Here is a 57,671-nt window from a genome sequence, read left to right as displayed (position 1 = left end):
TTCGTTTTCCAAAGATTGAGCCGTCTCAAGTCGCAAACTAACCCCCTCAGAGCGATTTTCTGCACTCACCGTAATGATAAAAGATTTTCCTGGTTCTAGCATATCTTCATAAGCCGCAAGCATTTCAGAAAATAAAATTGTCTCATACTGTCCGCTCGTATCAGAAAAATGAACAATCCCCATTTTTTTACCAGATTTTGTTTTGCGCACTTGTTTTGCTACGACAGTTCCAGCAAGCCTAGCAACAGTTGCTCCTCCTTTGACGGCATTAGCAAAATTAACCCAAGTCTGAATACGTTTTTTAGCAAGAATAGCTTGATATTCATCCAGAGGATGAGCAGAAAAGTAAAAACCTATTGCTTGAAATTCTCGATAAAGTTTCTCAGCCGGTGACCAAGGAGATGCTTGCGATAGAATCAAAGGCTCTTTCAAGCCACCAGCTATTCCAAACATATCAACTTGTCCACTAAAATTATTATCAAAAATACGAAGTGCACGCGCATGAAGAGTTCCAACACTCGCCAATAAAACCTCACGCGCAATATTAAAGCAATCAAAAGCGCCAGCACAAACCAAACTTTCCATGGCACGCTTATTAACAATACGCGGATCAATGCGCTCACAAAAATCCTTTAAATCTTTAAAAACCTTATTTCCACGGCAAGCTACGATATGATCAACGACTGCTTCCCCCACACCTTTAATAGCAGCAAGAGAATAGTAAATACAATTTTTACCGACCTCAAAAAGACGATGTGATGTTTGCACACAAGGCGCAATTACTTCAATACCCAACCTTAATGCCTCGCGCCGGAAATCATTTAATTTCTCGGTATTTGTCATATCATATGACATCGAAGCAGCTAAAAACTCAACTGAATGGTGTGCCTTCATATAAGCTGTTTGATAAGATATAATGGCGTAAGCAGCAGCATGTGATTTATTAAAACCGTAATCTGCGAATTTTGCTAAAAGGTCAAAGATAATATTAGCTTGCTCTTTATCAACACCACCAGCAACAGCTCCATTCACAAAGCGCGTCCGCTGTTTTTGCATTTCTTCGTGAATCTTTTTACCCATAGCACGACGCAATAAATCCGCTTCTCCAAGCGAATACCCAGCAAGCACCTGAGCGATCTGCATCACCTGTTCTTGATACACAATAACACCTTGTGTTTCTTTAACGAGATGATCTATTTTAGGATGAATAGAAGCAATTTCCTCTTCCCCATGTTTGCGTGCGTTATAGATTGGAATATTCTCCATCGGACCAGGACGATAAAGCGCAACAAGTGCAATAATATCTTCAATACGGTCTGGCCTCATCCCAATAAGCGCCTTACGCATCCCAGAACTTTCGACTTGAAACACACCAACCGTTTCACCCCGTGCCATCATAGCGTAAGTTGCTTCATCATTCAGAGGGATATGTGACAAATCTATTTTGATACCCTTTCGTGCAACAAAATCTACCGCCATTTTCAAAACAGTAAGCGTTTTCAGCCCAAGAAAATCAAACTTTACCAAGCCAGTCTGTTCAACATATTTCATGTTAAATTGTGTAACAGGCATATTGGAACGAGGATCACGATACAATGGGACAAGCTCTGATAGCGGCCGATCACCGATAACAATCCCTGCAGCATGGGTCGATGCATGACGATAAAGTCCCTCCAACTGAAGCGCTATATCTAATGTGCGTCCAATGGCAGGATCCTTTTTCTTTTCTTCTTCAAATTTCGGTTCATCCTTAATAGCATCAGCCAATTCAACTTGGTTTCCAGGTGCAGCTGGAACTAACTTTGTAAGATAATCTACCTGACGATAAGGCACTTCTAAAACACGCCCAACATCACGTAACACTGCACGGGCCTGCAACTTACCGAATGTAATAATTTGAGCAACTTGATCACGTCCATATCTTTTTTGAACATAATGAATAACTTCTTCGCGCCGTTCCTGACAAAAGTCGATATCAAAATCCGGCATAGAAATACGATCTGGATTAAGAAACCGCTCAAAGAGAAGAGAAAAACGCAATGGATCAACATCGGTAATCATCAATGCATAAGCAACAAGTGAACCAGCACCAGAACCACGGCCTGGACCAACAGGAATATCATGGACTTTCGCCCATTTTATAAAATCCGAAACGATAAGAAAGTAGCCAGAAAATTGCATACGCGTAATAACCGAAATTTCATAATCAAGTCGTTTCTGGTAATCTGCAATGGTGTATCCTTCGGCTAATCCAATTGTCTCAAGTCGCCTTTTTAAACCATCTTTAGCCTGATTTAACAATTCACTGTCTTCTTCCTCTAAAGCAAAATTTGAATCTACAGATTGTTCTATAAAACGAGGCAAAATTGGTTTTCGAATTGGCGTAGCAGTATGGCAACGCAGTGCAATTTCTACGCTGTTTTCCAAAGCTTCTGGAAGATCAGAAAACAGTGCAACCATTTCATCTTGTGGCTTCAAATAATGATCTGGTGTCACACGTTTACGATCTGGATTAGAGACAATTTGTCCTTCAGCAACCGCCATCAAAGCATCGTGAGCCTCATACCCTTTCCTATTCAGAAAAAAAGCCTCATTCGTTGCAACAAGAGGAATTTCATGTGCATAAGCCAACTCAATAAGCGCAGTTTCTACTTTCCGATCAAAAGAGCCATGTCTTTGTAATTCCACATAAAGACGATCATTAAAAACTTTTTTCAAATAAATTAAGCGTTCAACAGCGCGTGCTTTTTTATCTTCTGCCAAACAAAAATTGATAGGTCCTCCTCTCCCACCAGTCAAAGCGATTATTCCTTCACTCTGCGACAACAACCAATCGGCTTTGATATGAGGAGGATCAGTATCGCACTTATCAAGATAAGCACGACTAACAAGACGAACTAAATGAGCATAACCAATCTTGCTCGCAGCCAATAAAACAATAGAGCAAAAATCAAAAGGATGACGCCACTTAACAAAACGTGGATTATCATTTCCATCGCCAAAATCAATTGTGAGCTGACAGCCTATTATAGGTTGAATACCATGAGAAAAACAATGCTGCGAAAATTCTAAAGCACCAAATAAATTATTCGTATCCGTAATAGCAACTGCTGGCATAGCATCAGAAATTGCATGTTGAATAATTTGTGGAACTTTCAAAGCCCCCTCAAGGAGGGAATAAGCTGAGTGTACCCTCAAATGAATAAAACGAGGAAGAGAATTCTTATCATCTCGTATTTTACTTCTATCCTCTGACACTCTCACAATTTCCCGCTACAAAATAAATATCAAATCGCAGCTCTCATTCGTTTCTTAACCGAGAGCATTTTTATGCATCATGCTAATACACCCCTTCAGCCCCCACATATCGGCAAGATACTTCATTTTTATCTATATTGCGTATTAGAATTCTATCAAGAAAATACCTAATAATTATAACAAAGAAATGCACAAAAATAAAAAAGAGCAAATTGTACAGAATATTATTGATATTGGCACTCTTTGCTTATTGTATCCTTATTTTACACTCCTTTAAAATTTCATTTTTATGCTTAAAACTCAAAGTATCAATTAAGCAACTTCTCCTGAGATATTCAGTGAGTTATCCCCAAAAAGCTCCTTTAAAGCACTAGAAAAAACAAAAAGAGCAGGCTAAATTTCCTTATGCTTCCAGACCTTATTCGTCCTCTTTTTACCTCTGTCCGTGCTCTGCCAGGCACGAGCCCTAAAATATGTGCCTTACTGGCCAAAGTCTTAAACATTAATCCTGCCCAACGTGAACCAACCGTTATTGACCTTCTTCAATTAATGCCTCAATCTGTTATAGATCGCAGAATGCGACCCAGCATTGCTTTTGCACAAGAAGGGATCACCGTTACCCTTGAAATTATTGTCGATCAGCACCATCCGCCACCCATTGAACGCAATCGATTACCCTATCGTGTTAGTGCTCATGATCAAACAGGGAAAATAAATTTGGTCTTTTTTCATGCCCAATGTCCTTGGCTAAAAAAACAACTCCCTGAAGGAAAGAAAGTCATTGTATCGGGTAAAGTTGAGCGATTTAACGGACAGCTTTCCATGATCCATCCTGATCATATTGCCCCAAGTGAACAATCAAATCAGATGCCACTGATCGAACCCGTCTATCCCTCTACTGCCGGACTATCAGCAAAGACGCTAAGGCGGACGATACAAAACGCCCTTGAATATATTCCTCTCTTGCCAGAATGGATAGAGGAAAGCGTCAAAAAACAACAAAACTTTTCTTCTTTTTCGGTTGCTTTACACCGTATTCACACTCCCATCAATCCTGACGATCTCTCCTTAAAAAGTGCAGCACGTAAACGTCTTGCCTACGATGAATTACTCGCTTGTCAATTGGCTCTTGGGCTAGTACGTTTAAAAACCAAATCTCTTTCAGGGGCTTCTCGCCCCCCAAAAGGAACTTACACTAAAAAATTGCTGAAAGCCTTACCTTTTCAACTTACAAATGGACAAAAAAAAGCGATACAAGATATTGCCAATGATCTTGCTTCACCAGAACCCATGTTAAGGCTTCTGCAAGGTGATGTAGGAGCAGGAAAAACCGTAGTTGCACTCATGGCAAGCGCACAAATTGCTGAAAATTCAGGACAGTCAGCTTTAATGGCACCAACGGAAGTTCTTGCCCGACAACATTTTGCTACGATTGCTCCTCTTGCCGAAAAGATCGGATTACAAACAGTTCTTTTAACTGGACGAGAAAAAGGAAAATTGCGCGCAAATATTCTGAAGGATACATTATCAGGTCAAGCCTCTATTATCATCGGAACCCATGCCCTCATACAAAACAACGTTGCCTACAAGAATCTTGCCTTAACCATTATTGATGAACAACATCGTTTTGGCGTTCATCAACGTCTTGCCCTTACAGCAAAAGGCAATAAACCTGATATGCTCGTAATGACCGCCACCCCTATTCCACGCACATTGGTGTTGACAGCTTTTGGTGATATGGATATTTCTCAAATTACAGAAAAACCAACTGGACGACAACCCATTACAACAGCAATACTTCCTTTGCAACGTATTCATGAACTCCTAGAACGAATTGCCATTGCATTAGAAAAAGGAGAAAAACTCTACTGGATTTGTCCTTTAGTGGAAGAATCTACAACTCTTGAACTCACTTCAATTGAAAATCGTTTTGCTATTCTCCGTGAACGATTTGGAGAGCGAGTTGGAGTTATACATGGAAAAATGTCTACAGATGAAAAAGAAGCAGCTATGACATCTTTTAAATGTGGAAACATATGCATTTTAGTTGCAACCACAGTCATTGAAGTAGGAGTGGATATTCCAGATGCCTCGATCATCGTCATCGAACATGCAGAACATTTTGGCCTTTCACAACTGCACCAATTGCGTGGACGTGTAGGACGAGGAGAAAAAAAATCCTCCTGTATTTTGCTATACAAAAATCCATTGACAAAAACGGCAGCAAAACGCCTTAATATTATACGCAATACAGAAGATGGTTTTAAAATTGCTGAAGAAGACTGGCGTCTACGAGGAGAAGGAGAACTTTTAGGAACCCGACAATCCGGTATGCCTGAATTTCACATAGCAAATCTTGCAGTCCATAGTGATCTTTTGTTAATAGCAAGAAGAGATGCGCGTTTATTTTTGCAACATGATGCCAATTTTTCTTCAAAACGAGGAAAAGCTTTGCGCTTACTGCTTGATCTTTTCAGGCGTGACGACGCCACTAGGCTCTTACAAGCAGGATAACAGTAACAAAGCACGCCTGATAAAATGTAAAAGCTTTCCATATTTTTCAAAAATTCTCTTATGGCTTTTACTCCCACCACCCGTGAATGATATAATATAAGCCAACACTATTGTTACATCTCCTCACCTTAAATGTTGTGCGGCTCTTGCACGTAAGACAGCTCATAAAAAGCATATTAAACTCTTTCTAAAACGATTTTCTATCCTTTTATGACATATAAGCAAACGTTTTTTGATTCTGAATTAGAGGATTTGAAGTGAGAAAATATTTCTCTATTCTGTGTTCTCATTCAATACGGAAAACGATAAATTATTCTTAATAAATTCATTTGTTGTATTCTTAATTATTTTCCCAAAATTTTAAAAACACAACATCCATTTTTACTCAACAGTGACTGATTTTGCCAAATTACGGGGTTGATCAACATCCGTTCCCAATAAAACAGCTGTATGGTAAGCGATTAACTGAATAGGTAAAGCATAAATAATGGGCGCAATAAATTCTGGAATATTTGGCAAAACGATTGTTGACAAAGTATCAAGACCAGCTACTTCTGCTCCTCTTTTATCAGTTATCAAAATAATACGACCATTGCGCGCTGCTACTTCTTGCATGTTAGAAAAAGTCTTTTCAAACCACCTATCATAAGGGGCTACAACAATAACTGGTATTGCCTCATCCACCAATGCAATCGGCCCATGTTTTAACTCACCCGCCGCATAGCCTTCGGCATGAATATAAGAAAGCTCCTTCAGTTTAAGTGCCCCCTCCAAAGCAATCGGATAAGAGGTACCACGGCCTAAATAAAGGACACCTCTTACGTTTACTAAATCACGACAAATCTGTTCAATTTTCTCATCGAGCTTTAACGCCTCGTTTAAAATCCTGGGAACTTCTGCCAATTGTTGAACAAACTGGTGCTCTGCCTTCTCTGAAAGAGATCCACGTTGTTTAGCAGCATCAAGCGCCATTGCAGCAAGCGTTGCCAATTGACAAGTAAAAGCTTTTGTTGAGGCTACACCAATTTCTGGACCGGCTCGCGTTGGTAAAATAAAATCAGCTTCTCTTGCCATTGTTGATTGCTCAACATTCACAATTGTTGCTGTCTTTACTCCATGTTCTCGACAATAACGTAAACATGCCAACGTATCAGCTGTTTCACCAGATTGAGAAACGAACACCGACAATACATCGGAAGCTATGGGTGGTTCACGATAACGAAATTCTGAAGCAATATCATTATCAACACTTAAAGCAGCAAAATTCTCAAACCAGTAGCGCGCAACTAAGGTTGAATAATAAGCAGTTCCACAGCTCGCGAAAAGTATTCTATTAATTTTCTTCCAATCAATCAAATTTTTAAGTGAGCGGACCGTATAATTTCCAAGATCAAGGTAATGCGCCAAATTATGAGAAATAACTTCAGGCTGTTCAAACATTTCCTTGTGCATAAAATGACGATGATTCCCCTTAGAAACCAGTAAAGTCCCCTCAAACAATGTGGTAATAGGGCGTTTTACCGGTTGATTGTCCGCACCATAAATTGTCACACCTTCCCGTGTGAGAACAGCCCAATCACCATCTTCCATATAGCTGATGCGATCTACAAATGAAGCCAAAGCGACTGCATCCGATCCGACAAAAAATTCATCTTGTCCATAGCCAATTGCGAGCGGTGGACCAGAGCGAGCAGCAATCATAAGATTGTCTTGACCTTCAAAAATAACAACAATAGCAAAAGCTCCTTGCAACCTTTTCCAACTTGTACGTATAGCTTCTTGCTGAGAAAGACCACTTTTTAACGCGCGTGTAATTAAATGAGCAATAACTTCCGTATCCGTCTCTGTTTCAAAAGTATAACCCTCCTCAATAAGTTCCTTTTGCAATTCTACAAAATTTTCAATAATACCATTATGAACAATCGCAAGCCGTTCAGTCACATGAGGATGAGCATTCCGTTCCACAGCAACTCCATGAGTAGCCCAACGTGTGTGGCCAATCCCTAAACTTCCTTTTAAAGGTGTTTTTTTTAATTTTTCCTCTAAATGAACAAGCTTACCTTCAGCGCGCACACGATAAAGACGTCCATTATGCACTGTTGCTATACCAGATGAATCATACCCTCTGTACTCAAGACGCTTCAAACCAGCAATTAAAGAGGATGCAACACATCTCTTTCCAAGAATTCCGATAATTCCACACATTAAAAAGCTCCGACTGACATCCCAAATTTATAGAATCCCATAAAACAATCAGAGATTCCTCATTACAAAACTGTAAGTAATCACATAAATCAAATATGGAGTATGGCAATATCCAAGATAAACCCCTCTACAGAATTGTTAAATTGCTATAATGCAAAAAAACAGCCTAAAAACGATTACTTTTTCTGTTGATTCTCTGATAAACGCACGCGCAATTTCGCTGCATAATCCTTTTTCGTCACTTGTCGTGCACGTCCAAAAGCCATACTGTTTATAGGAACATCTTCAGTGATAACACTGCCTGAAGCAATATAAGAACCATTCCCTATCATCAATGGAGAAACAAGCGCTGAATTAGATCCGATGAAAGCATGATCACCAATTACAATTTTATATTTGTGAAATCCATCATAATTGCAAGTAATCGTACCAGCTCCAATGTTTGTCTGTGTTCCAATTTCTGCATCGCCAATATAACTTAAATGATTAATCTTGGAAGCTTCTCCTATTTTAGCTTTTTTGACTTCACAAAAGTTTCCAATCTTTACCGATCGCGCCAACTCTGTTCCAGGACGCAAATGTGCATAGGGCCCAATCTGAGCATCAATACCAACCACAGCGCCTTCTAGATAACTAAATGCATGAATAACCGCACCAGATTGCACTTTTACTCCCAACCCAAAATAAACATTTGGCTCAATCACCACCCCTTGTTCAATCTCTGTATCATAAGAAAAATAAACAGTTTCTGGTTTAAGTATTGTAACACCAGACAACATTAAATCGCGGGCTTTCCGCTTTTGCCATAAAGAATCAGCTTCAAAAAGCTCAAAACAGTTATTAATTCCTACAATATTGTCAAAAGGCACTTCAACAACTCGAACCTCTAATCCTTCACGTGATGCAATTGAAACGATATCTGTTAGATAATATTCTTGCTTCGAATTGTAGTTATTAACTTTCTCTAAAAGGGAAAGCGCTCGCTTTCCGTTAAGAGCCAATATCCCGCCATTACAAAAAGAGATCTTTTTTTCTTCATCGCTGGCATCTTTTTCTTCTACAATCGCAATAAGTTTACCATTTTTCTCAAGAAGACGCCCATAACCTGTTGGATCTGAAGCATAAAAACCAGCAACGACAACATCCGCTCCAACGGCAAGTTGCTCCCGAACTTTTAGCAATGAATCTTGCTTAATCAAAGGAGTATCACCAAAAACAATGAGAACATCATCTACCTCTTTTTGCAAAGCCAAGCGAGCAGATAAAACAGCATGAGCAGTCCCTAAACGTTCTTTTTGTTCAAAAATCATCACACTTTTTATAAATGATTGCACAACATGTGTGACATCTTGAGCGCCCGCCCCCACAACAACTGCTAACTGTGAAGCGCCAGCTAATTCTATTTGTTTTATGACGTGGCATACAAGTGGTAATCCAGCAATTTTATGAAGTACTTTAGGAAGAGACGACTTCATGCGCGTCCCTTCACCCGCTGCAAGGACAATAGAAAGACAACTTCTCATCGTAAAACTCATAAGACTAACGAGAAAACCCCAAAAAAATCATAATATCATGCCAATGAATACCTTCAACCTGACTTAACGAAGGATAATGTTCCAAAAACCAAAATGAAAGACTCTGCATAGAGCCTGTTAAAAATGAAATACCTGTAATAATCAAAAAAATACCAATAATTTTTTCAACTTTTCCTAAATGAATACAAAAAGCTCCTAAAAATCTCATAAAACTGCTTGAAAATAAAGCTGCTATCACAAAAGGCACACCAAGACCTAACGCATAAACCCCTAAAAGGATAGCTCCCTCGCCCACAGTTTCTTTTGTTCCAGCAAGGGTTATGACAGGTCCTAAAATTGGACTAATACACGGTGTCCAACCAAATGCAAAAGCTAATCCAATAACATAAGCTCCTAAAGGACCAGCAGGCGTTTTGTGCGTTTGAAAACGTGCTTCACAAAATAAAAAAGCAACCTTGAAAAGACCCAAAAAATTCAAACCAAAAATAATAATGATAATTCCAGCAGTAAGTACAAACCACTCACGATAATAAGCAATGAACTTGCCAATTGTGCTTGCACTAGCACCTAAAGCAACAAAAACGGTTGTAAAACCAAGCACAAAAGCAATAACAGAAGATAAAAGTGCTAAGCGTATAAATACTTTTTCGTTATGCTTTTCTGAACGAAAATCATCAATACCAATACCTGCCATATAGCATAAATAAGGAGGAACTAACGGCAAAACACACGGTGATAAAAAAGATAATGCACCGGCAAAAAACACACCAACTGTTGAAATTTCTACAATCAAAACCCTCTATCCAATTCCTATTATGGCTTACGCCTATGCACAACCATTAATCCATTTCCTCATCAATTTGTTGCATATTTTGTACTTTTGCCACCAAACTAATATCTTCATCATGGCCAGACACAACCGAAAAAGCCTTTTGATAAATTTGATCCTTATTCTTAGCAATCGCAATATACTTCCCCTCAGCTAACACGAGTGAAACATAAGCACCAACCGTTTCGTAAATGATATCACCAGAATCATTGGTGATAGACCAGCTTGTATCTGCAAGTGCTTCCCCTCCTTCCTGCCGTACCAATTTAAAAACAATTTGAGCTGCCTGATGTTCAAGAGTGACTTCTGTAATTTTACCCGCATCCACTTGGATATCTGAATGAACAATAACATTAATGGAACCATAATGGGAAGCAACATGATAGCGGCCAGCTTTCAAACGTACAATTGACAGAGGTTTAACATTTGATAAAATCACACCAGTATCATCATTTTCTTTCTCATCCTCATAGATAGTGAAACGTAACTCCTTTTCATTGATTGTGCCGTTCAGCAATGTAGCATTTAAAAGCACGCCACCAGCATCAAGATTAAAATTTTTAACAAGACTCTGTCCGCTTTGTAAACTTATATGGTGCACTGCACTTGCATGACCAAAGGAAACATGAACAAGATAGCTTCCTGGTTCTAGGTTAAAATGCGCGCTACCACCCTCATAACTTGCAATCAATGGTAATTTATTATCGATTCCTAGGATAGGAGCATAAACCCGCCATATGAGCCCTTTCACAACATTTTCACTGCTGTTTGTTAATCGAGCATGCAAGATGAGTTGGGACTGAAAAACTAAATTTTCTTTTTCATGATCTTGAGATTTTGAAATAAAATTTGTTGATTGTTCTTTTTGAAGCTCTTGCTCTCCCCCTTCTTCAGAAAAAGCACAATGGCTCCAGATCAATAAGGTAAGTGCCACGCCTAACCATAAACATTGGCGCAATGTTTTTGTAAGAAAATTCATTTTTGCATTGTTGATCAAAGTGATAATCTTTTCAAGAAGCAATACTACAAAGCTACCATTCTAAATTGAAAAACTCACACCGCAACCGCACGATGAGACAGCATTAGGATTATGAATTTGAAAAGACTGTCCCATAAGATCATCAACAAAATCAATTTCAGCCCCTTCCATAAAAGGAAGTGATAGCGAATCAATGAACACAACTGCCCCATCTTTTTTAAGAACGAGATCATCTTCACTCGTTTCAGAAACCAAATTATATTTATAAGAAAAACCTGAACACCCACCCCCTTCAACGGAAATACGTAATCCTATTTTATCGGTTTCACTCAAAAGTATCTGTGCAATACGCTTGGCAGCAACATCTGAAATATTCACATTCATTTTCTATATATCCTTGTATTAAACTGTCAAGAAAGAGTATCCCAAACAACAATCTAAATTTACGATGAGAATGGACAACTTGCAATGCATATAAGCAAGATCAATTTTAATTCCCAAGCTCGAGCGATCTATAGTGCCAACCCGCAAACAAGCCGCGGCAGATTATTCTATGAAACTATGAGTACCATACGATCACCTTTTCAACGAGATAGAGATCGTATTATTCATTCTAATGCATTTCGACGTCTTAAACATAAAACCCAAGTGTTTATTGCTGATGAAAGTGATCATTATCGTACACGACTGACGCATTCGATAGAGGTTTCTCAAATTGCACGAACCTTAGCCCGCGCGCTCTGTCTTGACGAGGATCTTGCCGAAGCTATTGCCCTTGCTCATGACTTTGGACATACGCCTTTCGGCCACGCAGGAGAAGATGCCCTCAATGAAGCAATGGCACATTATGGCGGCTTTGATCATAATGCACAAGCATTACGCATTGTTACAAAACTCGAACAGCGCTATGCAAATTTTGATGGGCTTAACCTGACTTGGGAAACACTCGAAGGACTTGTCAAACATAACGGCCCCCTTTTAGGTCCCTATGCGAACAATAAAGATGTGCCTATTGATATTCTACAATACAATACAAAGCAAGATCTTAAGCTCAATTGCTTTGCGGGACTAGAAGCACAATGTGCTGCTATTGCTGATGATATTGCTTATAATGCACATGATATTGATGATGGCTTACGGTCGCAATTTTTAACACTTGGTCAGTTCGAACAGGTTTCATTAACCGCAGTATTACTACAAGATATAGAAAAAGAGCATCCACAACTCGATAAAACTCGGCGTGGTTACGAACTGGTGCGCAGACAGATAACAACCATGGTGGAAGATGTTATCAAACAATCACAAGAAAACTTGGCACGCATCAAACCAACGAGCATAAGCGATGTTCAACAAGCAGAACAAACCATCGTTACCTTTTCGCCCACAATGGCCGTTTACGAAAAAGAACTAAAAAACTTTCTGTTTAAAAATCTTTATTACCATGATCAAGTCCTCAGTCGTCGTAATGCGGCAAAATGCATTGTACAAAAGTTATTTGACTGTTATTATAAAAATCCAAATGTAATGCCTGAAAGTTGGCACAGTAAAACAGCTCACTTAACAAATAAAGAGTTAGCACGTCTCATTGCGGACTTTCTGTCAGGTATGACCGATCACTATGCTCTACGTGAATATCAGCGTTTATTTGATTGCACAAATAATTTCGTTTAATCGCTTTTGAACACATGATGGAAGTTGAATATGAATGTCTTTAAAAACTTCGAAAAAAAAATTAAAAAATCACTAGAGTTATCTGATATAAAAGGAAAAAATGGAGAAGATTTAAATTTATCAAAAATCACCGTTGATCCTCCACGCGATTCCTCACATGGCCATTTATCAACCAATGCTGCCATGGTGCTTGCAAAGTCTATTGGACTTAATCCGCATGCACTTGCAGAAAAGATTATAGAACTTCTCAAAAATGATTCCTCTATCGATTGTATTGATATTGCCGCTCCTGGATTTATCAATATCAAGCTTACAAAATCATTTTGGCAAGATGCAATAAAATCCATGCTTAAAAAAGGTACGTCTTATGGCCGTATTCCAATGGGACAGGGAAAACGCATTAATGTTGAGTATGTATCAGCAAATCCGACAGGTCCCATGCATGTAGGACATTGCCGGGGTGCCGTTTTTGGAGATGTGCTTTCCAATTTGCTTCAATTTGTTGGCTATAACATTACGAAAGAATATTATATCAATGATGCTGGTAAACAAATTGAAGTACTAGCCCATTCCGTACTGTTGCGTTATCGCGAAGCCCTTGGACAAAAAATTAATGAAATTCCAGAAGGACTGTATCCTGGTGAATATTTGATACCATTGGGACAATCGCTTGCTCAAGAGTTTAGTGATCAATTACTCACTATCGATAAAGACGAAGCTTTATCGATAGTGAAAGAACGTGCAATTTATGCAATGATGTCAATGATTCGCAAAGATTTAGCTGCCCTTAATATTTATCATGATATCTTTTTCTCTGAGCGGATGCTTTATGCTGATAATGCGCGCGCTATTCGTAACACGATTAATGATCTTACTTTAAACGGCTATATCTACAAAGGTGAGCTCCCACCACCAAAAGGACAAAACACAGAAGACTGGGAACCACGTGAACAAACTTTGTTCCGTTCCACTGATGTTGGAGATGATCAGGACCGTGTCTTAGTTAAATCTGATGGTTCTTACACTTATTTTGCTGCTGATGTTGCTTATTTTCGTGATAAATTCAATCGTCATTTTGATGAAATGATTTATATTTTAGGTGCAGATCACGCTGGTTATGTAAAGCGGTTGGAGGCGATGGCAAAAGCAATTTCTGGCAATAGTGCTAAATTGAGCGTTTTTTTATGTCAATTGGTAAAACTCTTTCGCAATGGTCACCCTGTACGCATGTCGAAAAGAGCAGGATCATTTATAACTTTACGTGATGTTGTAGAAGAAGTCGGCCGTGATCCAGTGCGTTTTATGATGCTGTACCGTAAGTGTGAAGCACCTCTTGATTTTGATTTTGCAAAAGTAACAGAACAATCAAAAGATAACCCTATCTTTTACGTACAATATGCAAGTGCACGTTGTCACTCAGTTTTTCGTCAAGCGCAAGAGATTTTCCGTATTGAAAATGTTTCAAATGACACAATGATTGCACATCTTAATCGATTAACAGACGATAATGAGATATTCTTAATACGCAAACTTTCTGAATATCCACGCATCATTGAACAAGCCGTAGTTCATAAAGAACCACATCGATTGGCGTTTTATCTCTATGATCTTGCTTCCAGCTTTCACGCCCATTGGAATAAAGGGAGTGATAATTTCGATTTACGCTTTATTCAGCCTGATGATAAAGAACTCTCATTTGCCAGATTGGGATTAATACAAGCGATCATGAATATTTTATCATCAGGACTTGCAATTGTAGGAATCGAAGCAGCAACAGAAATGCGTTGAAAAAGTTCTATAAATACATAAAATGAGTACTTTATTGATAAACTTTTTCATGTATCCTTTTATAGGCGGGGGAAAATTTATAATTAAATAAAAAATTAAAATTAACCATTTATTGCACACAGATGCAAATTATCATGTGAGAAAAGCTATGAGCGATAACGATCGCAAAAATTCGCGCGAAACGAAACAGGATCATGAACACAATAATCCTTTAGAAAAACTTACGCGAATTTTTAATCCAAACAAACAAAGTGAAAATCAAAAAGATCCGTCCTTTTTACAGACTGATCGGTCAATCTCTCAGACCTCTAAAACTTCATTCCATGGTGATGATTTTGATTTACCTTTTCTAGAAGCGGAACTTGAGAATAATCTAATTGATGATCAAAAGAAGAAGTGGGACTTGCACAAAACCAGCAATGAACCGACTTCAGATATTACTCAAACTGCTTCTTTCAACCATTTAGAACAAAATAGTTTTTTGTCTGAAGAATCTGAAGAAGTACATTCTTCACCTATTGGTAATGATGAAGAGCAAATTTTAGATGCACTTTCTCCCTTACCTATTCAAAAGAATCAATTACCTCAAAATAAAACAATACCAACTCGTACTCATCACTCTTTTGAAAAAAGGAATTTCCGTCCACAATCAGAAAATTTCTTTTTTGATGAATCTGATAAGCACAATAATAAAAAAGCTCCTTCAAAACCCGATGAACAAGCCAACCCTTTTTCACAAACAATTGCGCAACAGCCAAATCTACAGACTATACAACAAAATTGTGATGACAATCAAAGCCTCCATGACATTCCTCTAAACCATTCCTATAAAGTTTCGGCTGATCAAGAAAATTGGATTGAAGAATATTATGCCAGTGCTCCAAATCCTTCCATGGGTGCAAACACTGGCTTCTCATCTGCTAACCTTATTTCAGAAAAACAGGACACTGCAAGAAATGAATTAACAAGTGACGTCCCATCACTTTTGGATTCAATACAAATTGATAATAATCCATCTGATTTAAAAGGCTTTCCACAAAAGGATCATACTCATGATTATCCTCAATTTTATGAGGAAAAATTCTTAAAACAAGAAGTTTATACTGCAAAAACTCACACATATGGTGACACTCAAACCCAATACATCAATAATGATGAAACTATCTCTGAGCAAAACAATGAAAAAGAGGTTCTGTATCATCAAAACAATTTAAGTGGTACGCCTCCCTCATCGAAAATCCATAATACCACACAAACAGATAGTTTTTTTGCTCATAACACTACGCACAGGGACACTCCCCCGCCAAATGTTGATACTTCTAAATTTGCAGAGGAAATCGTAGAAAAAACTGGGCCAATTATGGTTCCAGAACTCCCAGAATATGATGTACCTCCTGATGGTTTGAAAGAAGAACTTGCTGATGTATTCAATGTAGGAAATGTTCCAGCAGAAGATTTTTCGCGGCGACAACAGAAAAATGAAGTCCTCAATGAAATCTTTCATCAAACCGTTCACAATCCAAGAGAGGATGCGTATATAAATATAAATTCCAAAGAGCAGAGTGCTAACTATTTCTCTGCTGACGATATAGGGGATCATTCCTGCTCTCTTACCGAGAATTTATCATCCAAAGGGGTAGATGAAATCCCCACTCATGCATCAACCACTCCTCCCTTAAAAAGTTTTATTGTTGGTAAAACTCTTACAAGAAGTTTTGTTTTTCTTATCCTTTTAGCAACTGGTTTTATTGGTTATTTTAGCTTTTTTATGCCATCACAAAAAAATGAAAGCACCCCCATTATCCGCGCTGAAAATACGCCTTTTAAATTCAAACAAGAATCAACTGAAAAAAAAGATGACGTTGCGCATAATTTAGATATTTATAAACAAACAACTGGAGAAAATGAAAAACAAGAAAATACACAACAATTTCTTATTGATAATTCTGAATTGCCTAAAGAGTTAGCAACATTAAATCAGCAGGAATCCACAAGCATTTCCTCTTCTTCTCTTGATAAATCTGATGTTGAAAATGCAGTGACAGAAGCCATCAATCACACTATTCCAACACAAGAAGTACAAACTGTTATTGTAAAACAAGATGGCACAGTTGTACTCGCGCCAATACATCACACAGAGAGAAAAACTGCTGATAAACTTGAAGAAAGGATTGATCAAGCTCCTATAGATCAAGACACTGCTTCAGTTTCTTCGCACTTTTCTGATACAAATCACGAAGAAGCAGAACAGAAGCTGATGAATAATATTGATAAAATAATCGCTGAAAATGCTTCTTCCTCTAATATTGAGGGAGAAATTGAAAATCCATTTATACCAACTCCTTCACATGCAAAGAGCAATTCACAGGATCAAATACATGCTGCCTCTCGCCCAACTCCACCAGTCCGAGTAGGCACACAAAATTCAGAAAATTATTACGTACAACTTGCATCCCTACCTACGCATGCGCTAGCTAAAAATTCCTTGAAAAATATGAAGTCCAGATTTGGATTCCTTATCGGTGCTCGTTCTTTGAATATTCAATCTGCTCTTATACCAAGAAAAGGAACCTATTACCGTGTTCGTATTCAAACACAAAACCGTAATGAAGCTATAAGCCTTTGTGAAGACATCAAAAATTCTGGAGGAAGTTGTTTCGTCACACGCTAAACAAATAATGCGACGGTTTTAAAAACCCTCGCACTGTTTGTTTTGCTAACAATTGATTAATTTCAGAAATTAAAATTGTCTCAAACTTTTCCTGGCTCATGCACTTAAGATGATTTTACTCTTTGTGATCCACGTTGGGTTGGTTTCTTTGCTCTGAAGGATTTGGTTCATAAAATAAAGATGAAGTCGTGTCTTTATAGGTATAAGGTACCGGAGATGTTGGATTTAAATCTTTTTCCGGACTTTTTGTTGTTTGATTCGATTCTGGAGTGTTATAGTGGTGAGATATACCTTCAGGAGATTTTTCAAAAAAAGATCCTAAGAAGCCGAAAATAAACCAGATAATAAAAAGCGCAAGAAGAATGGCAAGAATACCTTTACCAATTGAATTATGCTGTTCACGCTCTTTCTTTTCTGCGGCTATACGTTCTTCGTATGTATGGTAATTTCTATCAATCATAGTAATTCCTTTTCTCAATTCCTCTACCTTTAAGTTACAAGATATGCATATAGGGAATCATTCAGACACTTATTTCGGAAAACGACAAAGATGTATAAAGGTTCCAGATTACTTGATAAAATCTAGAAGCAAAACCATGAAAACATTAACAAAATATCTCTCAAGAGCCTTTTCTTTCAATTCTATAAGAAGGCATTGACACAAATGATTTGCTAATAATAAAGTTGTAATGAAAGCATTTCGTTATTTTTTATAATAAAAAATACCTAGGAATAAAGCATATTCTAAAAGGTTTAATTTATGAAATCTCCTACATCATCAATTTCGTTTAAAATAGAAAAACACCCATCACCTTTATCAGACGAGAAACGTGAAAGTATTCTAAAAAATCCTGGTTTTGGCCGATTTTTTACAGATCACATGGGGATCATTAAATGGACCAAAGATAAAGGTTGGCATAACGCTGTCATCTCTCAATACAAATCCCTAGAAATTAATCCAGCAAGTACCGTTTTGCATTATGCGCAAGAGATTTTTGAAGGTTTAAAAGCCTATCGCGCAAAAGATGGACGCATTTTGTTATTCCGCCCTGATGCCAATGCGCAACGTTTTATAGAGTCGGCAAGACGATTAGCCATGCCAGAATTACCAAAGGACATTTTTTTAGATGCCATTCATCAATTAGTAAGAATTGATCAGAAGTGGGTTTCTGGAAATCCCAATGCTAGCCTCTACATACGTCCATTCATGTTTGGCAATCAAAATTTTTTGGGAGTTCGCCCTTCTGAAGAATATCTTTTCTGTATCATAGCATCTCCTGTTGAATCATATTTCAAAGGAGAAGAAAAACCTATCAGTGTATGGATTGAAACAGATCATAGCCGAGCTGGTCCAGGGGGAACCGGTGCTGCGAAATGTGGTGGAAACTATGCAGCAAGCTTACTTGCACAAAAAAATGCAACTGAAAACAATTGTAGCCAAGTGCTTTTTCTTGATATGATTGAACATAAATGGATTGAAGAGCTTGGTGGTATGAATGTTTGCTTTATTATGGCAGATAATACACTTGTAACACCTGCACTTAATGGCACCATTCTTCCAGGAATAACACGTCATTCAATTTTGAAATTGGCGCAACAAATGGGTTTAATGATAGAAGAACGCCCTTATTCTTTTGAATCGCTCCAGGAAGATGCACACAAGGGTCATCTTAAAGAAGTTTTTGCTTGTGGTACTGCCGCTGTTGTCACATCAATCGGTCGCTTCAAATATAAAGGTGGGGAGTTCATAATTGGAAATGAAATGATCGGTAAGATTACGCAAAAAATTCGTACACAATTGGTTGACCTTCAAAAAGGAAATATAGAAGATAAAAATGGCTGGGTACATTTTGTCCAGCTTTCATAACTATAAAAAATATATCCTCCAAACACTTCCATAAACGCATTCTTAAACCCTTTTATGGAAGCGTCCTTTTGAAAAAAAGATACCCTATTATTTTTCTAATTGGCTAAAACAAAAAAAGGCATTAATCAAATTTTGAATGGTTTCTATGCTGTGTTTTGATCTTACGGATTGTACCAGTATGTGAACGCATCACAAGAGTTTCCGTTTGAATGTAACGAGGAGTAAATTTAACACCAGAAAGCATATTCCCATCAGTGACACCTGTTGCAGAAAATAAAACATCACCTTTCGCCATTTCCTCCATTGTATAAACTTTATGAGGATTATCGATTCCCATCGTGGCTGCACGTGCGATTTTTTCTTCTGTATCAAGCTGTAAACGTCCTTGCATCTGCCCACCAATGCAGCGTAAAGCTGCGGCAGCTAATACGCCTTCTGGCGCTCCACCAATGCCCATATAGATATCAATGCCGGTTTCATCTGAATCAGTTGTATCAATAACGGCAGCAACATCTCCATCACCAATTAAACGAATTGATGCTCCTGTTGCCCGTACTTCATCAATCAGTTTTTCGTGGCGAGGCCGATCCATAATACAAACAGTAATCTGATTAACAGCCACTCCCTTAGCCTTTGCAAGAGCGTGAACATTGTCCGCAGGACAAGCATCGATATCAACCAACCCCTTTGGATAACCGGGACCAATAGCAATTTTTCTCATATAAACGTCAGGAGCATAAAGTAAGTTACCCCTTTCCGCAATTGCAACAACAGCTAAGGAATTAGCAAGATTTTTAGCACAAATTGTTGTTCCCTCAAGTGGATCAAGCGCAATATCAATCGCCAGTCCATTTTGAAGACCTACTTTTTCTCCAATATAAAGCATAGGAGCTTCATCACGCTCACCTTCACCAATCACTACTGTACCATCAACAGGCAATCGATTAAGTTCTTGACGCATTGCATCTACAGCAGCTTGATCAGCAGCCTTTTCATCACCCCGCCCGCGCCAGCGTGCAGCTGCAACAGCAGCGCGTTCAGTTACACGTACCAATTCAAGTGTTAGACTACGATCAAGTCCATTTAAAATTTTCTGAGTTGAAGGCATATAAAAAATCCTACCGACTGAGTTCTGCAAAAATGTTAGCATTCATTGTCAAACATTAAGAATAAAGCTTTTCGCAAAAATAAGAGATTCCTCAAGAGAAAAAGCACTCGAGCTCTCTTTTTGCCATTATACAACAAATCATCAATTTTACGCCGTACGTTCAATGCGAATGAATTGAGATTTTTGCAACAAGATAACCATCTTTTTCAACTGCTGCAAGTGCTTGTCGTACATTCACTTCCATTGTTTCATGCGTTATTAAAATGATTGTTTTTGTTTTTACAATTTGACTTTCTACAAAAGGTCTTTGAACAATCGACTCGAATAAGCTGTTATTATCAGCCATATGCCTTGCAACAGCTGCAAAAATACCAACGCGATCATGAATGCTCAAACGAATAAAATAGCCACCTGCATGATAAGAAATACATGCTTTTTTACGAGGAGAAAGCTCCAATGCTGATCTTCCTAAAACAGGTACATACTGAAAATCAGAAGTTGCTTTTGCTATGTCAACTAAATCATCAATAACCGCTTATGCTGTTGCCGCTTCTCCAGCACCAGGACCTGAAAACGATAATTCACCTAAGAGATCAGCTTTGAATAGAAAGAGATTCGCCACAACATGAATCTATGCAATCATTGATGATGTTGGGACCCTTGTTGGGTGAACACATTACTCGATTCCAAAATCGATTTTTAATGTAAACCTTAATAGCTTAATCCGATAACCCAATGTCATCAGCCGCGCGAATATTAATCCGCGAAATATTGCGAATCCCTTCAACATAAATATCATCTAAAGAAATTGCTGTCCAAATGCCAAACTTGTCAATAAAGCTAATTTATGAGCGAAGTCATTTCCCCCAATATCAAAAATCGTATCAGCTTCGGCATAACCGAGTCTCTATGCATCTGCCAAACAATCTTTAAATGAAAGACCTTCAGTAAATATGCGTGTTAATATATAGTTGCAGGTTCCATTTAGAATGCAATAAATTCCTGACATATGACTACTGGAAAGTGATTCTTCCATCGCTTTTATAACAGAAATTCCACCCGCAACGGCAGCTTTAAAATGAAGAAAAGACGTTTTTCTTCTGAATGAAAGCAAATTCCATCTCATGTTTAGCCAGAAGAGCTTTATTGGCAGTAACAACATGATTCCTCACCTCAAGCGCTTTCTCAACAGCTCCATGCACAACATCTAATTCACCTCTAATTAACTCAACAAAAACGTCAATTTTACCAGATACTGCCATTTCTACAAGTGAATCAAACCATTTGACATCACCCAAATCAATTCCACGGTTACGATCTTTATCATGCGTGCTAACAAGCAACAACTTTGATTGGTCTTTCACAGTAGGAAGCCAAACTTTTTGCTTTTTCACGTAAAATCCGAATACTGAAATACCAACCGTACCGAGGCCTCGAATGCCAATTTTTAAGGCATCTGCCATTTTCTCACTGTTTATCTTTTATTTTCACTGAAAAACATCTAAGTGATACACAAATCAACGCAAACAATTTTTATAATCAAATACAATTCAAAGAAGTTATCTGCTCTATTCAACTCAACTTTTTTCTAGTACAATAAAAGCCGCTTGTTCAACAGAAATTCCTCAAGAACATGAATATTCATATTTTTCAAAAACTAAGAGTCCCTCTAAAAACAACTGATCCAGATATTGAAAATTGGCAATAAACAGGTAAAATTCCCTCAATTTTTAACATCGCATCTCTTTAGTTATATATCTTTCAAACGATAGTAATAAAAAAACATTAAACTTTTAATGCATATGTAAAAATAACTGATTTAAAATAGAAATGTTCTATAATCTAAAGAAAATTTTATAAAAAACAAAATGATAAACCATCCATTGCTTAAGAAAAAAACCTTTTCTACGATTCTAAAATTGAAAAATTTTTACATATAAACTATAAGCGACTACAGACACTCTCAATGAGAAATTTCAAAATTTATAGATCTGGATTATCTTTAAAAAATTGGATAAAAAAAGGCTTTACTTTTTAGCAAAAAAAAACTTTGTCAGAGAAATAAAAAAACAGCGCGCTAGAAAATATCGATGACTTGATTAAGCACAAATAAAAATATCTTATCCGATTTAACAAGCATTGAAACAACAACATTCGCGTATATGGTAAATGAACAGAATAGATAGAATAAACTGAAAAAGAATACAATACCACAACCACATCTCTTCCTCCCATTGTATAGTTTAAGCTTTTTCAGAAATATCTTTTTTAAACTCAAAGTCTTAATGCCCTATGTGGATAATATCTAAATAGAGCCTGACATCAAAGCAGAACATAATCCTTGACTTGTGGAGAATCCAATCCTGAAATATTGCAAAATTTAGAAGAACGAAAAGATTTTAGCCTCTAAACATTTGACATAAACTGAATCGACAAAACTTTGAAATTTTAGCAAATTACCGTAGCACATACTTCAATCAACTCTCCGCATACAGAATAACTTTCAGACAAAGATTGTTCAGATATTAAGTGAAGAGCAAGCAAGAAGCCTTAAATTTTTCCCAAATTTTCTTATTCAGGCATGGAGAAAGGAATATGAAAATAAAGTGATTATTGACTTCTGCCTGGCTCAATCTGCTTCAATGGTTTTTTGTTTTTACAATACCCATTCTCTTTCATTTTATTAAACGAATCTACAGCTAGCAGAGAGACAGCTTTTACACCATTACATCATTTATTAACTTAGCAATAAGCGCTGTCGTTCTATTTCAATAAACTGCTCTGAAAGAGCTTTTTGCTTTACTGAAAATCCCAGACAAACACTCTTTTTCGAAATCTCTTTAAGCAAGTAAAACAATAGTTTCACCACGCACACACTCCACAAAAAACAGTCAGATGACACAAAAAAATTCACAGTACAGCAAAATCCTGCTGATTTTATCCTTTTCTTCTATTCTTCAAATCAGAAATAATAAAAAAGGAGCATTCAATTATGGTAGTTCTAACATCAAAACTTGCATCAACCGTTATAATCGCTCTCTACATTTTCTCATGCACAACTCTAAAAAAATAATCCTGCCGAGAAGTAATATAGACGTACTCAGAAAATAATTTAATAAAACATTGTTTTTTTCAAAAAAATTACGTAGAGGGCTTGCGAAGTAAAAAGATCCTCTCTATAAGCCTCATCATTGGTTTGCGCCCATCGTCTAGCGGTTAGGACGCCGCCCTTTCACGGCGGAAACAGGGGTTCGATTCCCCTTGGGCGTACCATGCTCTTTTTTATATCACTTAATGTATTGATTTTATTTATCTTGTTAAAGATAATAGATGTGTCAATAACAGTGAGGAAATAGGATTTTCAAACGTAGCTCTACAAATGCGTTCTTTTTTACCAGCCTTGCCTAATAATTTTTTTTAATTCTGCTAGGTTCTGTTGTGAAAAATTATCCAAAGTTCCAACAAATATACCAACAATTTGACGGCTAAAAGAATCAGCAAGTTTCATTTTAAAAACTTTACGACAAGCATCCATTTCTTTTATTAAAAGGCAAAAGGCATGCTGTTTCTTGATCTACAGCAGACAGCTCTATGATCTTTTTTTCCATTCCAACTAGTAAATACTTTTTGTCAATCTTTAAAGAAGATTAAATGCTGCAGATGCACCTCATTCTCAGCCATATCTGCAAGACATGAGTTCTTCAATAAATTTTACATTTTATTAAGGAGATATTCTAACCCTATCACATTAAATGCCCCTCTATCATCCCTGTTTTTCCTTTTCATTATAAGTCTGAAAGTGCTATAAAATAATATCACTTGAACGAAAAAGGATTTCTAATGGTAAAGATCAAAGTGCAAAACCCCATTGTTGAAATTGATGGGGATGAGATGACCCGTATCATCTGGAAATATATCAAAGACAAACTGATCTATCCTTATCTCGACATTGACCTTAAATATTACGATCTTTCTGTCGAAAATCGAGATACAACCAATGATCAAGTAACTATCGATTCTGCGAATGCTATCAAAAAATATGGGGTTGGTATAAAATGTGCAACCATCACGCCTGATGAAGCACGAGTCAAAGAGTTTAACCTAAAAAAAATGTGGAAATCACCCAATGGCACGATCCGCAATATTTTAGGGGGAGTCATTTTTCGCGAACCGATTATCTGCAAAAATGTCCCACGTCTCGTTCCTAACTGGACCAAACCAATTATTATCGGACGTCATGCTTTTGGTGATCAGTATAAGGCAACTGATTTCAAATTTCCTGGCAAGGGAAAGTTAAGTATTAAATTTATCGGCGATGACAATCAAGTTATCGAACATGATGTTTTTGACGCCCCAAGTGCAGGGGTCGCCATGGCTATGTATAACCTTGATGAATCAATTTGTGATTTTGCTCGAGCATCTTTTAATTATGGACTACAGCGGAATGTTCCAGTCTATCTTTCAACAAAAAACACCATACTGAAATCTTACGATGGCCGTTTTAAAGATATCTTTCAAGAAATATTCGATGCTGAATTTAAAGCTGAATTTGAAAATCGTAAATTACATTACGAACACCGCCTCATTGATGACATGGTTGCTTCTGCACTTAAATGGTCAGGTGGCTACGTGTGGGCATGTAAAAATTATGATGGTGATGTTCAGTCTGATATCGTTGCTCAAGGCTTTGGTTCCCTTGGTCTTATGACTTCTGTTCTCATGACACCAGACGGTAAAATTGTTGAAGCAGAAGCTGCACACGGTACAGTGACACGCCATTACCGTCAGTATCAAAAAAATGAAGAAACATCAACAAATTCTATTGCATCTATTTTTGCATGGACACGTGGCCTGACGCATCGTGCCAAACTTGATAACAATGAGAAATTAAAAAACTTTGCCACAACATTGGAAGAAGTTTGTATTAAGACTGTTGAAGAAGGTTTTATGACCAAAGATCTCGCACTTTTGATTGGACCTAAACAAAAATGGCTTTCTACAACAGGCTTCCTCGATAAAATTCATGAAAATCTCAAAAAAGCAATGGGTAATTAAAAATTTAATTTAAATTCCAAAGCTCTGCGAAAGGAGAGCTTTGAATCTTCCCTTGGCAAATTCAAACAACTACCTTATAAATAGAGAAGGTCAATTTTTATAAATAGTAAAAAAGTGAAAAAACAAAACTGGTCTGCGCTTTTATCGGGTGAGAATGGTATTCGCTTTTTAACGTTTACAGGTGGTGTTATATTACATGCTACCAATATTTACGTTGTTGTTACTATTTTGCCCTCTATTATGAATGATATTGGCGGTGAGCTGTATTATTCGTGGGTAGCTACTGTCTTTATTACAGCATCACTCCTTGGTACTTCACTTGCAACAAAAATATTGGGGGAAATAGGTCCTCGTAAAGCCTATGTTATCTCTGGTCTCATCTTTACCGTTGGCACTTTTATATGCAGCATTGCTTCGACTATGCCCCTATTTTTAATAGGGCGCTTTGTTCAAGGATTCGGAAGTGGTTCTCTTCTATCCTTATCCTATTCCATGGTACGTATTATTTTCAGTCCATCTTTATGGTCACATGCATTGAGTATTATCTCTGGAATGTGGGGAATATCGACCTTGTTAGGACCAGCTATCGGCGGCATTTCTGTACAATATGGCATATGGAGAGCATCCTTTTGGATCATTGGCTCATTAGCAATAATTTTCTCACTCATAGCTTTTAAAGTTTTGCCGAAAGAAAATAAAAACTATGTTCAAATATCTCCACTCCCGCTTCCACAACTCCTCACACTTACCTTATTGATTTTTATCATTTCTGCCGGGGGAACTATAGATACACCAGTTATCAAAATCTGTGGGTTAGTCATTGGATTAAGTCTTCTCTTTGTTCTCGCAAAAATCGAATCATCTACACTTCATCCTATGTTGCCACGTAAATCCTTTTCCTTCTCTTCTGAGCTTTTTCCTGTTTACGCATTGATCCTCATTATGACTATTGTCGTGTATAGTATAGAGCTTTATTTTCCACTTTTTCTTCAAGAGCTCCATGGACAAGCCCCACTTATTGCTGGTTACATAGCAGCACTCATGAGCTTCGGTTGGACATGTGGTGCCCTATCAAGCGCCGGTATATCCGTAAAAAAAATTCACAATATCATTGTTTATTCTCCCATATTAAACTTATTAGGCATAGGCATTCTTTTATGGCTCATTCCAACAGAAGTCTCTGCACCTGAATATATTTTTATCATTTGCTTAGCATTGTTTGCTATCGGAATGAGTGCTGGTATAGCATGGCCCCATTTGTTAACACGAATCTTACAATGTGCAAATGATGAAGATTCTCTGCGTGCCAGCGAATCGCTTACCTCTGTACAGCTATTTTCAGCTGCGTTGAGTGCAACACTAGCAGGAATAATCACAAATCTTGCTGGACTTTTTAATCCTGGAGGAATAATAGGAGTAATTTTAGCAGCAAAAGCTCTTCTTGCAGCACTCATCAGTCTTTTATTTTGTCTTGGTATCCCATTTGCTCTACGTGTTTCCTATAGCATATTTAAAAATCCAACTGGACAATCAAATGACTAGATAAATGAAAAATACTCTTTCTTTTCAAGAAACATTCATAGCTGAGAAAAATTTTGATCATGCTTTTCCACATACTAATAAGAAACAAAAAAACCAATAACCTACAGAGAGTTATCACCCAAGAACAGAAATATATTCATAACTATAGCCTAATTTCAAAACTCATGCTCCAATTTCTACCCCAAGCAATATTAAAAGCAGATTGCATTAATGCTCCCGCCAAAATCTGTCCATGTATACAACATCCATAATTTTCGGTTGTCTAGAAGAAGGCATAGCTGCAAAAGAATTAAATTACCGACCAAAAAACATCCAAATACTGCCGTTAACAGAGTATAGGGCAGAAAGAAAAAAATAAATGTGCTCCAAAGCATAGCAAAAAATATCATCGGTGAAGTGTCAACTTTAACGGCAAATTAGACCCTAAAAGATTACCTACAACCATTCCCAACCAACTAACGGCATAATGAATGGCACCTAATCAAGAAAAACATCAGAAACATGCATTAACATCGACTTAATATAAGTGAAAACAGAAAATCATTCTGATGCTCCCAACCGAAACCATCGCCAAGAGAAACAAGACCTGCTTTTGCTTTAATACACCCGCTTCACGCAGAGGATTGATTTCTTGAGCATTCGAAACAGAAGGTAAGAACGCCCTAATAAGGAAAAAGCATAATAAAGTAATAGCACCCATAAGGATAAAAGCAATCTGCCAACCAAAAATCTATCCAATCCAGGTCGCATCTGGTGCTTCAAAAACGGTCGCAATTGTTAAACCAAGCATAACATACCCAAAAACTTTGGAACGTTCATTCATTTGTACCATTAAAAGACACGACCATAGCCAAAAACCCAAAATAGATGCTATATAGAAGGCCACTGATAAGCCGCAACGCTACTGACATGCTAAAGTTAGAAAAAGGTACTGGCAATATTTGTCAACGCGTAAAAAAATATCAATCCTATAAAACAGTTTTGCGTGATAACTTGGCTGTTGCAACCGCTAAAAAGGCGCTCCGATCACAACGTCCAACGCATACGAAATATATTGACTAGCTGTAAGAGTATTAATATACGAACTTCGTGCCATCTCCGGCTATAGCCCTATTGCAACAAACTCTGCAGTATCAATAGAAAAACTCCTCACTGCAAGAGCTAAAATTGTCAATTGTCAAATGCCGTGTTCTCGAATCGATTCCAGATACAAGAAAATTTTGTTTGTGAGAATCCTTCATACCACCACTTCTGTATAGAACTTTTAACCATAAATATCTGTAATACGCAGAAACAAAAATTCAAAACATTGTGACACTTATACTGAATAATCCCTAATATAAAGCTTTAAGAATATCTTGATATATGAAGCATTTTATGAAGTTTTAAATGAGATTCCTTAATGAAGAATTTTTGAATACCTAACAACTATAAATTTATCTACCTATTTTACAAGCTCAATAAGATAACGAACTCTGTTTCCTTTTTCCACTTCGAATTTTACAGTGAAACCTTTATTGTGAGACGGTATACTGAACACTCTAACCATTTTTAAGATTTTTTGAATAACGAATTTCGAATGAGTGAATAAGATGTCACCATTAGCTAGAGAGAAGTGCAAGATATTTGCCGATTTTACCATTTTTTGTCTGTATGAAATAATTGATTATCTTCAATTTGATAACCTATAATTTTTACTGCTAAGCCATTTTCATAAATTCTCTCATGGTCTTCTAAAGCTGTTCATAATTATGTTGCTTCTTGTATTAAACAATTCTATTTTAGAGTGATTTATCTATAAGAATTTTTTATATATTGATAATTTAATTATCTAATATTAGTAGAAAATATTCTAATTTTATTTCAAATAATAATTTATTAAATCAATATAAAATTAACTTTTAAATATTGTAAATAATTTATTTTTTACTTTATTTTATATTACAAGATTTTATTTAACATATTATTTACATTTAGCCGTCAAAAACAAAAACCACCCTATAAAAATGCAACTTTTATACTTCTTTAAGGGTTCGCTAACTCCTCATTAACATTGTTGAGCTAAACAATAACAAAAAACAAACTGTTTTTCTCCGGATCAGGTAGTGCGTACCGGAGTAACAGTTTATCCCTAGTATCAACCTTCGCATAAGAAATATGTACTAGTAAAACTACGCATCTATTTTTTAAAGGCAGTGTAGTTTTATACTTTTGGAAAAACATTTCTCACTTCATACTTTTAATAAAAGTTTTTGATACAAAAATAAATTGAGCAACCTGGAAAAGGTAAACTCCATAATAAAGCCAATACTTTATCGCCCTTGTGTCCATAAAGCGCATGTTTCAGCACAAAAGTCAGCATAACAGCCTGCTTCAATGGCTTCACAAATTCCTTACATAAGTTTTTGACAATAAAAAGATTATTCCAAGTTAACAACATACCACCGAGAGATTCACCAGATTTAATCAAATGATGCAAATAAACCACAGCTATAAATCACATGCAGCAGAACAAAGTGACTGTGGATCAAGAGGATATGGATCCTCTACATAACGCGCATTGCACAAATTAATTCTACCAAAGCGCGTAAAAGCTAAACCATGGTATCCCACACGCGTCGGCATAAAACAATCAAACATATCAATACCACAAGCAACACTTTGTAAAATATCATCAAGTGTTCCCACCCTCATGAGATAGCGGAGCTTATCCTCTGGCAAAATCGGACAAATAGAATCCAAAAAAGCTATCATAGCACTTTGCGGTTCACCAACTGCAAGCCCTCCAATAGCATACCTTTCAAATTCATTTCTTTTAATGCTTGGGCAGAACGTTCACGTATTTTCACATTTTCACCGCCTTGAACAATACCAAACAACGCTTTGTTTGGCTGATCACCAAAAGCTGTTTTACAACGCTGTGCCCACCGCAATGAAAGCTCCATAGCAGACTTCATTTCTTTTTCACTTACAGGTAATGCTATACATTGATCTAGCTGCTGCATCTGGATAAATGCAAAACAATGATAAGAAGCAATTAATCCTGTAAAACTGAGTGGTTTTGAATTAGCTAATCGTGCTCAGATTACAAGAGTAGTACTTGGATAATAAGCACTCAAGTTTTGGTTTTGCTTGTCAGCGGACTTTGTATAATTTGACACTAGATTTTGCACAAATTCATTTTTTAAAAGAGCTCTCGAGGATTCTTGAAATACCTTTCAAACCCTTCTTCCTCTTTTTTTCTGTCAAAATCTAATTTGATACAATACTCATTAATGGCAGAAAAAAACTCATAAAAACAATGAATTACAGCATATCCCTATTTCATCTCTTCTCATCAATACAAAACATGGCGCCAAATTACATTGAGCATTAGGGTATGCGGTTGACAACAATAACAAACAGCATGCTACCAGTTTTCACTGCACCTAAAGACAATAACACTTGATATGGACAGCAAAAAAGCAAATATAGAGCAGTCGGAAACTCTTACAGAGATAAAAATCGCAACGCTTTATCTTTACCATATTCAAAACAACAATCAAACGTAAATATCCTCACTTGCCGATCTTACAGTTGAAACCAATAAAGGTATACTATTTCGTATCCGCAGCAACTGTGGCCTTAATAATTGCATCGGGATCTACAACAGGTTCACCATGCTTAATTTTATCGACATTTTCCATACCTTCAATAACTTGCCCCCATATAGAATATTGACGATCAAGCCAAGGAGCATCGGCAAAACAGATAAAAAACTGCGAATTAGCTGAATCAGGATTTTGTGAACGTGCCATAGAAACCGTACCACGCTTATGCGAAAGATTAGAAAACTCTGCTGGTATATTGGGATAATTGGAACCACCCGTACCAACACGTTTAGGATCAAAATTCGCACTGTCCTTCTTCCCAAACTGCACATCACCAGTCTGTGCCATAAAACCAGAAATAACACGGTGAAATACAACATTGTTGTATGCACCCTCCTTTGTTAACCTCCTGATTTGTGCAACATGCCTAGGTGCTAAATCAGCAAAAAGTTCAATAACAACTCTGCCCTTCGTTGTTTCAAGAATTAAAGTATTCTCTAAATCTTTAATCTCGGACATACGGCTAACTCCCTTTGAATTATTACTCAGCTTGTAAAGTAGCAGCATTAATAATATCAGGATCTTTTACAGATCCATTATTACTTGTGGTGCCTTTTTTAATTTTATCAACAACATCCATTCCCTTTACAACTTCTCCAACAACAGTATACTGACCATTTAAAAAAACAGCATCATTAAAACAAATGAAAAACTGAGAATTAGCTGAATCAGGATTTTGTGAACGTGCCATCCCAACAGTACCACGCTTAAATGGCTGCTCTGAAAACTCTGCTGGTATATTGGGATAATTGGAACCACCCGTACCAACACGTTTAAGATCAAAATTCGCACTGCCCTTCTTCCCAAACTGCACATCACCAGTCTGTGCCATAAAACCGGGAATAACACGATGAAATACAACATTGTTGTATGCACCTTCCTTTGTTAACCTCTTGATTTGTGCAACATGTTTTGGTGCTAAATCAGGCCGAAAGCGAATAACCACTTCACCATTTTTGAGAGATAAAACAAGAATATTAGAATTATCAGCTGCCTTAGAATCATCTGCCACAGCACTCGATGAAAAAAAGCAAAAAATACATGTCAAAACAGCAAAAAGTTTAAGAGACACAACCATTTTCCCTTGAAAATTGAAATTTTAAGTGCAAAGCTCGTTCAACATTGGGAGGTACAAAGGCTGATACATCACCTCCCATAGAGGCAATCTGGCGCACCAAGGTAGAAGTTATCGCACGCCCTGAAACACTCGCCGGCAAAAAAACAGTTTGTAATTCAGGAGCCATAACACCATTCATCCCCGCCATTTGCATTTCATAGTCAAGGTCAGTGCCATCACGTAACCCACGAATAAGAAATGAAGCACCAATTTCACGCGCCTTATCAATCAAAAGAGTATCAAACGAAATAACCTGTAATCGATCAGGACCTATACTTAACAAATCTTTCCCTACCTGGGTAATTAAATCAACACGTTCTTCAAAACTAAAAAGTGATTTTTTTTTAGCCTGCATGCCTATAGCCACAACCACCTTATCAGCCAAAACAAAACTGCCTTGCAAAATAGCAATATGACCATTTGTAAGAGGATCGAAGGAACCGGCATAAAGAGCAATTTTCATTATTTTCTCGGCCCCTTCAGAATTATTTTTCTTCGCTCACATCAACCGTATCAGAATGCTTTCCAGCTTCATCATCTAATTGGCTAACATCATCTTCAGATTCAGAAATACGCTCAACTGATACAACTTTTTTACCCTCAGCTGTATTGAAAATTTTCACCCCCTTCGTCGAACGACCACCTATACGAATACCATCCACAGGGACGCGAATAAGCTGCCCCCCATCTGACACCAACATAATTTGATCTTGTGCCTTCACCGGAAAAGCCGCTACTAATTTACCAATTTCAGCCGTCTTAGATGGATCTGTTGCACGAATCCCTTTTCCACCACGTCCAGAAATCCGGAACTCATATGAGGAAGACCGTTTTCCATAACCAAATTCACTCAATGTTAAAAGCATTTGCTCACGAGCATTAAGCTCTGCATAGCGCTCATCTGTCAACTCTGTTTCGGTTCCCACGTCATTTTCATCAAGAGTTAAAATATCTTCAGCATCTGCACCAGCAGCACGCCGTTCATGAATCACACGTTTAATATAGGCAGAACGCTCAACCGACGTCGCCTCAACATGCTCTAAGAGAGTCATCGAAATGACTTTATCACCATTAGCCAAATTAATACCACGTACCCCTACCGAATTACGACCTGCAAAAATACGAACCTCAACGACTGGAAAACGAATACATTGTCCATTAGCGGTTGTTAGAACAACGTCATCATGTTCCGTACAAGTTTCTACAGAAAGAATTTCATCTTCCTCATCAAGTTTCATTGCAATTTTGCCATTGCGATTAACCTGAACGAAATCTGATAATTTATTACGACGCACAGTTCCACGCGTAGTTGCGAACATCACATCCAATGCGCTCCAACTCGCTTCATCTTCTGGCAAGGGCATAATAGTTGTTATACGCTCACCTTGCTGTAAGGGAAGCATATTGATCAGAGCCCGCCCGCGCGATTGCGGTGTACCAATAGGCAAACGCCAAACTTTTTCCTTATAAACAATTCCACGCGTTGAAAAGAAAAGAACCGGTGTATGGGTATTAACCACAAACAAATGTGTTACAAAATCCTCATCCTTTGTAGACATACCAGAACGCCCCTTACCACCGCGGCGCTGCGCACGGTATGTATTGAGAGGAACCCGTTTAATATAGCCACTATGACTCACCGTTACCACCATATCTTCCGGTGCGATCAGATCTTCACAATCCATCTCAGCGCTACCAAAACCAAATATAGTGCGTCGAGGAGTTGCAAAGGCTTCGCGAAGAACATTTAGTTCATCTTTAACAATGCTCATAATCCGTGAACGTGATGCCAAAATATGAAGATAATCCGCAATATCCACTCCAATTTTATTCAATTCATCAGCAATTTCATCACGTCCAAGCGCTGTTAACCTTTGCAAGCGCAATTCCAGAATAGCACGTGCCTGTTCTTCAGATAAATTATAAGTATTATCCCCATAGATAATATGACGAGGATCATCAATAAGTTTAATCAAAGACGCCACATCAGCAGCCAGCCAGCGCCGCTCCATTAACTGTGAACGCGCTATCTGTGGATCAGATGCTTTGCGAATGAGCGCTATAATTTCATCAATATTGGCAACAGCAATTGCAAGACCGACCAAAACATGCGCCCTTTCGCGTGCTTTACGCAAAAGATATTTTGTTCGCCGACTAACAACTTCTTCCCGGAAAGAAACAAATGCACGAAGCATATCAATCAACGTCATCTGTTCAGGTTTTCCTCCGTTTAACGCCACCATATTACAACCAAAGGAAGTTTGTAGCAGCGTATAACGATACAATTGGTTCAAAACAACTTCTGCAATAACATCTTTCTTAAGCTCAATAACGACCCGATACCCATCACGATCAGATTCATCACGCAAATCAGAGATTCCTTCGATGCGTTTATCACGCACCAATTCGGCCATTTTCTCAATCATCGTTGCTTTATTAACTTGGTAAGGTATTTCGCTTACAATGATTGCCTGTCGACCATTGTGCATTTCCTCAATATCAACTTTAGCACGCATAATAATTGAACCACGTCCCGTTTCATAAGCCGAACGGATACCGGAATGACCAAGGATAATACCACCAGTGGGAAAATCAGGACCAGGAATAATTTCAATTATTTTATCAAGTGTTATATTGGGATCATCAATCAAGGCGATACAAGCATCAACAACTTCACCAAGATTATGAGGAGGAATATTAGTTGCCATTCCCACGGCAATACCACCTGATCCATTGACCAAAAGATTAGGGAAACGCGCTGGTAAGACTACGGGTTCACGATCACGTCCATCATAATTATCTTGAAAATCAACAGTATCTTTATCAATATCCGCTAAAAGCTCTTCTGAAACTTTTTCCAAACGACATTCTGTATAACGCATCGCCGCAGGCGGATCGCCATCAACAGAACCAAAATTCCCTTGACCATCAATCAATGGATTTCGTAAAGAGAAATCCTGAGCCATACGAACCAAAGCATCATAAATTGAAGCATCTCCATGAGGATGGAATTTTCCCATAACCTCACCAACAACACCCGCAGACTTACGATACGGCTTATTGAAAGCAAGCCCCATTTCATTCATGGCATGAAGAATACGCCGATGAACAGGTTTAAGACCATCACGTACATCAGGAAGGGCACGTGAAACAATCACGCTCATTGCATAATCGAGATAGGAGCGTTGCATTTCATCAATAATACTGATTGGTTCAATACCGGTCAGCACATCACGTTCTGGTAGTGGATTAAAATCGGTCACAGCTTTAAGACTTTCAAAAAGAATCACTCTACTTTTTATATATCGAAAAATACATAAGATGCCAATTTCTCCCCTACATCAGAGAAGAAATTTAATAATAATTTTCAATATGTTATTTATTTATGTTAAAAACGGCGAACAAAATCAACAAGACCTGTTTTTTTGAACTTTAAAAACCTGAAACGAACAACCAAAAAATACAAAAAACAATAGCAATACGCCTTAAGTATCATCAAAAAGGTACATCATCATCTAATTTGTGTGAAAAGCTTTCTTCCGATTGGCTATTGTTTTGACCAAAAACATTTCTCTGATTTACGCCACTGTCTCCAAAACCACTATTGACATAACCGCCGCTCGACTGGTTTGCTCCTTGCATTTGCTCTCCCCCAGTTACTCCACGCCCATCAAGCATTTGTAATTCACCCCGGTATTTTTGCAAAACAATTTCTGTTGTATAACGGTCATTACCATTTTGATCTTGCCATTTGCGCGTTTGCAACTGACCTTCAATATAGATCTTACTACCTTTTTTTAAATATTGCTCTACAACTTTGACAAGGTTTTCATTAAAAATAACAATATTATGCCACTCCGTGCGTTCTTTACGTTCATTTGTATTACGATCGCGCCAACTTTCTGAAGTCGCAATACGCAGATTTGCAACTTGATCACCAGAATTCAAACGGCGGATTTCAGGATCGGCACCAAGATTACCAATCAAAATAACTTTATTAAGGCTACCAGCCATCTCATAAACTCCAAAGTCTTAATTTGCAAAACACTCTCTTTATGCAGTCAATTACCATCTTGATCTTACCATTTGCGCATTTACCTCTGCAATTGACCTCAATGTGGATCTTGCCTACCCTTAATTAAACATTACATCATGTGATTATAGCAAAAGATGATAACAACGCATAGTTTATTCCATCACCAGAGAATAAAAAGCTGCTTTCTGGATCTTTCTTTCCACAGAACTTGTACTCTTTTTCCACCTTAACAATTAACCACGTTGTAATTCTAAAGGAAAAGTTTTATTCCACTTTAGATGCTTAATTTTGATCAAACATGCCAAGGATAAAATATGGCTCATCAAAAATACATCTCCATTCGCGGCGCACGTGAGCATAATCTTAAAAATCTTGATATAGACCTCCCTCGTGACAAACTGATCGTCATAACAGGGCTTTCTGGATCAGGTAAATCATCCTTAGCTTTTGATACAATTTACGCCGAAGGTCAACGCCGCTATGTTGAAAGCCTTTCTGCGTATGCACGCCAATTTCTGGAAATGATGCAAAAACCAGATGTCGACCGAATAGATGGTCTTTCCCCCGCCATCTCCATTGAACAAAAAACAACCAGCCGCAACCCCCGTTCAACAGTAGGTACTGTTACTGAAATTCACGACTATATGCGCCTTCTCTTTGCACGTATCGGTGTTCCTCATTCCCCTACGACGGGACTGCCTATCGAAAGCCAAACAGTAAGCCAAATGGTCGATCAAATTATGGCCTTATCAGAAGGTACGCGGATTTTTATTATGGCGCCCTTAGTGCGAGGACGAAAGGGAGAATATAAAAAAGAGTTAATGGAACTTTTAAAAAAAGGATTTCAGCGCGCTAAAGTTGATGGAAAATTTTATGAAATTCCTGATATTCCTCCTCTTGATAAAAAATATAAACATGACATAGATGTTGTGGTAGACCGCATTGTTGTGCATAATGACATGGCCTCTCGCCTAGCTGACAGTATAAAAACCTGTTTGCAGCTAGCAGATGGGATTGCAGTAGTTGAAATGGCAGATCAACCTTTAGCCCAAAAAGAAATCTCAAAGGAATCTGCCAATAAATCAAAAAATGAAACGCACAAACGGCTTATTTTTTCAGAAAAGTTTTCCTGCCCCATATCTGGATTTTCTATCCCTGAAATTGAACCACGGCTCTTTTCATTCAATAACCCTTTTGGCGCTTGCCCTACTTGCGACGGACTTGGCACAAAAAAGGCAATCGTCCCTAAAAAAATCATACCAAATGAAAATCTCACCTTAGAATCTGGAGCAATTGCCCCTTGGTCTAAATCATCCTCACCCTTTTCTAACCAAATCTTAGAGGCATTGGGTAAGATTTATGGATTTAAACTCACGGATAAATGGAGTGCACTCTCAGATGAAGCGCAGCAGGCTATTCTCTATGGCACAAAAAGAAAGACAATTTCCTTTGACCATAAAAGTGATTCAGGTTCACATAAAATGATCCAACATTTTGAAGGTGTTATCCCGAATATGGAAAAACAATGGAAAGAAACAGATTCTGCGTGGTCACGTGAAGAAATCGAGCGTTATATGTCTTCTTCGCTCTGTCCAGCCTGTCATGGTTATCGTTTAAAACCAGAAGCACTCGCTATTAAAATCCACGGGATGCATATTGGACAAATATCAGAACTTTCTATCTTAAAAGCAGATGATTGGTTTGCCAACATTGATCAATATCTGACTGAAAAACAACGTAATATAGCTGTACGCATTTTAAAAGAAATTCGTGAACGCTTAGCTTTTTTAAATCATGTAGGACTTGAATATCTTACCTTATCTCGAAATTCAGGCACACTTTCAGGTGGAGAAAGTCAACGTATTCGGTTAGCATCCCAGATTGGCTCTGGTCTTACAGGCGTCCTTTATATTTTAGATGAACCATCTATCGGTTTACACCAACGTGATAATGCACGCCTTCTAAAGATGCTGCATCATCTGCGCGATCTCGGCAACACAGTTATTGTTGTTGAACATGATGAAGATGCCATTCTTACTGCAGACCATGTCGTTGATATGGGACCAGCAGCAGGCGTTCATGGTGGAAAAATCATGGCACAAGGCACACCGCAAGAAATTATAGAAAATCCTTCTTCCCTCACAGGCCAATATCTTTCAGGAAGAATGGCAGTTACCATCCCTACTCAACGACGTAAAATATCAAAGACAAAAACACTGAAAATCATCGGTGCTCGAGGCAATAATCTCAAAAATATCAATGCTGAAATTCCTCTTGGAACCTTTACCTGTATAACTGGCGTTTCAGGTGGAGGAAAATCAACACTCCTCATTGAAACCCTTTTCAAAGCCGCATCATGTTATATCATGGGAAGCCATCACAGCCCAGAAAGCTACGATAAAATTGAAGGATTAGAATTTCTCGATAAAGTCATCGATATCAATCAATCTCCTATTGGACGTACCCCACGTTCTAATCCAGCAACCTATACGGGTGCTTTTACCCCAATTCGTGAGTGGTTTGCCGAACTTCCAGAATCAAAAGCGCGTGGTTATCAAGCAGGATGTTTTTCATTCAATGTTAAGGGAGGACGCTGCGAAGCATGTCAAGGTGATGGGGTTATCAAAATTGAAATGCACTTTTTGCCCGATGTCTACGTTACTTGTGATGTATGCCAAGGAAAACGCTATAATCGAGAAACACTGGAAGTGAAATTTAAAGGAAAGTCGATCGCCGATGTCTTGGATATGACAATCGAAAAAGCAGAGGAATTTTTCCAAGCTGTTCCCACCATTCACAACAAAATGAAGACCCTCATCAAAGTCGGCCTCGGCTATATCAAAGTAGGACAACAAGCCACGACACTTTCCGGTGGTGAAGCCCAACGCGTGAAACTTGCCAAAGAACTTTCACGCAAAACAACAGGTCGCACACTCTACATTTTGGACGAACCAACAACGGGGCTGCATTTTCACGATATCTCTAAACTCCTCGAAGTACTGCACGAACTCGTTGAGCAAGGGAATACAGTCGCAGTCATTGAGCATAATCTTGAAGTTATAAAGACAGCCGACTGGATTATTGACTTAGGACCAGAAGGTGGATATCGTGGCGGTGAAATTGTGGCAGTTGGACGACCTGAAGATATTATTAATGTTCCCGCTTCCTACACCGGAAAATTTCTACAAGAAATTTTGCTACGCTGATCTTTTATAAATCTTAATTCTTAAAAAAGTCTGCAAATTATAAAATACATAATGGCACGCAATAAAAAGAAGACTAAATGTCTTTATTGTATCATCCTGATTCTAATCCTCAAAGCATTTTCCTTATAAAATAACAGCATTTCATTCTATGCTGTAAAGAAATCTTTTCCCAAAAACATACAGTGATAGAATCTTTGAATTTTCCGTGCAGAAAGTATCTTTTGGCACATCTCACAGTTGTCAATATAATGTGCTGTAGTTTAAAAAGGCGAAATAGCGTTGGAGATAATTTCAGCATGAAAAAGATTGAAGCCATTATAAAACCTTTCAAACTTGATGAAGTGAAAGAAGCACTTCAAAAAATTGGATTACATGGTATTACAGTAACAGAAGCAAAGGGTTTTGGTCGTCAAAAAGGGCATACAGAACTTTATCGCGGTGCTAAATATGTTGTTGATTTTCTACCTAAAGTAAAAATTGAAATTGTTGTTACCGATGAAAAGCTGGATCAAGCTATTGATGCAATACGTAACGCAGCTCAAACAAAGCATATTGGAGATGGAAAAATATTTGTTTTTTCCATTGATAATGCCATTCGTATTGGTACTGGCAAATCGGGAATCGAAGCTCTTTAACAGCTACAAAGTTTTTCACCTTTTTTATCCACCTCAGTCCAATAAGGAAATGGAATATGATAACCGCATCAGACATTCTTAAAAAAATTACAGACAATGACATACGTTTTGTCGATTTACGCTTTACTGATCCAAGAGGGAAATTGCATCACGTCACAATCGATAATGCAGAAATCAGTGAAGATACATTTAATGATGGTGTTCTGTTTGATGGTTCTTCAATTTCTGGATGGAAAACAATTAATGAATCCGACATGGTTTTGATGCCAGATCCAGAAACAGCACATATTGATCCTTTTTTTGCTCAATCAACTTTGGTCATATTTTGTGATGTGCTCGATCCTGTTTCTGGAGAATTTTATCGCAGAGATCCTCGTTCTATCGCCAAAAGAGCTGAAGTTTATATGAAATCTTTAGGAATTGGAGATACAATCAATGTAGGTCCAGAAGCAGAATTTTTTATCTTTGATGATGTACGCTATAAAACTGACCCTTACAATACAGGATTTAAACTCGATTCAGCTGAGTTTCCATCAAATGATGATACTGAATATGAGACAGGTAATTTCGGCCATCGCCCACGGATAAAGGGGGGATATCTTCCAGTTCCTCCAGTTGATTCCTGCCAAGATATACGCTCTGAAATGCTGACAGCACTAAAAGATATGGGTGTTCGCGTTGAGAAACATCATCACGAAGTGGCTGCGGGCCAGCATGAATTGGGTATTCGCTTTGATACTCTCGTTCGTGAAGCTGATAAGATACAAATTTTTAAATATGTTGTGCATCAAATAGCAAAAAGCTACGGAAAAACAGCAACTTTCATGCCAAAACCGGTTTTCGGTGATAACGGCTCAGGTATGCATGTTCACATGTCCATCTGGAAAGATGGCAAACCAATCTTTGCCGGAAATGAATATGCCGGACTATCAGAAACCTGCTTATTCTTTATCGGTGGTATCATTAAGCATGCAAAAGCAATCAATGCCTTCACCAATCCATCTACAAACTCCTATAAGCGTTTGGTTCCTGGTTACGAAGCTCCTGTCCTTCTTGCTTATTCCGCACGTAATCGTTCTGCATCTTGCCGTATTCCCATGGGTTTTTCGCCAAATTCAAAACGCGTAGAAGTTCGTTTCCCAGACCCAACAGCAAATCCGTATTTTGCGTTTGCAGCACTCTTAATGGCTGGTCTTGATGGCATTAAAAACAAAATTCATCCTGGCCATGCTATGGATAAAGACCTTTATGATCTTCCACCAAAAGAGCTCAAAGAAATTCCCACGGTCTCAGGAAGTCTGCGCGAAGCACTTGAAGAACTCGATAAAGATCGTCGCTTTCTTAAAGCTGGTGACGTTTTTGATGATGATCAAATTAATTCTTTCATCCAAGTAAAAATGCAAGAAGTCTTGCGCTACGAAACAACTCCACATCCTATCGAATTTGATATGTACTATTCCGTTTAAAAAATAAGTTATTCTTTTCAATTAAAAAATGGAGATAAAAAATTTCCATTTTTGTGGATATTTTTCTCATCAAAGGGCACAAGTGGCTTTTTGCTCATGTGTTTTTCCTTTATAAAGTTTAGTTGAATCTTTTCAAATCAATTATTAAGGTTTCCAATGCTGCGAATTCGTTCCCTTTTCCTTATTCTTTTATGCATTACCTTTATTATCTCAATAACTCAAGCTTATACAATTACAAGCCAAAAACTTACAGCTTTTGAAAAGGCTGCTTTTGCTTACAGTAAAGCACTTCAAAATGCCGACGCCAATGCCATTTTAAATGCTATCCCTCCCCAAATCATCGACAGTTTGACTACAAAAAAGAATCTCAGCAAATCACAATTTCAACAAATTATGAAAAGCCAAATAGAACAATTAGCAGAAAATTATAAGATTGAAAGTATCCAAATCGACCAAAAGCAAAAACGTGAAGGCAAACTTGATAATGGTATCCCTTATTTCGTTATACCTGTGCAGTTTGTAACCACAACAAATGCTGGAAAAAAACGCTCTATTCAAACTGAGGTTATTGCTCTTCTTTCCAATAACCAATGGTATTTTATCCGTGGTAACGACAAAACAATTTTAAGTATAACCAGTGAAGCATTTCCAGGACTTGAAAAAATAAAAATTAATCCTCGAAAAATCACAAAAATACTGTGATTTGGAAAAGGAGCGATGCGCATAAACAGAAGAAAATTTGGCTTTATAAGCAAGTTGTAATGATTGTAGCTGCTGCATTAAACTCAGCTTTCTTATAAGCCCGGCGCGCCATTGTTTCCTCATCGGCTCCCCATTGTTCCATCATCCAATTTTCATCCAAATGTGCAATATTCCAAGCATGATCCGAATCAACTTTTCCGCCAGCAACAGCAAGAGCAATGAGAGCTGAGCCCGTTAAAGTTGTCATTGTATGAAGTGCAGCAAGCATATAAGGAGATTCAACTTTACGTAAATAATTGCTCACTGCTTGAATAGCTTCCCATGGTTGTTCAATATGCATAAGACCTTCTGCCAAATGAAAACGTGAACCAAGTTTTTCTTCTGCCCAATCCAGTAAAGGATCCCACTGTTCACATTGTCGTTGCACCAGCTCTTTTGGTGTTTGTGCGCGATAAAAAATCATATCGCATGCAACAAAACGCAATAAATCTTCAAAAACAACCTGCATATCATCAGCTATGCCATCAATAACGGTGTTAACAAGGCGTGTCATTGGCATTTTCGTTGGATCAATAACTTCTTTTTGGCTCTTAAATTCTTGCGCCACGAATGCAGCAAACACTTCTGTTGGCACAAGAAAATGCCGCTTTGCTGGCGTTTTAACTGAACATCCGTCCAAAAATACAGAAAAGCCTCCCTCCTCGCAGGAAATTTTCACTTCCTTATAAAATCGCTTCTGAAGTGGCTGGCATGAAAGCTTTTGAGTCTTCCGAATAGAATTATTTTTTTTATTCAATGACATATCAAAATGATCAAAAATTTCACGCATATTTTTTTACCTCTGATATTTTCAACAAATCTATTGATTTTTCTAGGTTCTGTACATCTTAATAAGACTTAAAATTAAAAAGCAGAGAAATGGTAACGTTTCTTTGTAAAAAACAAACATTACCAGAGAGAAGTCTTACATCAGTAGAAAAAATTGACAAAGGATTTCCGGTTTATTGAGGAAAGTTTCTGGAATTTGCATGAGCGATTAGAAACCTTCACCGTCGTTTTGTTGAAACTATTCCTTTTATTAAAAAAACAGGGGTGCAATATTGAAAGCTCCCGATTTATTAGCATCGATTATTTGTCAATATCTCCAAAAACAAAAAAACACCTCATTAGCGAAGTCGAACGCGCACCTTCCATTACTGCCCTAAACAACAAGGTTTTACGGTATAATGGGATAAAGAAACTGTAAAAAAAGAATTTGTAATAATATTCTCAAAAAAGTCATAACTAAAAAATATAATACCTTAATGACGATTGCTTACCAATCAGCTATCATTCATAATAAGCTATGCACGTATGCATCTCATCAAGTCCATATACAAAATTTGTACAGATCAAAAAAACAAGCTGCGAAACTTTTTCCACTATTCTTTATCACCATCCATTTCATTAAAAGCCAGAAGATTAAAGCTTTGTACCATATGAGGCGGTAAAGGTGCGACAATATCTAATATCCCGCCTGAAGGATGCGGGATACGAATCCGGCGTGCATGAAGATGAAGTCGATTTTGTATTCCTCTTGGTAACTTCCAATTGCTATCAGAAAAAAAATATTTTGAATCTCCAATAATAGGGTTATCCATATAGGCAGCATGCACACGTAGCTGATGTGTTCTCCCTGTATAAGGTTCCATTTCAAGCCACGAAAGAGCCCGCCCTCGGGTATCTAAAACACGATAGTAGGAAACTGCATGGTTAGAATCTGGCTCTCCATGCTCACAAACACGCATTTTATCACCTTGTGCAGTGATGTCCTTAACTACCCATGTTGAAATTTTATCCTGCTTTTTTTTAGGCACTCCCCGAACCAAAGCCCAATAAGTCTTTTTCGTTTCTCGCGCTCTAAAAGCAGCAGTTAAAATCTGTGCAGCCCCCCTTGAGCGTGCAACAATGAGCACACCTGATGTCTCACGATCAAGACGATGAACCAAACGCGGTTTTTCACCTTTTTTATTGCGCCACACCTCAAGCATACTATCAAAATGACGCGTTAAACCAGAACCACCTTGTACAGCTAACCCCGCAGGCTTATTAAAAACAAAAATTTTGGAATCTTCATAGAGCAGCATTTTTTTCAAAATGACTCTGTCATCCTGCTCACGAATTATTTTATCCGTTACAGGAAGACCCTCCTTTTCATCAACAAGTAAAGGTGGAACCCGCACAACTTGTCCTATGAGGAGACGCGTATCGGCTTTAACACGCCCACCATCCACCCTTATCTGGCCAGAACGTAGCAACTTTTGTAAATATCCAAACCCAAGTGCTGGATAATACACTTTAAACCAGCGATCTAAGCGCATTCCGCTTTCATCTGCCTCAACCTTTTTTATTTCTACGCCTGCCATGACAGAGTTCCCTTGCCATTAATTTTATTGATCTATTTTTACGTCCTATCTTTATAAACACAAAAATCCATATCCTAAAAATTAGCTTTATCACATTACATTACAATCAGTATTCAAATTTGCATTTTCTTCCTGTTTAAATTTTATTAGCTCAAAGATAACTAAAAAATAGTAACCTTTATACTTGTGATAGTTATTGGAGATAATCGTCTGTGTCCCTATTTAAAGCCTATGCTCGTGTCCTCACATACCTAAAGAAAGAAAAAAATGCTTCTCTTTTAATCTGTGCCGCTAACGTTATGTTGGCTATTATCACCATTGCAGAACCTATTTTATTTGGACGTGTCATTGACTCGATTGCAGAAAAATCAGCAATTATCCTTACCCTCACAATTTGGGTATGTTTTGGTATTTCTCATATTATTGCTTATGTCCTTGTTGCTCGCAGTGCTGATCGCTTAACACATAGACACCGCTTAGCCGTTTTAACCGAATCTTTCGAACGTATCATTGCTATGCCCTTAAGCTGGCATCAACAGCGTGGAACTTCTAATGCTCTCCATATCCTCTTGCGAGCTATAGATTCCATGTCAGCCATATGGCTTGATTTTATGCGTCAGCATCTCTCAACTCTTGTTGCATTATTCATTCTCATCCCCATAGCCTTTAACATGAATTGGCGTCTTTCAATAGTCTTGGTTGTGCTTGCCATCATCTATGTACTCATTGCACGTTTAGTGATGCGAAAAACAAAAGACGGTCAAGCCGCTGTAGAATGCTATCATCATAATCTCTTTCAACATGTTAGTGATTCAATTTCTAACGTTTCTATTGTACAAAGCTATAACCGAATAAGGGAAGAAACCTCAGCACTGCATAACTATACAAACGATCTTCTTAAAGCACAAAATCCTGTTCTCAATTGGTGGGCTCTTGCAAGTGGTTTAAACCGAACAGCCTCAACCATTTCAATCGTTTGTGTCCTTCTGCTTGGAGCTTTTTTTGTAGCAAAAGGCCAATTACGCGTAGGTGAAGTTGTTGCTTTTGTTGGATTTGCACAATTAATGATTAGCCGTCTTGATCAAATGAGCAATTTCATTAATTTAACCGTATCCTCACAAGCAAAACTACAAGAATTCTTTTCAATGGAAGACTCAACCTTTCATATCAATGAACCTGAAAATCTACCTTGCCTCCAAAATGTTAAAGGCACAGTACAATTCCACCATGTTACGTATAAATTTCCAAATTCTTCTCAAGGTGTTTTTGACATCTCATTTAAGGTTAAAACAGGACAAACTGTTGCGATTGTAGGACCAACAGGTGCTGGAAAAACAACATTAATCAATTTGTTGCAGCGCGTATACGAACCTACATTTGGACATATCTCCATTGACGGAATAAATATACGCTCTATTAATCGTGAATCCTTACGAAAATCTCTAGCAACAGTGTTTCAAGACGCTGGTCTTTTCAACCGTAGTATTCACGACAACATCTTGATAGGGAGAGCAACCGCAACAAATGAAGAACTTTATGAAGCAGCAAAAATAGCAGCTGCACATGATTTTATTTTAAAAAAAACCGATCGTTACAATACAATGGTTGGTGAGCGAGGTTCTCAATTGTCAGGCGGAGAGAAACAGCGATTAGCAATCGCACGCGCTGTTTTAAAAAATGCACCCATTCTCATTCTGGATGAAGCAACAAGTGCTCTTGATGTCGAAACAGAAGCACGCGTTAAAGATGCTCTTGATTGCATAAGCCATAACCGCACCACTTTTATTATAGCCCATCGTCTTTCAACAATTCGTCATGCTGATCTTGTCCTCTTTCTAGAAAATGGCCACTTAATTGAAAAAGGAAATTTTCAAGAATTGATCGATAAAGGTGGGCGCTTCTATAAACTCTTAAAAGCCGGTGGTTTGATAATCGATCAACCAACGATAAAAGGAGAAGATAAAAACGTGATCTCATTGCATGAAGCCATAGCATCATAGAACAGCGCTTTTCATAAGCTCGCGTAAAAAATCGCTCTCAACGTGAATATCGCAAGAATATTTCGTCGCTGCGAATCAAGGGATTTGTTGGATTGATGTAATTCATTTTTAGTGCTGCAATAGTATATACAAGATTAAGCGTTCCCAGAAAACGTTATCTCCTCAATATAAAAAACAAGAATAAAGAGAAAATTAGTCTTCAAATTTTTTCAAGAGAAGCTTTTAACGCTGCAAGTGCACCAACAGCTTTATCCCCTTCAGGACCACCAGACTGTGCCATATTAGGACGACCACCACCACCTTTACCACCAAGAACATCTGAAAGAATATGAATGAGATCAACAGCATTTAATTTATCCGTTAAATCATCTGTAACCCCAACAACGGCACTCCCTTTACCATTCTCTGCAACACTTATGACGGCAACGACTCCAGATCCAATTTGTTTTTTTCCATCATCCACTAATGCTTTAAGATCCCGTGGTAAAATATTTCTAACAACACGTCCCATAAAGGAAATACCATTGATGATTGTAATATCTTCTTGATTATTCTTTATCGTATTACCACTCAATATAATTTTCTTGCGTAACTCAGTACATGCTTGTGAAAGCCTATTATACTCATGCAGTAAATTACTAACACGCTCTCCCACATCAGCAGGAACAGTTTTTAAAAGGCTAGAAATTTCACGGATTCTCTCATCTTGGCGATTAAGATAAAGGCGCGCAGCTGTGCCTGTTAAAGCTTCAATACGACGCACTCCAGCCGCTACAGAATTTTCAGAAACGATATGAATTAGACCGATATCCCCTGTTCTCTCCACATGCGTGCCCCCACAAAGCTCAATTGACCAACGCTTTTTTAGTCCTTCCGGTTCAAGCGTGTTCCCCATAGAAACAACGCGAACCTCATCGCCATATTTTTCACCAAATAATGCCATCGCTCCTTCAGAAATTGCATCATCCAGAGCCATGAGATGTGTTGTTACTTCACTATTTTGCAAAACAATGTCATTTGCTAAATCCTCTATTTTCTTCAGTTCTTCTGAAGAAACGGATTTTGGATGAGAAAAATCAAAACGCAACCGATCTGGCAATACAAGAGAACCTTTTTGTGTAATATGAGGTCCCAATATTTGGCGTAAAGCTTCGTGTAATAAGTGGGTAGCAGAATGGTTCGCACGGATTTTTTGACGACGAATAACATCTACAGTTAATTCTACACACTCAAATGTCTTTGCCTGACCAGATTTAACTTCTCCAATATGGATAAAAACACCATTACTCTTTCTCTGGGTATCATGCACTTCAAAAACAAAACACCCACTAGAAATGATACCACTATCACCAATCTGCCCACCAGATTCACCATAAAAAGGTGTTTGATTAACAACAAGAATAGCTTTCTGTCCTGAAGAAATATGATCAACAACTTTACCATCACAAATAAGAGCTGTAATAATGCCTTCAGCTTTTTCTATTTCATAACCCAAAAATTCTGTAGCTCCCACTCGATCACGGATAGCAAACCAGATTGTCTCTGTTACAGCTTCACCAGAACCAGACCAATTGGCACGCGCTTCCGTTTTCTGACGTTGCATCGCTTTATCAAAAGCATCAACATCAACAGATATTCCACGACATCGAAGAGCATCCTGCGTCAAATCGAGCGGAAAACCATAGGTATCATAAAGCTTGAAAGCGATTTCACCATTAAAATGATCCCCTTCTTTAAGATTGCTACTTGCTTCGTTCAACAAACCAAGCCCTCGTTCAAGAGTTTTACGAAAACGCATCTCTTCTAACTTCAAAGTTTCTGAAATCAAAGATTCAGCACGCACCAATTCAGGATAGGCTTGTCCCATTTCGCGAACTAAAGCAGGCAAAAGACGCCACATCAATGGTTCTTTAACACCAAGAAAATGCGCATGACGCATAGCACGACGCATAATACGACGTAAAACATATCCCCTTCCTTCATTGGACGGAAGAACACCATCAGCAATCAAAAATGCACATGAGCGAAGATGATCAGAAATCACACGATGACTCGCAATAAAATCACCCGTTGCCTCAACCCCTGTTATCTCTTGTGACGCACCAATTAACGCACGAAAAAGATCAATATCGTAATTATCGTGAACACCTTGCAAAACAGCAGCAATGCGCTCTAATCCCATACCTGTATCAATAGAAGGATGAGGCAATTCAACACGCTCTTCCTTGCTTACCTGCTCATACTGCATAAAGACAAGATTCCAAATCTCAATAAAGCGATCACCACCTTCATTCGCACTGCCAGGAGGTCCTCCCCAAATTTCATCACCATGATCATAAAAAATCTCGGAACAAGGACCACAAGGTCCTGTCTCCCCCATCGCCCAAAAATTATCAACTGTCGCAATACGGACAATTTTTTCGTCTGAAAGATTTGAAATTTTACGCCACAGTTCAGCAGCGACATCATCACTATGATAAACTGTCACCAACAATTTATCCTTTGGAAGACAAAATTCTTTCGTTAAAAGATTCCATGACAAAAAAATCGCTTCTTCTTTGAAATAATCACTGAAAGAAAAATTACCCAACATTTCAAAAAATGTATGATGGCGTGCCGTATAGCCAACATTATCAAGATCATTATGCTTTCCCCCCACACGGACACATTTTTGTGCAGTTGTTGCCTGTTTACAAGGACGCTGTTCAAGTCCAGTAAAAACATTTTTAAACTGCACCATTCCTGCATTTGTAAACATGAGTGTGGGATCGTTACGTGGAACAAGTGGGCTAGAAGAAAGAACTTTATGCCCATTAAGATGAAAATAATCCAAGAAAGTTGACCGGATACTATTAACACTATTCATATTGACACCTGCAGAGTAAAGTATAAAACTATAGAAGCAAAATCACCTCTCATTAAATATCTTCTGTGCCGCACGTGGAGTCAATTTAATCAAAAAGTGAAATGTTTTTTCAAAAAGGTTGAGAAGTAAGCGGTTTTATATTTAAAAACTCTAACAAATAAAAACAGAAAAAATTTCAAATGAAGGAATTACATCCAAACAAATACGCCATCAAATTGCTTCATCGCTTTCTGTATTTTCTGATCCTGCATTTTCTAACAACTCAATCGCAATCAAACCAGCATTTTGACGCAAAGCCGTTTCGATCTCTGTTGCTATCTCTGCGTGTTCGCGTAAAAACTGCTTCGCATTTTCTCGCCCTTGTCCTAAACGCTGAGAATTATAAGAGAACCACGAACCTGACTTTTCCACAATGCCAACTTTGACACCTAAATCAATCAACTCACCTAATTTAGAAATACCTTCACCATAAATAATGTCAAACTCAACCTGTTTAAATGGAGGCGCCAATTTATTTTTGACCACTTTAACACGTGTCTGGTTACCAACAATCATATCCCGATCTTTAATGGAGCCAACGCGGCGAATGTCCAAACGAACAGAAGCATAAAACTTTAAAGCGTTTCCGCCTGTTGTCGTTTCAGGAGAACCAAACATCACCCCAATTTTCATACGAATTTGGTTAATAAAGATCACCATACAGTTAGAGCGGAAAATCGATGCGGTTAATTTTCGCAAAGCTTTGCTCATCAACCGAGCTTGCAATCCGGGCAAAGCATCACCCATTTCACCATCAATTTCCGCACGCGGCGTCAAAGCGGCTACGGAATCAACAACGAGTACATCAACTGCACCAGAACGAACAAGTGTCTCGGTAATTTCCAATGCCTGTTCACCGGTATCTGGCTGAGAAATGAACAAGTTCTCTAAATCAACACCAAGTTTACGCGCATAAATAGGATCAAGAGCGTGCTCCGCATCAATAAAAGCGCAAACCCCACCATTTTTTTGTGCTTCAGCAATAGCATGAAGAGCTAATGTTGTTTTTCCAGAACTTTCTGGTCCATAAATTTCAACAATACGCCCCTTCGGTAATCCACCAACACCCAAAGCAATATCCAAAGATAATGAACCAGTTGGGATTGTTTCAATTTCAACAACCTGCTCTTTTTGCCCAAGACGCATAATTGAGCCTTTACCAAAAGAACGTTCAATTTGTGAGAGAGCAGCATCGAGAGCTTTTGTTTTATCCACGATTATATCCTTAACTGACCACAATAATCTAATTCCACTGTACACTGTTATTTTAACTTAACTAAAGTCTTGAGTTTAGATTTTCACAGACTATTTTCATTCCTATTCCTACATTATGTCTAAGATAGCCCATTCTCATGATAAAAAAGTTGCTGTTCCTTACCTTATCACACAAAATACACTTCAATAAAACACCTCCCTACAAAGGAGAGAAATTCGATATACTTATATCTTTCCTCTCGAAAAGAAACAATTTAATTTTAACACGATGCTTTATACATAGTCCTTTTGATAAGTATTTAAAAGAACACGCCCCTTCATTCATCCTCCGCTATTGAGGAGGAAAAATTCAACACAATCAAAACCATACTACACCGCATGCAACTGCGGAAACTATAAATACAGAGCAGCCCACGCGGATTACAGCTGGATAAATATTGCTTAAAATTGCATTTTGCGTATATGAATATTTGGTTATATAAAAAGGAAAATTTTTTGCTTTACGAAAAATAATACTCGTTTTAGACATAACTAAGATCGTTAGGATTACAACCCTATAACGGATGTAATCAGTTTAGGGACATAAAAAAGACTGTCTCCATTAAAATTTCACTTTTGATTGCCTCGCTTTTTGCGCAATTGCTTCCACCACTCAAGACGCTTCGCAATCTCACGTTCAAAACCCCGTTCTCGTGGTTGATAATAGATCTGCTGCCCAAGCTGTTCAGGAAAATATTCTTGTCCTGAAAAAGCATCTGGTTCATCATGATCATAGCGATAACCATGCCCATACCCTTCTTCTTTCATAAATTTTGTAGGCGCATTAAGGATATGCCTAGGAGGAGGAAAAGAACCATTTTTACGTGCACTATGCATAGCTGCCTTATACGCGAGATATGTTGCATTTGATTTTGGTGCAGTTGCAACATAAAGACACGCTTGCGCCAAAGCCAATTCTCCCTCAGGTGATCCTAAATAATCATAAGCGTCTTTTGCCGCATTACAAATAACAAGAGCTTGCGGATCTGCTAAACCGACATCTTCAACAGCCATACGAACCAATCTTCGCCCAATGTATAAAGGATCTTCCCCCGCGTCAAACATACGTGCTAAGTAATAAAGAGCAGCATCAGGATCAGATCCACGAACGGATTTATGCAAGGCTGAAATGAGATTATAATGACCATCTCGCCCCTTATCATAAATTGGAGCACGACGCTGAATAATTTTTTGCAAGGTACCAGCATCGAATATCTCACCCGGCTGTGCAACAGACCAAACTTCCTCTGCCAATGTTAACGCTGCCCGTGCATCACCGTCAGACATTCCTATTAACACATCTCTGGCATCATCATCCAAGGGAAGAATCTTTCCTTCTACTTTTTCAGCGCGTTTCAAAAGCATACTCAAACTTTCATTGTCATGTGGAAGAAATGTCAAAACACGTGCGCGAGAAAGAAGTGCAGCATTAAGTTCAAATGAAGGGTTTTCTGTCGTTGCACCAATAAGAATTACAGTACCATCCTCCATAAACGGAAGAAAACTATCCTGTTGCGCACGATTAAAGCGATGAATTTCATCGACAAACAAAAGCATTTTACATCCAGACATAAAACGCGCTTGAGCAACTTCAAAAATTTTCTTAAGCTCAGAAACCCCAGTGAAAATAGCAGAAACTTGCTCAAAAGCGAATTTTTTTTCAAGTGCTAACAAACGTGCAACTGTCGTTTTTCCTGTTCCTGGAGGCCCCCAGAAAATCATCGAACCAATTGAGCCAGCCACCACCATGCGTGAAAGCAAACCTTTCTCTCCAAGCAGATGATTTTGTCCCGTTACATCTTTAAGAGAGCGAGGGCGCATTCTTTCTGGAAGCGGCCGTTTTTTATTAACCTGAAGATCAAAAGACGAAGTAAAAAAATCCTTACTCAAAAAAAACCTCAGCGAATAAATTGACGAATGTACATACCATCACGTTCATATTCCAATTGCCAAATACGCGAACGACCTTGCATAAGGACCTTTTTTAACTGATTGACTGTTAGAATTTTATGGCCATTCACAACACGCAAAATATCTCCAGGACGAAAAATCCCAGCAGCATTGCTCATTTCATCAAGATTGGTAATCACAACACCTTTTGCAGATTTAGGAAGATGAAAACGTCGACTATTTTGCGGTGTTAAATCCAATACTTCAGCACCAGAAAGAGGACTTTCATCAATAATTTTTTCAGATTTTAAAAATGCAGATTCCGGTATTGATGAAACGGTTATTTTCGTTTGGAAAGTTTTTCCACTTCGTAAATATTCTAAAACAAGACTGTGCCCAATACCAGCTGTCATCAAGCGATATCCAAGACTGTCTGGACTATCAACGCGCATTCCTTGCACACCCAAAATAACATCGCCTACTTTCAAACCAGCTTTTGCAGCCGGACTGTCTTTCATAATTTCAATAACAAGAGCACCATAAGGACGTTCTAGACCTAAACCACCTGCAATATCAGGTGTAACATTTTGGAAAGACGCACCAATATAAGGTGGTACAAAATATTTCCCACCGCGTCTCACAGTATCAAGCATCACTTTCACAAGATTCGCCGGAATAGCAAAACCAATCCCTACAGAACCACCTGAGCGCGAATAAATAGCTGTATTAATCCCGATTAATTGTCCTTTCATATCAATCAAAGCTCCACCAGAATTCCCTGGATTAATGGCAGCATCTGTTTGAATAAAAAAGTCAAAATCAGAAATACCAACACGTGTACGCGCTTGCGCTGAAACAATACCACTTGTAACTGTTTGTCCAACACCAAAAGGATTACCAATTGCAAGAACAAGATCACCAACTTCAACTGTATCAGAATCTCCCAAAGGAAGAATAGGAAATTGAGCACCCTTTGCATCAATTTCAAGCACTGCAATATCAGTTGCTTCATCTTTTAGCATGATTTTACTCTCAAACTCTCGCCCGTCAGAAAGAGCAACTTTAATTTCGTTTGCATCTTTAATGACATGGTAATTTGTAACGATCAAACCACGTGCATCAACAATTACCCCAGACCCCAATGACGACTGCTTACGTAAAGGTCGGTTATTTTGATAACGACCAAAAAATTGTTCAAAAAAAGGATCTCCCTCAAAAGGTGAACGTGCTCTAATTTGCCGAGCTGCATAAATATTCACAACAGACGGAATAGTCTTTTTAACTAAAGGAGCAAATGAAAGAGTGATTTCTTTTCGCGTTTGCGGAATTTGGGCATATACACAATGAAACGATATTTGTGCCATAATTGCAAAAAAAAGTCCCAACACAAAAAAATGCCTCATGACTCGCGCTCCTTAAAAAAAACTAACCTACTCTAATAAAGAGGATAAGATCCTCCCTCATTCTCCATAAGCTAAGCATTTACATTAATATTTATAATTAAGAATAAAAACAACCTATCTGAATAACAAATATTATAAAAATAAAATAATTCAATATCTTGTGACACTATTTCCATATTTATCTCTTGAATAAAACTGGCTGTAAAATGCACATAAAAAAAACCGTCCTGGAAAGACGGCCTTCAAAAATCCAAAAGAAAGAATACCTTATAAAGAAGAAGCTTCTTTTTCATTTGCAGCGCTCTCTGCGCGCGCACGGTCTACAGCACCCTTCGCATCAACATCACGATCAACAAACTCTATAACAGCCATAGGTGCATTATCACCAGTACGAAATCCCGCTTTTATAATACGCAAATATCCACCGTTGCGCGATGCATAACGCGGTGCAAGTGTATCAAATAACTTTGCAACTTTCCCTACATCACGAAGCGCTGCAATTGCTTGTCGACGTGCATGCAAACCTCCACGCTTACCAAGCGTAACCAACTTTTCAACAATAGGACGAATTTCCTTAGCTTTTGGAAGCGTTGTCACAATCTGCTCATGCTCGATCAGCGAAATCGCCATATTTGCAAACATCGCTTTACGGTGACTGGCAGTCCGGTTCAACTTGCGACCTGACTTACTATGGCGCATAAACCTTCTCCTTAAATTCTAATTTTAATACTGATCTTCATAGCGTTTAGCAAGATCATCAATGTTTTCAGGTGGCCACGTAGGAATTTCCATACCGAGATGCAATCCCATACATGCCAAAACCTCTTTAATTTCATTTAACGATTTGCGCCCAAAATTTGGTGTACGAAGCATTTCAGATTCTGTTTTTTGAATAAGATCACCAATATAAACAATATTATCATTCTTAAGACAATTGGCCGAACGAACTGAAAGTTCTAACTCATCCACTTTTTTGAGAAGCGCAGGGTTAAAAGCAAGCTCTGAATCAGACTCGTCAACAATTTCTTTCTGTGGCTCTTCAAAATTGACAAACAACGATAATTGATCCTGGAGAATACGCGCTGCAAAGGCAACAGCATCTTCTCCATTAACAGCACCATTGGTTTCAATAGTTAGCGTTAACTTATCATAATCCAGAACTTGACCTTCACGTGTATTCTCTACTTTATAAGATACTTTACGAATTGGAGAATAAAGACTGTCAACTGGAATAAGACCGATTCGCCCATCATCAACACAATTACGATCAGAGGGAATATAACCTTTCCCTGTATTGATAATAAATTCCATACGAATCTCAGCACCTTCATCAAGAGTACAGATAACATGCTCTGGATTGAGAATTTCCATATCACCAACAGTATTGATATCCCCAGCTCTTACAACACCAGGGCCCTCTTTACAAACAACGACACGTTTAGGCCCCTCTTCTTGCATACGAAGTGCAATTTCTTTGATATTTAGAATAATATCTGTAACATCCTCACGAACACCCGGAATTGATGAAAATTCGTGTAATACACCATCAATCTGCACAGCAGTAATTGCAGCACCACGAAGCGATGACAACAATACACGACGAAGCGCATTCCCTAACGTTAAGCCAAAACCACGCTCAAGAGGCTCCACAATCACACTCGAAATGTTCGGATTATCATGTGTACAAAACTCAACCTTATTGGGTTTAATGAGTTCCTGCCAGTTTTTCTGGATCATATTTTTATTCCCGTTCTTTAGTTCCGCTACCATTCATCGTAACGGCCAATGTGAACATCAGAGAAGCCTCCGACAATGAAAAACAACACCCAATTAAACACGTCGCCTTTTCCGTGGACGACATCCATTATGAGGAATTGGCGTTACATCACGAATAGAAGTAATAACAAAACCAACAGACTGTAACGCACGTAGAGCAGATTCACGACCTGCCCCAGGACCACAAACCTCAACTTCTAATGAACGCATACCATGTTCCTGCGCTTTTCTAGCACAATCTTCCGCGGCAACCTGAGCTGCAAAAGGGGTAGATTTACGTGATCCTTTAAAACCCTGAGCACCAGCAGACGACCACGCAATCGCATTTCCCTGAGCATCAGTAATAGTAACCATTGTATTGTTAAATGTTGAATTGATATGCACAACACCGGATAAAATATTTTTGCGCTCGCGACGACGCACACGTGTGGCTTGCTTGGCCATAGTTTTCCTTTCAACGATCTCCTCACTGCCGTAACATCAGCAGTTACACCTACTTTCCTCTTGCTAATCAACTGCAACAAGAAATAGAATATCTAAAAAAATAACAGTCTTTTTTAAAGACTATTATTTTTTCTTACCGGCAATTGCCTTAGCTGGCCCTTTACGCGTACGTGCGTTTGTATGTGTACGCTGACCACGAACAGGTAAAGAACGGCGATGACGTAATCCTCGATAGCAACCAAGATCCATCAAACGCTTAACATTCACCGCAACCTCGCGGCGAAGATCGCCTTCAACTTTATAACCTTGATCTATCGCCTCACGAATCTGCAATACTTCCGCATCGGAAAGTTCACACACACGACGTGCCACTGGAATACCAACCTTTTTAGTAATTTCTTGAGCAAATCTTGGTCCAATCCCGTGGATATACTGAAGCGCAATAACCACACGCTTATTTGTCGGGATATTGACGCCAGCAATACGAGCCACGCCTATTCTCCTTGGTTATGTTGATAATTAACCATAAAATACCTGATGTACCTTATAGAAAAAACTGATCCGGCATAAATATTCTCCGAATCCGATTATTTTACTGAAATAAATTAAAAGAGTTTTTGATAGATTTCACCGCAAAAGTCAACTCTTTTCATTTATTTCTAAAAAAAATCCTTATTTAAAAAACCCTCTAATCACCCGTGATACCTCAGTAACAGCCATCATGCCATCAACAACCTTTAACAATCCCCTCTCTGAATAAAATTTCGATAAAGGTGCTGTTTTCTCACGGTATTCCACTAATCGTTTTGCAAAAGCAACATGATTATCATCAGAGCGGACCTGCCCACCCACAGCTATTGTTTCCTGAACACGTTTCTTCATTCGCTCAATCAACGCATTTTCATCAACAATCAGCTCAATAACAGCGTCAAGCTGCATATTTTTTGACTGTAAAATCTGTTGCAAAACCTCTGCCTGCCCTACAGTGCGCGGATACCCATCCAAGACAAAACCGTTTATGCAATCGCTTTCATTAATCCGATTCGATACAATTTGATTAACAATGCTATCAGAGACCAAAGCACCTGCATTTATAATAGCTTTAGCTTTTCTGCCAACTTCCGTTTCTCTGCTAATAACTTCACGCAACATATCGCCTGTTGATAACTGAGGGATACGATATTCCTCAGTCAACATCCTAGCTTGTGTACCTTTTCCAGATCCAGGAGGCCCTAAAAAAACAACTCTCATCGGTTCCTTTTACCTCCACGAAGTTTTGACTTTTTAATCAAACCTTCATATTGGTGTGCAACAAGATGCCCTTGAATTTGAGCAACTGTATCAAGCGTAACAGTAACAACAATCAACAAAGAAGTCCCCCCAAGATAAAAAGGAACCTGTAATGCCGATATGATAAATTCAGGTAACAAACAAACCAAAATAATATAAATCGCTCCTACAACAGTAATACGCGTTAAAACATAATCAATATATTCAGCTGTGCGCTCCCCAGGGCGAATCCCTGGAATAAAGCCAGAATGCTTCTTTAACTGATCTGCTGTATCGTTTGGATTAAACACAATGGCGGTATAAAAAAAGCAAAAAAACGCCATCAAAATGGCATAGATAATCATATAAAGTGGCTGCCCATGACCAAGAGAATAAGAAACAGCCTGAACCCATTGCGGCATTTTATCAGAAAAATTATTAACAGTTGCAGGTAACAATAACAAAGATGAAGCAAAAATTGGTGGAATAAC

General features: G+C 38.1%; 39 protein-coding genes, 1 tRNA gene and 3 pseudogenes (2 of these 43 cut by a window edge). 13 read left to right on the top strand and 30 right to left on the bottom strand.

The features are described 5' to 3' along the window. Positions 1-3,258, bottom strand: partial view of a DNA polymerase III subunit alpha gene (gene dnaE / locus MF1_RS02490; RefSeq protein ID WP_161510385.1) — the 5' portion only. It extends 231 nt beyond the left edge of the window; the window shows 3,258 of its 3,489 coding nt (coding positions 1-3,258); the start codon lies at positions 3,256-3,258; its stop codon lies off the left edge, out of view. 405 nt (positions 3,259-3,663) lie between these two features. On the opposite strand from dnaE, the gene recG reads away from it, so the two are divergent. After that, the gene (gene recG, locus MF1_RS02485; RefSeq protein WP_161510384.1) at positions 3,664-5,772 is read left to right on the top strand and encodes an ATP-dependent DNA helicase RecG; all 2,109 of its coding nucleotides are present in this window, start codon (positions 3,664-3,666) and stop codon (positions 5,770-5,772) included. A gap of 381 nt (positions 5,773-6,153) precedes the next feature. Here the strand turns inward: recG and glmS are convergent, their stop codons facing one another. The 5 genes from glmS to MF1_RS02460 form a co-directional block, all read right to left on the bottom strand. Next, positions 6,154-7,977, bottom strand: coding sequence for a glutamine--fructose-6-phosphate transaminase (isomerizing) (gene glmS / locus MF1_RS02480; protein WP_014924182.1), 1,824 nt, complete (start codon positions 7,975-7,977; stop codon positions 6,154-6,156). Between the two features lie 176 nt (positions 7,978-8,153). After that, positions 8,154-9,500, bottom strand: a complete 1,347-nt coding sequence (gene glmU, locus MF1_RS02475) for a bifunctional UDP-N-acetylglucosamine diphosphorylase/glucosamine-1-phosphate N-acetyltransferase GlmU (protein WP_042995399.1) — start codon at positions 9,498-9,500, stop codon at positions 8,154-8,156. A 16-nt stretch (positions 9,501-9,516) separates the two neighbouring features. Then, positions 9,517-10,305, bottom strand: coding sequence for a cytochrome c biogenesis CcdA family protein (locus MF1_RS02470; RefSeq protein WP_161510383.1), 789 nt, complete (start codon positions 10,303-10,305; stop codon positions 9,517-9,519). A 46-nt stretch (positions 10,306-10,351) separates the two neighbouring features. Then, complete coding sequence (locus tag MF1_RS02465) at positions 10,352-11,320, bottom strand: RgsD C-terminal domain-containing protein (protein WP_174235331.1); 969 nt, start codon at positions 11,318-11,320, stop codon at positions 10,352-10,354. Between the two features lie 60 nt (positions 11,321-11,380). After that, a complete protein-coding gene (locus MF1_RS02460; RefSeq protein WP_011179503.1) occupies positions 11,381-11,704 on the bottom strand; it encodes a HesB/IscA family protein in 324 nt (107 codons plus the stop codon). A gap of 84 nt (positions 11,705-11,788) precedes the next feature. On the opposite strand from MF1_RS02460, the gene MF1_RS02455 reads away from it, so the two are divergent. The 3 genes from MF1_RS02455 (at position 11,789) to MF1_RS02445 (ending at position 17,450) form a co-directional block, all read left to right on the top strand. Beyond that, positions 11,789-12,991 (top strand): deoxyguanosinetriphosphate triphosphohydrolase, encoded by a 1,203-nt coding sequence (locus MF1_RS02455; protein WP_161510381.1) that lies wholly within the window; start codon positions 11,789-11,791, stop codon positions 12,989-12,991. 30 nt (positions 12,992-13,021) lie between these two features. Then, a complete protein-coding gene (gene argS, locus MF1_RS02450) occupies positions 13,022-14,779 on the top strand; it encodes an arginine--tRNA ligase (RefSeq protein WP_161510380.1) in 1,758 nt (585 codons plus the stop codon). 148 nt (positions 14,780-14,927) lie between these two features. Continuing rightward, complete coding sequence (locus tag MF1_RS02445) at positions 14,928-17,450, top strand: SPOR domain-containing protein (RefSeq protein WP_161510379.1); 2,523 nt, start codon at positions 14,928-14,930, stop codon at positions 17,448-17,450. 115 nt (positions 17,451-17,565) lie between these two features. Here MF1_RS02445 and MF1_RS02440 read toward each other — a convergent pair whose 3' ends face one another. Then, a complete protein-coding gene (locus MF1_RS02440; protein ID WP_161510378.1) occupies positions 17,566-17,910 on the bottom strand; it encodes a hypothetical protein in 345 nt (114 codons plus the stop codon). 300 nt (positions 17,911-18,210) lie between these two features. Between MF1_RS02440 and MF1_RS02435 the strand changes: the two genes are divergently transcribed. Beyond that, positions 18,211-19,317, top strand: coding sequence for a branched-chain amino acid aminotransferase (locus MF1_RS02435; protein WP_014924189.1), 1,107 nt, complete (start codon positions 18,211-18,213; stop codon positions 19,315-19,317). A 121-nt stretch (positions 19,318-19,438) separates the two neighbouring features. Here the strand turns inward: MF1_RS02435 and glpX are convergent, their stop codons facing one another. From glpX to MF1_RS07140, 4 genes and pseudogenes are all read right to left on the bottom strand, one after another. Beyond that, positions 19,439-20,425: a class II fructose-bisphosphatase gene (glpX, locus tag MF1_RS02430; RefSeq protein WP_014924190.1), complete on the bottom strand. Its 987-nt coding sequence runs from the start codon at positions 20,423-20,425 to the stop codon at positions 19,439-19,441. A 160-nt stretch (positions 20,426-20,585) separates the two neighbouring features. Then, the gene (locus MF1_RS07150) at positions 20,586-20,882 is read right to left on the bottom strand and encodes a hypothetical protein (RefSeq protein WP_014924191.1); all 297 of its coding nucleotides are present in this window, start codon (positions 20,880-20,882) and stop codon (positions 20,586-20,588) included. A gap of 342 nt (positions 20,883-21,224) precedes the next feature. Next, a pseudogene (locus MF1_RS07145) lies at positions 21,225-21,434 on the bottom strand (hypothetical protein). Between the two features lie 64 nt (positions 21,435-21,498). Then, the gene (locus tag MF1_RS07140) at positions 21,499-21,888 is read right to left on the bottom strand and encodes a hypothetical protein (RefSeq protein ID WP_342212007.1); all 390 of its coding nucleotides are present in this window, start codon (positions 21,886-21,888) and stop codon (positions 21,499-21,501) included. Between the two features lie 1,735 nt (positions 21,889-23,623). Between MF1_RS07140 and MF1_RS02420 the strand changes: the two genes are divergently transcribed. From MF1_RS02420 to MF1_RS02410, 3 genes are all read left to right on the top strand, one after another. Then, positions 23,624-23,698 (top strand) — tRNA-Glu (locus tag MF1_RS02420). 567 nt (positions 23,699-24,265) lie between these two features. Further along, positions 24,266-25,480 (top strand): NADP-dependent isocitrate dehydrogenase, encoded by a 1,215-nt coding sequence (locus MF1_RS02415; RefSeq protein ID WP_161510377.1) that lies wholly within the window; start codon positions 24,266-24,268, stop codon positions 25,478-25,480. A gap of 114 nt (positions 25,481-25,594) precedes the next feature. Continuing rightward, the gene (locus MF1_RS02410; protein WP_161510376.1) at positions 25,595-27,022 is read left to right on the top strand and encodes an MFS transporter; all 1,428 of its coding nucleotides are present in this window, start codon (positions 25,595-25,597) and stop codon (positions 27,020-27,022) included. A gap of 35 nt (positions 27,023-27,057) precedes the next feature. Here MF1_RS02410 and MF1_RS02405 read toward each other — a convergent pair. The 7 genes and pseudogenes from MF1_RS02405 to ssb form a co-directional block, all read right to left on the bottom strand. Continuing rightward, positions 27,058-28,263 (bottom strand): annotated as a pseudogene (locus tag MF1_RS02405) (MFS transporter). A gap of 1,249 nt (positions 28,264-29,512) precedes the next feature. Beyond that, positions 29,513-29,979, bottom strand: a pseudogene (locus MF1_RS02400) (tRNA-guanine transglycosylase). A 639-nt stretch (positions 29,980-30,618) separates the two neighbouring features. Next, positions 30,619-31,131: a peptidylprolyl isomerase gene (locus MF1_RS02395; protein WP_014924199.1), complete on the bottom strand. Its 513-nt coding sequence runs from the start codon at positions 31,129-31,131 to the stop codon at positions 30,619-30,621. A gap of 22 nt (positions 31,132-31,153) precedes the next feature. Beyond that, positions 31,154-31,744 carry a peptidylprolyl isomerase gene (locus MF1_RS02390; protein ID WP_161510375.1) on the bottom strand — a complete coding sequence of 197 codons (591 nt, stop codon included), beginning with the start codon at positions 31,742-31,744 and terminating at the stop codon, positions 31,154-31,156. After that, a complete protein-coding gene (coaD, locus tag MF1_RS02385; protein WP_014924201.1) occupies positions 31,734-32,252 on the bottom strand; it encodes a pantetheine-phosphate adenylyltransferase in 519 nt (172 codons plus the stop codon). The genes MF1_RS02390 and coaD overlap by 11 nt, the downstream gene beginning before the upstream one ends. A 22-nt stretch (positions 32,253-32,274) precedes the next feature. Continuing rightward, positions 32,275-35,052 carry a DNA gyrase subunit A gene (gyrA, locus tag MF1_RS02380; protein WP_042995589.1) on the bottom strand — a complete coding sequence of 926 codons (2,778 nt, stop codon included), beginning with the start codon at positions 35,050-35,052 and terminating at the stop codon, positions 32,275-32,277. Between the two features lie 232 nt (positions 35,053-35,284). Further along, positions 35,285-35,803, bottom strand: coding sequence for a single-stranded DNA-binding protein (gene ssb, locus MF1_RS02375; protein WP_011179516.1), 519 nt, complete (start codon positions 35,801-35,803; stop codon positions 35,285-35,287). A gap of 336 nt (positions 35,804-36,139) precedes the next feature. Between ssb and uvrA the strand changes: the two genes are divergently transcribed. From uvrA to MF1_RS02355, 4 genes are all read left to right on the top strand, one after another. Further along, on the top strand, positions 36,140-39,031 hold the full coding sequence (gene uvrA, locus MF1_RS02370) for an excinuclease ABC subunit UvrA (protein ID WP_161510374.1): 2,892 nt from the start codon (positions 36,140-36,142) through the stop codon (positions 39,029-39,031). 296 nt (positions 39,032-39,327) lie between these two features. Continuing rightward, a complete protein-coding gene (locus MF1_RS02365) occupies positions 39,328-39,666 on the top strand; it encodes a P-II family nitrogen regulator (RefSeq protein ID WP_014924204.1) in 339 nt (112 codons plus the stop codon). Between the two features lie 56 nt (positions 39,667-39,722). After that, positions 39,723-41,132, top strand: coding sequence for a type I glutamate--ammonia ligase (gene glnA, locus MF1_RS02360; RefSeq protein WP_014924205.1), 1,410 nt, complete (start codon positions 39,723-39,725; stop codon positions 41,130-41,132). A gap of 156 nt (positions 41,133-41,288) precedes the next feature. Further along, on the top strand, positions 41,289-41,834 hold the full coding sequence (locus tag MF1_RS02355; protein ID WP_161510373.1) for a hypothetical protein: 546 nt from the start codon (positions 41,289-41,291) through the stop codon (positions 41,832-41,834). Between the two features lie 43 nt (positions 41,835-41,877). On the opposite strand, the gene MF1_RS02350 is transcribed toward MF1_RS02355, so the two are convergent. Beyond that, the gene (locus tag MF1_RS02350) at positions 41,878-42,663 is read right to left on the bottom strand and encodes an ATP12 family chaperone protein (protein WP_014924207.1); all 786 of its coding nucleotides are present in this window, start codon (positions 42,661-42,663) and stop codon (positions 41,878-41,880) included. Positions 42,664-43,255: 592 nt separating this feature from the next. Next, positions 43,256-44,239, bottom strand: coding sequence for an RluA family pseudouridine synthase (locus MF1_RS02345; RefSeq protein ID WP_161510372.1), 984 nt, complete (start codon positions 44,237-44,239; stop codon positions 43,256-43,258). 212 nt (positions 44,240-44,451) lie between these two features. Here MF1_RS02345 and MF1_RS02340 point away from each other — a divergent pair, with 212 nt between their 5' ends. Further along, a complete protein-coding gene (locus tag MF1_RS02340) occupies positions 44,452-46,239 on the top strand; it encodes a glucan ABC transporter ATP-binding protein/ permease (protein WP_161510371.1) in 1,788 nt (595 codons plus the stop codon). Between the two features lie 199 nt (positions 46,240-46,438). On the opposite strand, the gene alaS is transcribed toward MF1_RS02340, so the two are convergent. The 10 genes from alaS to secY all read right to left on the bottom strand — a co-directional run. Beyond that, the gene (gene alaS / locus MF1_RS02335; protein WP_161510370.1) at positions 46,439-49,105 is read right to left on the bottom strand and encodes an alanine--tRNA ligase; all 2,667 of its coding nucleotides are present in this window, start codon (positions 49,103-49,105) and stop codon (positions 46,439-46,441) included. Positions 49,106-49,315: 210 nt separating this feature from the next. Then, complete coding sequence (recA, locus tag MF1_RS02330; RefSeq protein ID WP_014924211.1) at positions 49,316-50,359, bottom strand: recombinase RecA; 1,044 nt, start codon at positions 50,357-50,359, stop codon at positions 49,316-49,318. A 609-nt stretch (positions 50,360-50,968) separates the two neighbouring features. Next, the gene (locus MF1_RS02325; RefSeq protein ID WP_014924212.1) at positions 50,969-52,288 is read right to left on the bottom strand and encodes a replication-associated recombination protein A; all 1,320 of its coding nucleotides are present in this window, start codon (positions 52,286-52,288) and stop codon (positions 50,969-50,971) included. An 8-nt stretch (positions 52,289-52,296) separates the two neighbouring features. Further along, complete coding sequence (locus MF1_RS02320) at positions 52,297-53,691, bottom strand: DegQ family serine endoprotease (protein WP_161510369.1); 1,395 nt, start codon at positions 53,689-53,691, stop codon at positions 52,297-52,299. 267 nt (positions 53,692-53,958) lie between these two features. Beyond that, positions 53,959-54,390: a 50S ribosomal protein L17 gene (gene rplQ, locus MF1_RS02315; RefSeq protein WP_161510368.1), complete on the bottom strand. Its 432-nt coding sequence runs from the start codon at positions 54,388-54,390 to the stop codon at positions 53,959-53,961. Between the two features lie 24 nt (positions 54,391-54,414). Continuing rightward, the gene (locus MF1_RS02310; protein WP_161510367.1) at positions 54,415-55,428 is read right to left on the bottom strand and encodes a DNA-directed RNA polymerase subunit alpha; all 1,014 of its coding nucleotides are present in this window, start codon (positions 55,426-55,428) and stop codon (positions 54,415-54,417) included. A 93-nt stretch (positions 55,429-55,521) separates the two neighbouring features. Continuing rightward, positions 55,522-55,911 (bottom strand): 30S ribosomal protein S11, encoded by a 390-nt coding sequence (rpsK, locus tag MF1_RS02305; RefSeq protein WP_014924216.1) that lies wholly within the window; start codon positions 55,909-55,911, stop codon positions 55,522-55,524. Positions 55,912-56,034: 123 nt separating this feature from the next. Continuing rightward, positions 56,035-56,403, bottom strand: a complete 369-nt coding sequence (gene rpsM, locus MF1_RS02300) for a 30S ribosomal protein S13 (RefSeq protein ID WP_161510366.1) — start codon at positions 56,401-56,403, stop codon at positions 56,035-56,037. 180 nt (positions 56,404-56,583) lie between these two features. Continuing rightward, on the bottom strand, positions 56,584-57,162 hold the full coding sequence (locus tag MF1_RS02295; RefSeq protein WP_011179532.1) for an adenylate kinase: 579 nt from the start codon (positions 57,160-57,162) through the stop codon (positions 56,584-56,586). Continuing rightward, positions 57,159-57,671 carry the end of a preprotein translocase subunit SecY gene (gene secY, locus MF1_RS02290; protein WP_014924218.1) on the bottom strand. 834 nt of this gene lie beyond the right edge of the window, so the window shows 513 of its 1,347 coding nt (coding positions 835-1,347); its start codon lies beyond the right edge, outside the window; its stop codon occupies positions 57,159-57,161. Before secY ends, MF1_RS02295 begins: the two co-directional genes overlap by 4 nt.

The sequence above is a fragment of the Bartonella quintana genome, assembly GCF_009936175.1.
Taxonomy (GTDB): Bacteria; Pseudomonadota; Alphaproteobacteria; order Rhizobiales; family Rhizobiaceae; genus Bartonella; species Bartonella quintana.
Note: the sequence above shows the minus strand (reverse complement) of the source record. Positions and strands in the feature narration are given on the sequence as shown.

Coding starts and splice junctions, on each gene's coding strand:
- MF1_RS02440 (WP_161510378.1), bottom strand. CDS start 17,910: ATGATTGATAGAAATTACCATACATACGAAGAACGTATAGCCGCAGAA.
- MF1_RS02415 (WP_161510377.1), top strand. CDS start 24,266: ATGGTAAAGATCAAAGTGCAAAACCCCATTGTTGAAATTGATGGGGAT.
- MF1_RS02295 (WP_011179532.1), bottom strand. CDS start 57,162: ATGAGAGTTGTTTTTTTAGGGCCTCCTGGATCTGGAAAAGGTACACAA.
- MF1_RS02455 (WP_161510381.1), top strand. CDS start 11,789: ATGCATATAAGCAAGATCAATTTTAATTCCCAAGCTCGAGCGATCTAT.
- rplQ (WP_161510368.1), bottom strand. CDS start 54,390: ATGCGCCATAGTAAGTCAGGTCGCAAGTTGAACCGGACTGCCAGTCAC.
- rpsK (WP_014924216.1), bottom strand. CDS start 55,911: ATGGCCAAGCAAGCCACACGTGTGCGTCGTCGCGAGCGCAAAAATATT.
- glmS (WP_014924182.1), bottom strand. CDS start 7,977: ATGTGTGGAATTATCGGAATTCTTGGAAAGAGATGTGTTGCATCCTCT.
- ssb (WP_011179516.1), bottom strand. CDS start 35,803: ATGGCTGGTAGCCTTAATAAAGTTATTTTGATTGGTAATCTTGGTGCC.
- uvrA (WP_161510374.1), top strand. CDS start 36,140: ATGGCTCATCAAAAATACATCTCCATTCGCGGCGCACGTGAGCATAAT.
- coaD (WP_014924201.1), bottom strand. CDS start 32,252: ATGAAAATTGCTCTTTATGCCGGTTCCTTCGATCCTCTTACAAATGGT.
- MF1_RS02310 (WP_161510367.1), bottom strand. CDS start 55,428: ATGATCCAGAAAAACTGGCAGGAACTCATTAAACCCAATAAGGTTGAG.
- recG (WP_161510384.1), top strand. CDS start 3,664: ATGCTTCCAGACCTTATTCGTCCTCTTTTTACCTCTGTCCGTGCTCTG.
- MF1_RS02345 (WP_161510372.1), bottom strand. CDS start 44,239: ATGGCAGGCGTAGAAATAAAAAAGGTTGAGGCAGATGAAAGCGGAATG.
- glnA (WP_014924205.1), top strand. CDS start 39,723: ATGATAACCGCATCAGACATTCTTAAAAAAATTACAGACAATGACATA.
- MF1_RS02435 (WP_014924189.1), top strand. CDS start 18,211: ATGAAATCTCCTACATCATCAATTTCGTTTAAAATAGAAAAACACCCA.
- MF1_RS02445 (WP_161510379.1), top strand. CDS start 14,928: ATGAGCGATAACGATCGCAAAAATTCGCGCGAAACGAAACAGGATCAT.
- glpX (WP_014924190.1), bottom strand. CDS start 20,425: ATGCCTTCAACTCAGAAAATTTTAAATGGACTTGATCGTAGTCTAACA.
- MF1_RS02365 (WP_014924204.1), top strand. CDS start 39,328: ATGAAAAAGATTGAAGCCATTATAAAACCTTTCAAACTTGATGAAGTG.
- MF1_RS02395 (WP_014924199.1), bottom strand. CDS start 31,131: ATGTCCGAGATTAAAGATTTAGAGAATACTTTAATTCTTGAAACAACG.
- MF1_RS02465 (WP_174235331.1), bottom strand. CDS start 11,320: ATGAATTTTCTTACAAAAACATTGCGCCAATGTTTATGGTTAGGCGTG.
- glmU (WP_042995399.1), bottom strand. CDS start 9,500: ATGAGAAGTTGTCTTTCTATTGTCCTTGCAGCGGGTGAAGGGACGCGC.
- MF1_RS02460 (WP_011179503.1), bottom strand. CDS start 11,704: ATGAATGTGAATATTTCAGATGTTGCTGCCAAGCGTATTGCACAGATA.
- argS (WP_161510380.1), top strand. CDS start 13,022: ATGAATGTCTTTAAAAACTTCGAAAAAAAAATTAAAAAATCACTAGAG.
- MF1_RS02355 (WP_161510373.1), top strand. CDS start 41,289: ATGCTGCGAATTCGTTCCCTTTTCCTTATTCTTTTATGCATTACCTTT.
- MF1_RS07140 (WP_342212007.1), bottom strand. CDS start 21,888: ATGGCAGATGCCTTAAAAATTGGCATTCGAGGCCTCGGTACGGTTGGT.
- MF1_RS02320 (WP_161510369.1), bottom strand. CDS start 53,691: ATGAGGCATTTTTTTGTGTTGGGACTTTTTTTTGCAATTATGGCACAA.
- MF1_RS02350 (WP_014924207.1), bottom strand. CDS start 42,663: ATGCGTGAAATTTTTGATCATTTTGATATGTCATTGAATAAAAAAAAT.
- alaS (WP_161510370.1), bottom strand. CDS start 49,105: ATGAATAGTGTTAATAGTATCCGGTCAACTTTCTTGGATTATTTTCAT.